44 protein-coding genes, 2 pseudogenes and 1 riboswitch (1 of these 47 cut by a window edge) are annotated in these 57,252 nt (G+C 60.7%); of the genes and pseudogenes, 32 read left to right on the forward strand and 14 right to left on the reverse strand.

Features of this window, described 5'->3' with window-relative positions:
• The 3 genes in view from AC07VG_RS24735 to AC07VG_RS24745 are tightly spaced (at most 42 nt apart) and all read left to right on the forward strand, a layout consistent with a single transcriptional unit that may run on beyond the window.
• On the forward strand, nt 1–362 hold the 3' portion of the coding sequence (locus AC07VG_RS24735) for a fumarylacetoacetate hydrolase family protein (protein WP_495022039.1). It extends 331 nt beyond the left edge of the window; only the last 362 of its 693 coding nucleotides appear in the window; its start codon lies beyond the left edge, outside the window; the stop codon is at nt 360–362.
• A gap of 42 nt (nt 363–404) precedes the next feature.
• Nucleotides 405–1,169: an SDR family oxidoreductase gene (locus tag AC07VG_RS24740; RefSeq protein WP_495002551.1), complete on the forward strand. Its 765-nt coding sequence runs from the start codon at nt 405–407 to the stop codon at nt 1,167–1,169.
• Nucleotides 1,170–1,202: 33 nt separating this feature from the next.
• Nucleotides 1,203–2,168, forward strand: a complete 966-nt coding sequence (locus AC07VG_RS24745; protein ID WP_495022040.1) for a 2-hydroxyacid dehydrogenase — start codon at nt 1,203–1,205, stop codon at nt 2,166–2,168.
• On the opposite strand, the pseudogene AC07VG_RS24750 reads toward AC07VG_RS24745, so the two are convergent.
• Nucleotides 2,090–2,650 (reverse strand): annotated as a pseudogene (locus AC07VG_RS24750) (LysR family transcriptional regulator); the annotation flags it as partial. The gene AC07VG_RS24745 and the pseudogene AC07VG_RS24750 sit on opposite strands and share 79 nt — an antisense overlap.
• Before the next feature lie 110 nt (nt 2,651–2,760).
• Between AC07VG_RS24750 and AC07VG_RS24755 the strand changes: the two are divergent.
• Nucleotides 2,761–2,988: pseudogene (locus tag AC07VG_RS24755) on the forward strand (hypothetical protein); the annotation flags it as partial.
• On the opposite strand, the gene AC07VG_RS24760 reads toward AC07VG_RS24755, so the two are convergent.
• The gene (locus AC07VG_RS24760) at nt 2,937–3,833 is read right to left on the reverse strand and encodes a LysR family transcriptional regulator (RefSeq protein WP_495022041.1); all 897 of its coding nucleotides are present in this window, start codon (nt 3,831–3,833) and stop codon (nt 2,937–2,939) included. The pseudogene AC07VG_RS24755 and the gene AC07VG_RS24760 sit on opposite strands and share 52 nt — an antisense overlap.
• A gap of 102 nt (nt 3,834–3,935) precedes the next feature.
• Between AC07VG_RS24760 and AC07VG_RS24765 the strand changes: the two genes are divergently transcribed.
• On the forward strand, nt 3,936–4,796 hold the full coding sequence (locus AC07VG_RS24765; protein ID WP_495002548.1) for an aldo/keto reductase family oxidoreductase: 861 nt from the start codon (nt 3,936–3,938) through the stop codon (nt 4,794–4,796).
• 156 nt (nt 4,797–4,952) lie between these two features.
• Here AC07VG_RS24765 and AC07VG_RS24770 read toward each other — a convergent pair whose 3' ends face one another.
• A complete protein-coding gene (locus AC07VG_RS24770; RefSeq protein ID WP_495002547.1) occupies nt 4,953–6,521 on the reverse strand; it encodes a carbohydrate porin in 1,569 nt (522 codons plus the stop codon).
• A gap of 164 nt (nt 6,522–6,685) precedes the next feature.
• On the opposite strand from AC07VG_RS24770, the gene AC07VG_RS24775 reads away from it, so the two are divergent.
• The 11 genes from AC07VG_RS24775 (at nt 6,686) to AC07VG_RS24825 (ending at nt 23,142) form a co-directional block, all read left to right on the forward strand.
• The gene (locus AC07VG_RS24775) at nt 6,686–7,960 is read left to right on the forward strand and encodes an ABC transporter substrate-binding protein (protein ID WP_495022042.1); all 1,275 of its coding nucleotides are present in this window, start codon (nt 6,686–6,688) and stop codon (nt 7,958–7,960) included.
• 21 nt (nt 7,961–7,981) lie between these two features.
• On the forward strand, nt 7,982–8,944 hold the full coding sequence (locus tag AC07VG_RS24780) for a carbohydrate ABC transporter permease (protein WP_495022043.1): 963 nt from the start codon (nt 7,982–7,984) through the stop codon (nt 8,942–8,944).
• The gene (locus tag AC07VG_RS24785) at nt 8,941–9,783 is read left to right on the forward strand and encodes a carbohydrate ABC transporter permease (RefSeq protein WP_495002544.1); all 843 of its coding nucleotides are present in this window, start codon (nt 8,941–8,943) and stop codon (nt 9,781–9,783) included. Before AC07VG_RS24780 ends, AC07VG_RS24785 begins: the two co-directional genes overlap by 4 nt.
• A 27-nt stretch (nt 9,784–9,810) precedes the next feature.
• The gene (locus AC07VG_RS24790) at nt 9,811–10,956 is read left to right on the forward strand and encodes an ABC transporter ATP-binding protein (protein ID WP_495002543.1); all 1,146 of its coding nucleotides are present in this window, start codon (nt 9,811–9,813) and stop codon (nt 10,954–10,956) included.
• Nucleotides 10,953–12,455 (forward strand): glycoside hydrolase family 32 protein, encoded by a 1,503-nt coding sequence (locus AC07VG_RS24795; RefSeq protein WP_495022044.1) that lies wholly within the window; start codon nt 10,953–10,955, stop codon nt 12,453–12,455. Before AC07VG_RS24790 ends, AC07VG_RS24795 begins: the two co-directional genes overlap by 4 nt.
• A 74-nt stretch (nt 12,456–12,529) precedes the next feature.
• On the forward strand, nt 12,530–13,522 hold the full coding sequence (locus tag AC07VG_RS24800; RefSeq protein WP_495002541.1) for a LacI family DNA-binding transcriptional regulator: 993 nt from the start codon (nt 12,530–12,532) through the stop codon (nt 13,520–13,522).
• Between the two features lie 240 nt (nt 13,523–13,762).
• Nucleotides 13,763–15,019, forward strand: coding sequence for a multidrug efflux RND transporter periplasmic adaptor subunit MexE (gene mexE, locus AC07VG_RS24805; RefSeq protein ID WP_495022045.1), 1,257 nt, complete (start codon nt 13,763–13,765; stop codon nt 15,017–15,019).
• A 12-nt stretch (nt 15,020–15,031) separates the two neighbouring features.
• Nucleotides 15,032–18,211, forward strand: a complete 3,180-nt coding sequence (locus AC07VG_RS24810) for an efflux RND transporter permease subunit (protein ID WP_495002539.1) — start codon at nt 15,032–15,034, stop codon at nt 18,209–18,211.
• Nucleotides 18,208–19,635: an efflux transporter outer membrane subunit gene (locus AC07VG_RS24815; RefSeq protein ID WP_495002538.1), complete on the forward strand. Its 1,428-nt coding sequence runs from the start codon at nt 18,208–18,210 to the stop codon at nt 19,633–19,635. Before AC07VG_RS24810 ends, AC07VG_RS24815 begins: the two co-directional genes overlap by 4 nt.
• Before the next feature lie 234 nt (nt 19,636–19,869).
• Nucleotides 19,870–21,969, forward strand: a complete 2,100-nt coding sequence (locus AC07VG_RS24820) for an EAL domain-containing protein (RefSeq protein WP_495002537.1) — start codon at nt 19,870–19,872, stop codon at nt 21,967–21,969.
• Nucleotides 21,970–22,089: 120 nt separating this feature from the next.
• Nucleotides 22,090–23,142: a tetratricopeptide repeat protein gene (locus AC07VG_RS24825; protein ID WP_495002536.1), complete on the forward strand. Its 1,053-nt coding sequence runs from the start codon at nt 22,090–22,092 to the stop codon at nt 23,140–23,142.
• A 91-nt stretch (nt 23,143–23,233) separates the two neighbouring features.
• Here the strand turns inward: AC07VG_RS24825 and AC07VG_RS24830 are convergent, their stop codons facing one another.
• The 5 genes from AC07VG_RS24830 to AC07VG_RS24850 form a co-directional block, all read right to left on the reverse strand.
• A complete protein-coding gene (locus AC07VG_RS24830; RefSeq protein ID WP_495002535.1) occupies nt 23,234–23,611 on the reverse strand; it encodes a response regulator in 378 nt (125 codons plus the stop codon).
• Nucleotides 23,612–23,688: 77 nt separating this feature from the next.
• Complete coding sequence (locus tag AC07VG_RS24835) at nt 23,689–24,870, reverse strand: hybrid sensor histidine kinase/response regulator (protein ID WP_495002534.1); 1,182 nt, start codon at nt 24,868–24,870, stop codon at nt 23,689–23,691.
• Nucleotides 24,864–25,469 (reverse strand): chemotaxis protein CheB, encoded by a 606-nt coding sequence (locus AC07VG_RS24840; protein WP_495002533.1) that lies wholly within the window; start codon nt 25,467–25,469, stop codon nt 24,864–24,866. Before AC07VG_RS24840 ends, AC07VG_RS24835 begins: the two co-directional genes overlap by 7 nt.
• A complete protein-coding gene (locus AC07VG_RS24845) occupies nt 25,466–26,308 on the reverse strand; it encodes a CheR family methyltransferase (protein WP_495002532.1) in 843 nt (280 codons plus the stop codon). The genes AC07VG_RS24840 and AC07VG_RS24845 overlap by 4 nt, the downstream gene beginning before the upstream one ends.
• Nucleotides 26,281–29,775 carry a response regulator gene (locus tag AC07VG_RS24850; protein WP_495022046.1) on the reverse strand — a complete coding sequence of 1,165 codons (3,495 nt, stop codon included), beginning with the start codon at nt 29,773–29,775 and terminating at the stop codon, nt 26,281–26,283. Before AC07VG_RS24850 ends, AC07VG_RS24845 begins: the two co-directional genes overlap by 28 nt.
• A 263-nt stretch (nt 29,776–30,038) precedes the next feature.
• Here AC07VG_RS24850 and AC07VG_RS24855 point away from each other — a divergent pair, with 263 nt between their 5' ends.
• The 6 genes from AC07VG_RS24855 to AC07VG_RS24880 all read left to right on the forward strand — a co-directional run bounded on the left by AC07VG_RS24855 (nt 30,039) and on the right by AC07VG_RS24880 (nt 33,406).
• Entirely contained in the window at nt 30,039–30,395 is a 357-nt protein-coding gene (locus AC07VG_RS24855) for a response regulator (protein WP_495002530.1), read from the forward strand.
• A 119-nt stretch (nt 30,396–30,514) separates the two neighbouring features.
• Nucleotides 30,515–30,740, forward strand: a riboswitch (cobalamin riboswitch).
• A 96-nt stretch (nt 30,741–30,836) separates the two neighbouring features.
• Nucleotides 30,837–31,019: a CbtB domain-containing protein gene (locus AC07VG_RS24860; protein WP_495022047.1), complete on the forward strand. Its 183-nt coding sequence runs from the start codon at nt 30,837–30,839 to the stop codon at nt 31,017–31,019.
• 10 nt (nt 31,020–31,029) lie between these two features.
• Nucleotides 31,030–31,731 (forward strand): CbtA family protein, encoded by a 702-nt coding sequence (locus AC07VG_RS24865; protein ID WP_495022048.1) that lies wholly within the window; start codon nt 31,030–31,032, stop codon nt 31,729–31,731.
• Entirely contained in the window at nt 31,728–32,144 is a 417-nt protein-coding gene (locus AC07VG_RS24870) for a cobalamin biosynthesis protein (protein WP_495022049.1), read from the forward strand. The genes AC07VG_RS24865 and AC07VG_RS24870 overlap by 4 nt, the downstream gene beginning before the upstream one ends.
• 63 nt (nt 32,145–32,207) lie before the next feature.
• Entirely contained in the window at nt 32,208–32,954 is a 747-nt protein-coding gene (cobM, locus tag AC07VG_RS24875) for a precorrin-4 C(11)-methyltransferase (protein WP_495002526.1), read from the forward strand.
• Between the two features lie 20 nt (nt 32,955–32,974).
• Nucleotides 32,975–33,406, forward strand: a complete 432-nt coding sequence (locus AC07VG_RS24880) for an NUDIX hydrolase (RefSeq protein WP_495002525.1) — start codon at nt 32,975–32,977, stop codon at nt 33,404–33,406.
• A 236-nt stretch (nt 33,407–33,642) separates the two neighbouring features.
• On the opposite strand, the gene nfuA is transcribed toward AC07VG_RS24880, so the two are convergent.
• Entirely contained in the window at nt 33,643–34,227 is a 585-nt protein-coding gene (nfuA, locus tag AC07VG_RS24885; RefSeq protein ID WP_177056981.1) for a Fe-S biogenesis protein NfuA, read from the reverse strand.
• 57 nt (nt 34,228–34,284) lie between these two features.
• Nucleotides 34,285–35,163 carry an EamA family transporter gene (locus AC07VG_RS24890; RefSeq protein ID WP_495002524.1) on the reverse strand — a complete coding sequence of 293 codons (879 nt, stop codon included), beginning with the start codon at nt 35,161–35,163 and terminating at the stop codon, nt 34,285–34,287.
• A 194-nt stretch (nt 35,164–35,357) separates the two neighbouring features.
• On the opposite strand from AC07VG_RS24890, the gene AC07VG_RS24895 reads away from it, so the two are divergent.
• A complete protein-coding gene (locus AC07VG_RS24895; protein WP_495002523.1) occupies nt 35,358–36,116 on the forward strand; it encodes an AraC family transcriptional regulator in 759 nt (252 codons plus the stop codon).
• Nucleotides 36,117–36,126: 10 nt separating this feature from the next.
• Here AC07VG_RS24895 and AC07VG_RS24900 read toward each other — a convergent pair whose 3' ends face one another.
• The gene (locus AC07VG_RS24900) at nt 36,127–38,418 is read right to left on the reverse strand and encodes a fatty acid cis/trans isomerase (protein ID WP_495022050.1); all 2,292 of its coding nucleotides are present in this window, start codon (nt 38,416–38,418) and stop codon (nt 36,127–36,129) included.
• A 153-nt stretch (nt 38,419–38,571) separates the two neighbouring features.
• Between AC07VG_RS24900 and metH the strand changes: the two genes are divergently transcribed.
• Together metH and AC07VG_RS24910 are read left to right on the forward strand one after the other, a co-directional pair.
• Nucleotides 38,572–42,282, forward strand: coding sequence for a methionine synthase (gene metH / locus AC07VG_RS24905; RefSeq protein ID WP_495002521.1), 3,711 nt, complete (start codon nt 38,572–38,574; stop codon nt 42,280–42,282).
• Nucleotides 42,283–42,335: 53 nt separating this feature from the next.
• Nucleotides 42,336–42,554 (forward strand): DUF2970 domain-containing protein, encoded by a 219-nt coding sequence (locus AC07VG_RS24910; protein WP_495002520.1) that lies wholly within the window; start codon nt 42,336–42,338, stop codon nt 42,552–42,554.
• A gap of 7 nt (nt 42,555–42,561) precedes the next feature.
• Here the strand turns inward: AC07VG_RS24910 and AC07VG_RS24915 are convergent, their stop codons facing one another.
• Nucleotides 42,562–43,635, reverse strand: a complete 1,074-nt coding sequence (locus tag AC07VG_RS24915) for an ABC transporter substrate-binding protein (protein ID WP_495002519.1) — start codon at nt 43,633–43,635, stop codon at nt 42,562–42,564.
• 596 nt (nt 43,636–44,231) lie between these two features.
• Here AC07VG_RS24915 and AC07VG_RS24920 point away from each other — a divergent pair.
• Nucleotides 44,232–45,890, forward strand: a complete 1,659-nt coding sequence (locus tag AC07VG_RS24920) for a nitrite/sulfite reductase (RefSeq protein WP_495002518.1) — start codon at nt 44,232–44,234, stop codon at nt 45,888–45,890.
• Nucleotides 45,874–46,368 carry a DUF934 domain-containing protein gene (locus AC07VG_RS24925; RefSeq protein WP_495002517.1) on the forward strand — a complete coding sequence of 165 codons (495 nt, stop codon included), beginning with the start codon at nt 45,874–45,876 and terminating at the stop codon, nt 46,366–46,368. The genes AC07VG_RS24920 and AC07VG_RS24925 overlap by 17 nt, the downstream gene beginning before the upstream one ends.
• 17 nt (nt 46,369–46,385) lie before the next feature.
• Here AC07VG_RS24925 and AC07VG_RS24930 read toward each other — a convergent pair whose 3' ends face one another.
• Both AC07VG_RS24930 and sohB read right to left on the reverse strand, forming a co-directional pair.
• Entirely contained in the window at nt 46,386–51,254 is a 4,869-nt protein-coding gene (locus AC07VG_RS24930) for an NEL-type E3 ubiquitin ligase domain-containing protein (protein ID WP_495022051.1), read from the reverse strand.
• A 127-nt stretch (nt 51,255–51,381) separates the two neighbouring features.
• On the reverse strand, nt 51,382–52,404 hold the full coding sequence (gene sohB, locus AC07VG_RS24935) for a protease SohB (RefSeq protein ID WP_495022052.1): 1,023 nt from the start codon (nt 52,402–52,404) through the stop codon (nt 51,382–51,384).
• 208 nt (nt 52,405–52,612) lie between these two features.
• Between sohB and AC07VG_RS24940 the strand changes: the two genes are divergently transcribed.
• The 5 genes from AC07VG_RS24940 to AC07VG_RS24960 all read left to right on the forward strand — a co-directional run bounded on the left by AC07VG_RS24940 (nt 52,613) and on the right by AC07VG_RS24960 (nt 57,125).
• Nucleotides 52,613–53,323: a histidine phosphatase family protein gene (locus AC07VG_RS24940; RefSeq protein ID WP_495002514.1), complete on the forward strand. Its 711-nt coding sequence runs from the start codon at nt 52,613–52,615 to the stop codon at nt 53,321–53,323.
• Nucleotides 53,324–53,385: 62 nt separating this feature from the next.
• Nucleotides 53,386–53,700, forward strand: a complete 315-nt coding sequence (locus AC07VG_RS24945; protein WP_495002513.1) for an SCP2 sterol-binding domain-containing protein — start codon at nt 53,386–53,388, stop codon at nt 53,698–53,700.
• 359 nt (nt 53,701–54,059) lie between these two features.
• Entirely contained in the window at nt 54,060–55,127 is a 1,068-nt protein-coding gene (locus AC07VG_RS24950) for a phosphotransferase family protein (RefSeq protein WP_495002512.1), read from the forward strand.
• A gap of 25 nt (nt 55,128–55,152) precedes the next feature.
• The gene (locus AC07VG_RS24955) at nt 55,153–55,920 is read left to right on the forward strand and encodes an SDR family oxidoreductase (RefSeq protein ID WP_495022053.1); all 768 of its coding nucleotides are present in this window, start codon (nt 55,153–55,155) and stop codon (nt 55,918–55,920) included.
• Nucleotides 55,921–56,009: 89 nt separating this feature from the next.
• Nucleotides 56,010–57,125, forward strand: a complete 1,116-nt coding sequence (locus AC07VG_RS24960) for a Gfo/Idh/MocA family protein (RefSeq protein ID WP_495002510.1) — start codon at nt 56,010–56,012, stop codon at nt 57,123–57,125.
• Nucleotides 57,126–57,252 lie beyond the last annotated feature (127 nt).

Raw genomic sequence — 57,252 nt, forward strand, 5'->3', positions numbered from 1 at the left:
TGACTCGGCGTGATGTCCAGCGTGCGGCCAAGCGTAATGGTTTGCCGTGGGAAGGCGCCAAGGTGTTCGACGGTGCCGCGCCGATGACCGCCATCGTACCGGTCACTCGCGCGGGGCACCCCGATGGCGATTTGTGGCTGAGCGTCAATGGCCAGGAGCGCCAGCGCGACAGCCTCGACAGTCAGATCTGGTCAGTCAGTGAAGTCATCAGCCGCATCTCTCAATCGGTCGCGCTGAGGGCCGGAGACCTGATCATGACCGGCAGCCCGGCGGGCGTCGATGTACTGCAACCAGGCGACATCATCAACGCCGGGATCGATGGCATCGGCCAACTGGAAATGCGCGTCGCTCAGCGACCTTGAACCGACCACTCACCGTACTGATTCGAGAAAGGATGGAACAACATGTCTAACACTCCCCTTTTGAAAGTGGCCCTCGTAACCGGCGCCGGTAGCGGGATCGGCCGCGCCGTGGCCCTGGGGCTGATGGCCGACGGATACACACTGGTATTGGCTGGACGCCGGCTGGAGCCCTTGCAGGCATTGGTTGATCTAGCGGCGTGCGAAGGGCGCGAAGCGTTGGCGGTGCCCACCGATGTACGCGACCCGGTCAGTGTCGACTCGCTGTTTGCAACCATCACCGAGGTCTACGGACGCCTGGACGTGCTGTTCAACAACGCAGGGGTCAATGCCCCCGCCGTGGCGCTGGATGAACTGACATTCGAGCAGTGGCGAAACGTGATCGACACCAACCTCAACGGCGTTTTTCTCTGCGCCCGTGGCGCCTTCGGACTGATGCGTCGGCAACAGCCACAGGGTGGACGCATCATCAATAACGGCTCGATCTCGGCCCATACCCCACGCCCGTTCAGCAGCGCCTATACCGCCAGCAAACATGCGGTGCTGGGGCTGACCAAATCCCTGGCCCTGGATGGTCGGGAATTCAACATCGCCTGCGCCCAGATCGACATTGGCAACGCCCTGACCGAAATGTCGGTACGCATGACCAAAGGCGTGCGCCAGGCTAACGGCAGCATCGCGGTGGAGCCGATGGTGGATGTCAAGCATGTGGCCGATGCCGTGCGCTACATCGCTGGCCTGCCGCTGTCGGCGAACGTCCTGAACATGACCGTCATGGCCAGCGCCATGCCGTTTGCCGGTCGCGGTTGAACCGGCCTTTTTATTCCGTTACGCGAGGTCCACATGAAGCCAGAAGTCTTGCAACTCAGCCCGATCCTGATTCCCGAAATCAACGCCCGGCTGGATGAGCTGTTTACCATCAGACGTTACTTCGAGCAGACCGACAAACCCGCCTATTTGCAGGAACACGCCGCGAACATTCGTGGCGTGATCACCGGCGGGCATACCGGAATCAGCCAGGCCTTGATGGCCCGGTTGCCCAGACTGGAAGTGGTGGCGGTCAACGGCGTGGGCACCGATGCGGTGGATCTGGCTTACGCCAGGGATCGCGGAATCCGCGTGAGCACGACTGTTGGCGCATTGACCGAAGATGTCGCCGACCTGGCCATCGGATTGTTGATTGCCGTGTGTCGGGGACTTTGTACCAGTGATCGTTATGTGCGTTCGGGCCAATGGCCCCATAGTGCAACACCGTTGGCGCCGTTGCCGTTGGCCCGTCAGGTGTCCGGCATGCGCATCGGCATCGTCGGCATGGGCCGGGTCGGCCGTGCGGTGGCGACCCGAGCCGCGGCGTTCGGTTGCCCGATCAGCTACACCGATTTGCAGCCGATGAGCGACGTGAACCACACCTTCGTCGCCGATCTGAAGCAATTGGCCCGCGACAGTGATGCATTGATTCTCGCGGCCGCCGCCGACAAGGCGGAAGCCATCATCAATGCCCAGGTGCTGCAAGCACTGGGCAAGGACGGCTATCTGATCAACGTGGCCCGCGGCAAGCTGATCAACGAGGTCGATCTGCTGGCGGCGCTTGCCGCTGGGGAGATCGCCGGTGCGGCGCTGGATGTATTCGTCGATGAGCCGAACGTTCCCGAGGCATTGTTTGGCAACGAGCAAGTGGTACTGCAACCGCATCGCGCCAGCGCAACGCTTCAGACCCGCACGCGAATGGGGGAAATGGTGGTGGCGAGCCTGGTGGACAGTTTCTCCGGGACAAGCGTCAAATCCTTGTTGCCCTGCAAGTACGGCTGATACACCACCAGGTCGTGCCCCTCGAACGACGAACCTGGCGTTGGCACGCCTCGGACGTCGACATAACCTTGCGATGCAAACAGCCCCACCGGCCAGCGGGCAATGCGTCGGGCAATCAGATCGGGATTGTCCGGGCGGGTATTGCGCACGGCAATGTCCGCTTCACGCTTCGCCAGGCTGATTATCTGAGTAGACGCATCCAGTTGAACCCGGATGTCCGGATGCTTTTCGTGCAAACGCGCCACCGCCGGAATCAGGAAGTCGATGGCCAGGGAATCGGTGGTACTGACTCGAACGATGCCGGTCAGCCGGTCGTCGAGTCCGTCAATCTGCCGCTCCAGTTCCAGCGCGCAATGCTCCATCTTTTCCACTGACTGCAACGCCGCTTCACCGACCGCCGTCAGTGCGTATCCCTCGGAGGTCCGCAGGAAAAGCGTTGCACCCAGGGACTTTTCCAGCGCCACGATCCGTCGACCGACCGTTACTGTCAGGCATTGCCGGTGGCGCGATCATGGTGCTGGTGGCCGCGACGGTGTTGCCTCATGTACCGGCATCGCGTAAAGGCCTGGCCAGTGGCGCGATCTTCCTTGGTCGCGCCACGGTGTCGTTCGCCACGTTCCAGGCCGTGGCCGGGTTTGCCTACTCGGCGCTGTTCAACGCCAGCGGCGGTAATCATGCCCTCCTGTTCGTCTTCGCATGCGCGGCCATCGTCTTCGCGCTGCTCCTGGAACAGGCTATGCGCCTGCTGAACTATCGAGCATCAACGTTTCAGTTTTCCTTTATGAAATCCACAAACGCTCTCAGCGGCGAGGGCAGGTAGCGGCGTCCGGAATAGTAGAGAAAGGGTCCGCTAAAACTCTGCCGCCATGGCTCAAGCACCGGTTCCAGCGCGCCACTATCAAGATAAGGTCGCAACCAGTCCTCGAACAGGTAGACAACGCCCAGACCATCTATTGCCGCCTGCACCGCCAACTCCATCGCGCCCCCCACATTGACCACCAATGGGCCGGTCGGGTCGACGCGAACCGTTTCGTCGCCACGTTCGTAAACCCAAAGCGGCATCGCCCCACTGGGGAACTTGCCACGCAAGCAGGCATGTTCAAGCAGATCTCGCGGGTGCTCGGGCCGGCCTCTGGCGTCCAGATAGGCGGGTGAGGCCGCCGTCGCGAAACGTTGAAAACGCGGCCCGATGGGAATTGCAATCATGTCCTGTTCGAGACGTTCCTCATAACGAATCCCTGCGTCACAACCCGCCGCGAGCATGTCGACAAAACTTTCTTCAATGACCACCTCCAGGGTGATGTCGGGATAGGTCTGCAGGAAGGGCGTGATAATCGACGGCAGCACCAGGCGCGCGGCGCTGACGGGCACGTTCAGCTTGAGCGTGCCCGACGGCCTGTCGCGAAAATCGTTGACCACATCCAGCGCCGCCGCCACTTCGTCGAGTGCCGGCACGATGCGCTCCATCAAGCGCGTACCGGCCTCTGTCGGCACGACACTGCGGGTCGTGCGATTGAGCAAGCGCACCCCCAGCCGGGCTTCCATGCGCCGAACCGCGTCGCTGAGGCTTGAAGCCGACTTGCCGCTCACGCGCCCTCCTTCTCGAAAACCACCGGCTTTCACCACGGCCATAAAGGCCAGCAAGTCTTGCATATCCGTCGTCATTGTTCGCTCCAGCGTACAGCCTGTGCAGATTACGCATGATTATCAGTAAGACGGTCAATGCCTATAGTGGACCATCACCCGCGATCTACCGAGGCGCAAGATATGAGCGATATCACTCAAGCAGGCAGTTTTTTACTGGGCACCCGGTCCGTCAACCGCATGGGCTACGGCGCGATGCAGTTGGCTGGCCCTGGGGTCTTCGGCCCGCCCAAGGATCCCGAGTCGGCCATCGCGGTGCTACGCGAAGCCCTGGCCGCGGGGGTGAACCACATTGATACTGCGGACTTCTACGGCCCGCATGTCACCAACCAATTGATCCGCGAAGCGCTTCATCCGTACGCCAGTGACCTGGTAATCGTGACCAAAGTGGGCGCCGCACGCGGTCCCGACGCGTCCTGGATTCCCGCGCAAAGCCCCGCCGAATTGACCCAGGCAGTGCATGACAATCTGCGCAATCTTCAGTTGGACGTTCTGGACGTAGTGAATTTTCGCGCTATGGGAGCCGTGCAGTCGCCTACGGAAGGCTCCATTGAAGAACAAATCAGTGTGCTTGCCGAACTGCAGCAGCAAGGCCTTATCCGCCACCTGGGCTTGAGCAATGTCACCGAGACGCAGGTCAGGCAGGCTCAAGGGATCGCCCGGATAGTTTGCGTGCAGAATCATTACAACCTGTCGCATCGGCAGGATGAGCCCCTCATCGCTGAGCTGGGCAGGCAGGGCATCGCGTATGTACCGTTTTTCCCGATGGGCGGATTCACGCCACTTCAGTCGAAAACCCTGTCGGACGTCGCAAAACGGCTGGATGCTTTACCGATGCGTGTTGCACTGGCGTGGCTGCTACAGCGAGCGCCGAACATCCTGTTGATTCCAGGAACCTCGTCCGTCGAGCATCTCAGGGAGAACCTGGCGGCGAGTGAGCTGGTCATTGATCAGGACCTGCTGACTGAGCTGGAAGCCACCTAGCCAGGCAAGGACACGCAGGGCAGACGAGGCTGGCATACCGGCCAGCCCCGCCATCCACGCGGATCAAAGTCCTCCGGATAACCAGGTCGTTGATCGCGCTCACGTTGCGATTGATATCCTCGGAAACCGCGCTCTGCTCCTGGGCGAAAGCGGATATTAGAACCAGGTTTCCATCTGTATGCCGTATTGCCATACCCCCCCGGCGCCGAAATCAGTTTTGCCAAAGGCGTCCGAGGTACTGTATTTGTCCAGGTCCGAAGACCAGTTCATATAGCTTGCGAATACTCGTAACTCAGGACGCGTGAGAAGGTCTCCAACATCGGGCTTGAAGGTCGGCGCGACAGTAAATTTCCAGAAGTTGCCGTTGACCGCATTACGTTGTAGATAGGCCTTGGGATCGAGGTTCATGGTTTGCCAGCTCAGTTCGTAGGCCATCTCGAAATTGCTATTGATTTCGTTGGCCAAACGCATGTTCAGGGTCAGCCAGCGATAGTCGTCACCCTTGACGTATCTATTCCTGCTTTGTTCGGCCAGCAAGCTGGGGCCGATGCGCCAGCCCGGCGCAACGGGGGTCTCGCCGAAAAGCGCCAGGCGCAGAGTACGGGCATCGCTGATCAGTTCGCCATCTGAACCGATATTCTTGACCTCCGCCCCCAAACCTTGCCCATAGAGCAGCGCCGTCTTGAAGAAGCCTTCCCTGCCGAAAAAGTTTTTCTGGTGATTGGCCAACATGCTGTGCAAACCGGAATCCGCTGGCGACAGCCCCGCCGCATTGGTGCGGGTACCGAAATCGTTATTCTTTGCGCCGATGGAATTGAACATCCACTGCCACTGACCGTCATCGAAGAACTGGTTGGAGGTCAGGATGTAGCTTTGCACCTTTGCATCAATACCGGCCTGACTGAAATCCCCGTAACTACGCCCGATCAAGGAATAGTTCGAGCGCCAATTCTTGTTCATCTGCATATCGTAGATCCCTCCTCCGGTGCCCGCCAGAAAGACCACATCCGAGTCCAACCAGTGGATGTCGAAGTTATCTCGATCAAATCGCTTACCGGCCCACAGGGTGGAGTTCTCGAACACTGAGTTGCCCTTGAACGCGGCGATATGGTCGAGTTCCGTGAAGACCTGACGCACGTTCAACTTGCTTTCGGTGGCCGTCCAGTCATTGGCACTCTCCACACCGTCGGCGATGGAGACCGTGAATTTGGAGCGGGTACCGTTTTGCGCATAGATTTCCTTCGACAGGTCCATGCGCATGTAGGTGTCGTCTTCATTACCGAGGCGCCCGACGGCACCACCCACTGAACCGGCCGGGGTGGTATAGGGCCCGCCCCGACCGCCACCTAACCCATCGCCAATCAGCAATCCGGAACGGGCGTAGCCTTTGAAGCTGAATCCGTCAGTGAGATGTTCAGTACCGCCCTGCTTTTCCAGGCTCTGCTGATGGGCTTCGAGTTTTTCCACCCGGGCATCCAAAGTAGACGGCGCCGCAATGGCGGCCACAGTGGGCGTAGCGGGCTGCAAGGTGGGATTGGCGAGTCTGATCTGCTGCAATTCCCTCGCAAGCGCCTGGGTTTGCAGCTCGGCTGCCGCTGCACGCTTTTCCGCAGCGCTTGCGCGGGCTTCAAACGCGCTCATGCGCTCTTCCAGAGTATCGGCCTGGGTGATAGCCGCCGATGTGCCGAGCACGCCTGCGAGTAGCCAGCTTGATGCTTTCTGCATTTGGATTTCCTGTCTTGTTTTTATGGTTTTGCGCGAATGGCCAGTTTTTTCCGTGAATCGAGAATTGTCCGGATCGCGGAAAAAAGGATGCCAGATCTCAAATACGCTGCTACATTGGCGATGGTAACGTTAACTTTTATAAAAACAAAAATAAAGAGGACTCTATGAAACAGCTGAAAACTCTCCTTCCAGCCGCTCTGCTCACCATCTGCGCAGCGCTTCCATCCCTCTCAACCGCAGCCGACTTGACTATCTCGTGCGGTGCGGTGGGCGCGGAATTACAACTCTGCAAGGAGGCTGTCGAGGCGTGGTCGAAACAGACTGGGCATAACGTCGAGGTGGTTTCCACGCCTAACTCGGCGACCGAAAGGTTGTCTTTTTACCAACAGATCCTCAGCGCACAGTCCGCCGACATCGACATTATCCAAATCGATATGGTGTGGCCGGGGATGCTGGCCAATCATCTGATGGACCTGCGCGAGGTGCTTCCAGCCGGCGCTACCCAAGGCTACTTCCAGTCACAGGTGGATAACGCCACGGTGAATGGACGACTGGTGACGATGCCCTGGTTCACCGACTCGGGTCTGCTGTATTACCGCAAGGACTTGCTCGACAAGTACAACAAGCAGGTGCCCCAGACCTGGGAGGAAATGACCGCTGTCGCCAGAGAGATTCAACAGGCCGAGCGGAACGCCGGAAACCCCAATATGTGGGGCTACCTATTTCAAGGGCGCGCCTACGAGGGTCTGACGTGTAATGCACTGGAGTGGATCAGCAGCCAACCCGAAGGTGGGTTGGTCAATCCACAAGGCGACATCGTGATCAACCGCCAGGCCTCAAGGACAGCTTTGGCCCTGGCGAAAAGCTGGGTAGGAGACATCGCCCCGCGTGGCGTACTCAATTACACCGAGGAAGAAGGACGTGGCGTATTTCAATCGGGAAATGCGCTGTTCATGCGTAACTGGCCTTATGTCTGGGCCCTGGTACAAAGCCAGGACAGTGCAGTAAAAGATAAGGTCGGGGTCGCTCCCCTGCCCAAAGGCGGCACGACCGGCACGCATGCATCCACCCTTGGCGGTTGGGGTCTGGCGGTGTCACGTTACAGCGCCCATCCAAAGCTTGCCGCAGAGTTGGTGACCTATCTGACCAGTGCGCAGCAGCAAAAACATCGTGCTCTGGCAGGCGGCTATAACCCGGTTATCGAATCGCTCTATCAAGATCCCGAACTGCTCACGGCAATGCCTTATTACAGCCAACTCCATAGCATTCTCAACGATGGGGTCATGCGCCCCGCATCGATAACCGCCGAGCGCTATCCACGGGTCTCCAATGCGTTTTTTGACCGAGTGCATGGTGTGCTGGCGGGCGAACTGCCTGTCGATCAGGCGCTGGCCGAGCTGGAAAGCGAGCTCACTGGCATCAAACGCCGGAACTGGTAAGCCACAAGGAAGGAAATCACCATGTCTGTCTCTTCTACTCATGCACCCTGCGACAAGAGCCTCCCGGCCAGGGAAACACCCGTGCAAAGCCGACGCGTACGCGCCGCCTGGCTGTTCCTGACACCGATGCTGATCTGTCTGGCCCTGGTGGCAGCCTGGCCGCTACTACGGACATTCTGGTTCAGCCTCACCGACGCCAGCCTGGCGGATCCCCGCGGCGGCACCTTCGTCGGCTTGAGCAATTATCTGTTCTACAACGGTGCCAACTGGTCGGGCATTCTGGTCGACCCACAATGGTGGAACGCTGTACGCAACACGTTGCATTTCACGGTGGTTTCGGTGGGATTGGAAGTCGTACTGGGCCTATGGGTGGCTTTGCTGTTGAACACCAAGTTCAGCGGACGCGCCCTGGTACGTGCGTTGATTCTGATTCCGTGGGCGATTCCTACGATTGTCTCAGCGAAGATCTGGTCATGGATGCTTAACGACCAGTTCGGCATCATCAATCACCTGATGCTAAGCCTCGGCATGATTGATGTGCCCCTGGCCTGGACGGCAGACGCTGATCTGTCGATGTGGGCGGTCATCATTGTCGATGTCTGGAAGACCGTACCTTTTGTCACGCTGCTGATGCTTGCTGCCTTGCAGATGTTGCCGAGCGATTGCTACGAAGCCGCCAGGGTCGATGGCATTCACCCGCTGAAAGTATTCTGGCGTGTCACGCTTCCCCTGTTGATGCCCGCGTTGCTGGTGGCGGCGATCTTCCGCATCCTCGACTCCCTGCGGGTATTCGACGTTATCTACGTGCTGACCTCGAACGCTTCGAGCACCATGAGCATGTCTGTCTATGCCCGCCAGCACCTGGTGGAGTTCCAGGACGTTGGCTACGGCAGCGCCGCCTCGACACTGCTGTTTCTGGTCGTGGCAGTGATCGCCATGCTTTATCTCTATCTCGGACGCCATCAACTGGAGGTCCGCTCATGATCCCGCGCCTATTCAAAAAAGCACTGTTGCGCCTCGGATTCTGGTGTCTGATCGGGGTTCTGCTGCTGTATGCGGTCTTCCCTTTCTATTACGCCATAGTGACTTCGCTGAAACCCTCCAGTGCATTGTTCGAGGTGAGCTATTGGATCGATCGCCCCGACTTCTCCAACTATGCGGCGGTGCTCCAGCAAGCCTCGTTCTTGCGGGCTATCGGTAACTCGCTGGTGGTTGCGGTCTGTGTGGTGGCCCTGGCGCTGTTCCTCAGCCTGACCGCCGCCTATGCCTTGGGCAGGGTAAAGTTTCGCGGGCGCGGCACCGTATTGATGTTGGTCCTTGGCGTTTCCATGTTTCCCCAGGTCGCCGTGCTTTCCGGGCTGTTCGAGGTCATCCGCGCGCTGGGCCTATACAACACTTCCTGGGCGCTGATCCTGAGCTACACCATTTTCACCCTGCCCTTCACCGTCTGGGTACTGACCACCTTCATGGGGCAACTGCCCCATGAGTTGGAAGAAGCAGCCATCATGGATGGCGCTTCGCCCTGGGTCACACTTACCCGGGTGCTGTTGCCGCTGCTCTGGCCAGCACTGGTCACCACTGGTTTGTTGGCCTTCATCGCTGCCTGGAATGAGTTTCTTTTTGCCCTGACCTTCACCCTGACAGACCCGCAACGCACGGTGCCGGTCGCCATCGCCTTGATTTCCGGCGGGAGCCCGCATGAGTTGCCCTGGGGGCTGTTGATGGCCGCATCGGTGCTGGTCACCGTCCCACTGGTGATTCTGGTGCTGATCTTCCAGCGCCGAATCGTTTCCGGTCTCACTACCGGCGCGCTAAAGGGTTGATGCCCAACAAATACAAGGAACAGCATCGTGATCAAGTTGAAGCTAGACAACGTGAACAAACAATTGGGCGGCATGCGGATTCTGCGTGATGTCAGCCTGGAGATCGCTGCGGGTGAATTCGTGGTTTTCGTTGGCCCTTCGGGCTGTGGAAAGTCGACCCTGCTGCGACTGATCGCCGGATTGGATTCGATCTGCGACGGTAACCTGCTGATCGACGGGCGTCGGGTCAACGACCTGGAACCGTGCGAACGAGGCGTCGGCATGGTGTTTCAGTCTTATGCGCTGTACCCGCACATGAGTGTCTACGACAACATCAGTTTTGGTCTCAAACTGGCCAAGCTTGAAAAACGCAGCCTGCGCGAACGCGTGCTGAAAACTGCCCAAATCCTGCAACTGGACACACTGCTGCAACGCAAGCCAAAGGAACTGTCTGGAGGCCAGCGTCAGCGTGTGGCAATGGGCCGGGCCATGGCGCGGGAACCGGACATTTTGTTGTTCGATGAGCCGCTGTCCAACCTGGATGCCTCCCTGCGGGTACAGATGCGCAATGAAATCGCCAGGCTGCATGATCGGCTGGGTTCGACCATGATCTACGTCACCCACGATCAGGTTGAAGCGATGACCCTGGCCGACAAAATTGTCGTGCTCAACGGCGGTCGCGTAGAGCAGATCGGTTCACCACGCGAACTTTATGAGCGCCCGGCCAGCCGCTTTGTGGCCGGTTTTCTGGGTTCGCCCAGAATGAACTTTCTTGCAGCGCGCCTGCTTACCCCAGGCGAAAACAGCCTGGTCGAATCCCCTGTATTGGGTATGACGCCCCTGCCCTTCGACAGCTCGAACCTGGCGGCGGACACCCTGCTTAGCCTGGGGATTCGCCCAGAACACGTGTCGCTCACGGCGGCAGAGGGTAGCGCCGGCGTCACCGTGACCGGGGTCGAGTACCTGGGCAGCGAAACTTATGTGCACCTCGACACCGGTCAGGACGAGCCACTGATCTGTCGTTGCGAGGTCAACGCCGGATGGCAATCAGGCGATCGGGTCGAGCTGCAGCTGGATATCGGCAACCTGCACTTGTTCAACTCCGACGGCACGGCCTTGGTACGCCGCGCACTAGCCATTGAAACTCTGCCAGATGGCGCCCCCCTGCATTCCGTACGAGCAGGCGCCCTATGACCTTGTCTTTGAATACCCTGAGCGATCCAATGTCTGCCTCTCTTGACCTCGCACAGCGTGCGCTGAGTGACGGCCTGTCTCGCGTCATCCACGATTATCGTCCCGGCTATCATCTTGCCCCCCAAGCGGGCTGGATGAACGACCCTAACGGGGTGGTGTACTTTCGTGGCGAATATCACGTTTTCTATCAGCACAACCCTTTCGAGGCGAAATGGGGCCCTATGTATTGGGGACATGCCAAGAGTACCGATCTGATCCATTGGCAGCACCTGCCCATTGCGCTGGCGCCCGGCGATGACTTCGACCGTGACGGTTGTTTTTCCGGTAGCGCGGTGGTGTGTGAAGAGTCCTTGGTGCTGATCTACACCGGACATACCTGGCTGGGGGAAGTGGGTGACGAAGGCTCTATCCGTCAAGTGCAGTGCCTGGCCACCAGTATCGATGGTATCCATTTCACCAAGCATGGCGCGGTCATCGATACCCCGCCGCAAGACACCATCATGCATTTTCGTGACCCCAAGGTATGGAAGGAGGATGACGGCTGGTATCTGATTGCCGGCGCACGCCTGGGCGCTGTGCCAATGCTGCCGCTGTACCGCTCCGCGGATCTGCACAACTGGGAGTTCCTTGCCTATGTGTCCAGCGGCAACGAGGGCGATGGCTATATGTGGGAATGCCCGGATCTGTTTCGACTGAACGGACAGGATGTACTGCTTTACTCCCCCCAGGGCATGCAGCCCCAAGGTTACGAACGGCTTAACAAGTACCAGACCGGTTATCGAGTCGGCCGACTCGACAGCAAATGGCACTTCAATGGCGGGCCTTTTATCGAACTGGATAACGGCCACGATTTCTATGCCGCGCAAACGCAACTGGCCGCCGATGGTCGGCGCCTTGTATGGGCCTGGCTCGACATGTGGGAAAGCCCGATGCCAAGCACCGTCCATCACTGGTGCGGCATGCTCGGTTTGCCGCGTGAACTTGAACTATGCGCCGATCGCCTTTGCGTCTATCCGGTACGGGAGCTCACGGCTCTACGCAAGGCCCCCTTTGCGAGCACACCCTGGTGGGATGAGTCGGGAACCCGGCGGGTACCGGAGGTGAATGGCGACATGCTCGAAATCCATGTGCATCTGGATCTGCTCGGTCGCACTGAAGGCCAACTGGGAATCGCCTTGCGTTGCAGCGACGATGGCCACGAAGAAACCCGGCTCTACTACGATGCGTTGCTGCAGCGTCTGGTGCTTGACCGTAGCCACTCAGGAGCGCAAGTCACAGGTCAACGCAGCGTGTCGATAGACCGGACACAAGAGCGACTGGAACTGCGTGTGTTCCTCGATCGCTCGTCCATCGAGGTGTTCGACGAAAACGGGCGCTTCACCCTCAGTAGTCGCCTCTATCCGCAGCCCGATAGTTTGGGCGTGAAGCTTTTCGCAAGCGGCAATGGCGGGCGTGTCTGCATTCCCAGGGCATGGCCTCTCGCCTCGGGATGGGCGTGAACGGCGTCATTCAGTCGCGAGAAGTCCGGGTCATGTGTCATGATTATCCGTCAACCTGACCGGTCCCGCCTCGCATGACTTCAGTGAAAGACGTTGCACAGCTGGCCGGCGTGTCCCTGATGACGGTTTCTCGAGCGCTCAACAACCCGGAAAAACTGAGCCCCGAAACCTACCAGCGGGTCCGTCGCGCCATTGATGAACTGCAATTCGTACCTAGCCTGTCGGCACGCAGGATTCGGGGCGACAACCTCCTGACGCGAACCATCGGTGTGTTCGCGCTGGATACCGCGACCACCCCCTTCGCCGTCGAGCTCCTGCTGTCCATCGAACAGACCGCGCAGCAAGCGGGCTGGAATGTATTTATCCTCAACCTGTTAAGCAACCCGCCCACCGACCAGAACATCGACCTGATGTTGTCGCACCGCCCGGACGGGTTGATCTTCAGCGCCATGGGTTTACGCCAGGTGAGCATTCCCGAGCGTTTGAAGAGCAAGCCCCTGGTCCTCGCCAATTGCCTGGCGGATGACAGTCGCCTCGTCAGTTATGTCCCGGACGACGAAACAGGGCAGTATCGCGCCGTACATTACGCGTTGAGCCAAGGCTATCGGCGCCCGCTGTGTATCAATCTGCCGAAACAGAGCCTGGCCTGGGGACTGCGACAAAAAGGCCTGCTAGATGCCTGTCGGACATTCGGGCTGGCCCCGGACGCACTCCTGCAATACGACCTCTCCAATCATGACGCCTATGATGAAACCGCGGCGATCCTCGATCGACATATCGTTGATGGCCGCCCCCAATTCGACATTCTGATCTGTGGCAACGATCGCATCGCATTTTGTGCTTATCAGGTGCTGTTGGGCTGCGGTTTGAAGATTCCCAATGATGTCGCCGTACTCGGCTACGACAACATGATCGGTATCGCCGAACTATTCATCCCCCCGCTGACCACGGTGCAACTGCCCTACTACGAGATTGGTCGCAATGCTACCCGGCACCTGATCGAGGCCCTTGAGGTATCGGGAGCCCAGCAAGTTGATTGTCCATTGGTGGTCAGGGCCTCGCTATGAGGCGTTGACGGCTCTGCAAATGGCTGCTCCGGTCAATGCAATGACACAGCCTTTGCATTCCACGCAACAGTGATTTGCCATTTGCGGAATAGATAGCACCCTAATAAAAAGCGCATGCTAGAGGGCTGGGATCGGATTGATATCATTCCGAATGATAGTTACCTTCGCTTCATTCGATTCGTCTGAAACCGGCCCTCACAGCATGATCCGCCCATCTCAATAGATTGGCGGACTCCCCCCATGGAACAGTCACTTAAACTTTTGCGCTTTCCTTTGGCTGCCTTGGCAGTCGTAGTGATGAGTGCTTGCGGTAAAGCGCCCGTGGCGGCAGGTGGTGCAATGCCGGCGGCCAAGGTCAGCGTGGCCAAGGTCATTGAACAACCGGTCAACGAATGGGACGAGTTCACCGGACGCCTCGAAGCCCCGGAAACCGTCGAGATCCGTCCGCGCGTATCGGGCCAGATCGACTCAGTCGCCTTCACTGAAGGCGCACTGGTGAAGAAAGGCGACCTGCTATTCCAGATCGACCCACGCCCCTACCAGGCTGAAGTCCATCGTCTCGAAGCCCAACTGCAACAAGCCCGCGCCAGCGCCAGCCGCAGCGCCAACGAGGCTGAGCGCGGCAAGCGCCTGTTGAGCAGCAATGCGATTTCCGCCGAACTGGCCGACACCCGCAGCAGCTCCGCCCAGGAATCCAAGGCCGCGGTCGACGCCACCCAGGCGCAGCTGGACCTGGCAAAACTGAACCTGAGCTTCACCCGTGTCACCGCCCCGATCAGCGGCCGCGTCAGCCGTGCCGAAATCACCGCCGGCAACATTGTCAGTGCCGATGTCACGGCGCTGACCAGCGTGGTTTCCACCGACAAGGTCTACGCCTACTTCGACGCCGACGAGCGGGTCTACCTCAAATACACCCAGCTCGCGCGCCAGGGCAAACGTGGCCAGAGCACCCCGGTATACCTTGGCCTGTCCAACGAAACCGGCAACCCGCACCTGGGCCAGATGAACTTCGTCGACAACCAGGTCAACCCCAAGACCGGCACCATTCGCGGTCGCGCGGTGTTCGACAACAGCGACGGCGCCTACACCCCAGGCCTGTATGCACGCCTGAAGCTGGTCGGCAGTGGCACCTACGCCGCCGTGCTGATCAACGACGAAGCCGTGGGCACCGACCTTGGCAAGAAATTCGTGCTGGTCATGGACGCCGACAAGAAGACCGTTTACCGCTCGGTCGAGCTGGGTCCGAAAATCGAAGGGTTGCGCATCGTGCGTAGCGGCCTGAACAAGGATGACACCATCATCGTCAAGGGCCTGCAACGTGTTCGTCCGGGTTCGCCGGTGGATCCGGAAGTGATCCCGATGGCCTCCAAGGAAACCCTCGCGGCCCTGGCCCTACAAAAACAAGCCCTGGAAGCCAGCAACCTGCCCCAGGTCACGCCCGCCAAGAGCGTACCGGCACCGGCTGCCAAGCTGGCCGTTGCGACTCCACGCGGTTAAGGGATACACACGATGAATTTTTCCCAGTTCTTCATATCAAGACCGATTTTCGCGGCGGTGCTTTCGCTGCTGATCCTGATCGCGGGCGCCATCTCGCTGTTCCAACTGCCCATCAGCGAATACCCGGAAGTGGTACCGCCGACCGTGGTGGTGCGTGCCAACTTCCCCGGCGCCAACCCCAAGGTGATCGGTGAAACCGTGGCCGCACCGCTGGAACAGGCGATCACCGGTGTCGAGAACATGCTCTACATGTCCTCGCAATCCACCGCCGACGGCAAGCTGACCCTGACCATCACCTTCGCCCTGGGCACCGACCTGGATAACGCGCAGGTGCAGGTGCAGAACCGCGTGACCCGCACCGAGCCCAAGCTCCCGGTGGAAGTGACCCGTATCGGTATCACCGTCGACAAGGCTTCGCCCGACCTGACCATGGTCGTGCACTTGACCTCGCCGGACAAACGCTACGACATGCTCTACCTGTCCAACTACGCCTTGCTCAATATCAAGGACGAATTGGCCCGCCTCGGCGGCGTCGGTGACGTGCAGCTGTTCGGCATGGGCGACTACTCCCTGCGGGTCTGGCTCGATCCGAACAAGACCGCTTCGCGCAACCTGACTGCCACCGATGTGGTCAACGCCATTCGCGAGCAGAACCGCCAGGTCGCGGCCGGTCAGTTGGGTGCGCCACCCGCCCCCAACGCCACCAGCTTCCAGCTCTCGGTCAATGCCCAGGGTCGCCTGGTCTCCGAAGAAGAGTTCGAGAACATCGTGATTCGTGCCGGCGACGACGGCGAGATCACCCGCCTGAAAGATATCGCCCGGGTCGAGCTCGGCTCCAGCCAGTACGCCCTGCGCTCGCTGCTGAACAACCAGCCGGCGGTAGCGATCCCGATCTTCCAGCGGCCGGGCTCCAACGCCATCGAAATCTCCAACGAAGTCCGCGCCAAGATGACCGAGTTGAAGAAGGCCTTCCCCGAAGGCATGGACTTCAGCATTGTCTATGACCCGACGATTTTCGTACGCGGCTCCATCGAAGCAGTGGTCCACACCCTGTTCGAAGCGCTGATCCTCGTCGTGCTGGTGGTGATCCTGTTCCTGCAGACCTGGCGCGCCTCGATCATCCCGCTGGTCGCCGTGCCGGTGTCGTTGATCGGTACCTTTGCGGTCATGCACCTGTTCGGCTTCTCGCTCAACGCCCTGTCACTGTTCGGCCTGGTGCTGGCCATCGGTATCGTGGTGGACGACGCCATCGTGGTGGTGGAGAACGTCGAACGAAACATCGGCCTGGGCCTCAATCCGGTGGAAGCCACCAAGCGCGCCATGCGTGAAGTGACCGGTCCGATCATCGCCACGGCGCTGGTACTGTGTGCGGTGTTTATCCCGGCGGCCTTTATCTCCGGGCTGACCGGGCAGTTCTACAAGCAGTTCGCCCTGACCATCGCCATCTCCACCGTGATTTCGGCATTCAACTCGCTGACCTTGTCGCCAGCGCTGGCCGCGGTGCTGCTCAAAGGTCACGACGCACCGAAGGATGGTTTCTCCAAGTTCCTCGACAAACTGCTGGGCGGCTGGCTGTTCCGTCCGTTCAACCGCTTCTTCGACCGCGCCAGCCATGGTTATGTCGGCACCGTGACCCGCGTTATCCGGGCCAGCGGCATCGCCCTGGTGCTGTACGCCGGCCTGATGGTCCTGACCTGGTTCGGTTTCGCCAGCACCCCGACCGGTTTCGTCCCGGCCCAGGACAAGCAATACCTGGTGGCCTTCGCCCAACTGCCGGATGCGGCGAGCCTGGACCGCACTGAAGACGTGATCAAGCGTATGTCCGACCTGGCCCTGAAACAGCCTGGCGTGGAAAGCGCGGTGGCCTTCCCTGGCCTGTCGATCAACGGTTTCACCAACAGCCCGAACGCCGGTATCGTCTTCGTGACGCTGAAGCCTTTCGACCAGCGCAAGGACCCGAGCCAGTCCGCCGGGGCCATTGCCGGCGCCCTGAACGGCAAGTTCGCGGGGATCCAGGAAGCCTACATGGCGATCTTCCCGCCACCACCGGTACAAGGCCTGGGCACCATCGGCGGTTTCCGCCTGCAGATCGAAGACCGCGGCAACCTCGGTTACGACGAGCTGTACAAAGAAACCATGAACATCATCGGCAAGAGCCGCAGCGTGCCGGAACTGGCCGGGTTGTTCACCAGCTACACGGTCAACGTGCCACAGGTCGATGCGGCTATCGACCGGGAAAAGGCCAAGACCCACGGCGTCGCCGTCAGCGACATCTTCGACACCCTGCAGATCTACCTGGGTTCGCTGTATGCCAACGACTTCAACCGCTTCGGTCGCACCTATCAGGTCAACGTCCAGGCCGAACAGCAGTTCCGCCTTGAGTCCGACCAGATCGGCCAACTGAAAGTACGTAACAACAAAGGCGAGATGATCCCGCTGGCGACCTTTATCAAGGTCAGCGACACCTCGGGGCCGGACCGCGTCATGCACTACAACGGCTTTATCACCGCGGAAATCAACGGCGCCGCGGCACCGGGCTACAGCTCCGGCCAGGCCCAGGTGGCCATCGAGAAGCTGCTCAAGGCTGAATTGCCCAACGGCATGACCTACGAGTGGACCGACCTGACCTACCAGCAGATCCTCTCGGGCAATACCGCGCTGTTCGTGTTCCCACTCTGCGTACTGCTGGCGTTCCTGGTACTGGCCGCCCAATACGAAAGCTGGAGCCTGCCACTGGCGGTGATCCTGATCGTGCCGATGACGTTGCTGTCGGCCATTACCGGGGTGATTGCCTCGGGTGGCGACAACAACATCTTCACCCAGATCGGCTTGATCGTACTGGTGGGCCTGGCGTGCAAGAACGCGATTCTGATCGTCGAGTTCGCCAAGGATAAGCAGGAAGAAGGCCTCGATCCGCTGAGCGCGGTGCTGGAAGCCTGCCGCCTGCGTCTGCGGCCGATTCTGATGACCTCCTTCGCCTTCATCATGGGCGTGGTACCCCTGGTGTTCTCCAGCGGTGCCGGTGCCGAGATGCGCCATGCCATGGGTGTCGCGGTGTTCTCCGGGATGCTCGGGGTGACCTTCTTCGGTCTGCTGCTGACGCCAGTGTTCTATGTATTGATTCGCCGCTTTGTCGAGCGCAGCGACGCTCGCAAGGCCGCCCGGGCCCTCAAGCTGGAGGCGCAACAATGAGCAATCTGAAAGCCTTTCTGCCGAGCCTGCTGGTACTGGCGCTGGCCGCCTGTACGGTTGGCCCGGACTACAAGGCGCCGGCCACGGAGAAGGCGAACATCACCGCCGCCACCGACGGCAGCGCCGGACAGAAGAACTATGACCGCGCACGTTTCCAGGGTATCTGGTGGCAGCAGTTCGACGATCCGACCCTGAACCAGCTGGTGACTCAGTCACTGGCCGGCAACCGTGAATTGCGCGTGGCCTTCGCCCGCTTGAAAGCGTCGCGGGCGATCCGCGACGATGTCAGCGACGATGCCATGCCGACCATCACCAGTCGTGCCAGCGCCAACGTCGGCAAGGGCCAGGTGCCGGGTACCACCGAGCAACGGGTCAATAGCGAACGCTATGACCTGGGCCTGGACATGGCCTGGGAAGTCGACCTGTTCGGCCGTATCCGCCGCAACCTGGAAGCCGCCGATGCCGACCAGCAGGTGGCCGAAGCCGACCTATACCAGCTGCAAGTCACCATGATTGCCGAACTGGTGGACGCCTATGGTCAACTGCGCGGCGCGCAACTGCGGGAAAAGATCGCCGTGGCCAACCTGAAGAACCAGCAGGAGTCCAAGGGCATCACCGAAAGCCTGCGTGACGTCGGCGTCGGCGATCAGCTCGACGTGGTCCGTGCCGATGCGCGTCTGGCGGCGGTCGAGGCCACGGTGCCACAACTGCAGGCCGAGCAGGCCCGCGAGCGCAACCGTATCGCGACCTTGCTGGGCGAGCGCCCGGACACCCTGTCGGTGGATCTGGGGCCGAAGGACCTGCCGGCGATTTCCAAGGCTTTGGCCATTGGCAATCCGGGCGACCTGCTGCAACGCCGTCCGGATATCGTCAGCGCCGAACGCAAGCTGGCCGCCGCCACCGCGCGGATCGGCGTGGCCAAGGCCGACCTGTTCCCACGGGTCAGCCTCAGTGGCTTCCTCGGCTTTACCGCCGGGCGTGGTTCGCAGATCGGCTCGTCCGCCGCCAACGCCTGGGCCCTGGGCCCGAGCATCACCTGGCCGGCGTTCAACCTCGGTAGCGTCAGGGCCCGCTTGCGCGGGGCCAACGCCGAAGCCGAAGGCGCCCTCGCCAGTTACGAGCAGCAAGTGTTGCTGGCTTTGGAAGAATCGCAGAACGCCTTCAGTGATTACGGCAAGCGCCAGCAGCGCCTGATCTCGCTGATTCGCCAGAGCGAATCGAGCCGTGCCGCCGCCGACCTGGCTGCGATTCGCTACCGCGAAGGTACCGCCGACTTCCTGGTCCTGCTCGACGCCCAGCGCGAACGCCTGGCCGCCGAGGACAGCCAGGCCCAGGCCGAGACCGACCTGTATCGCGGCATCGTGGCGATCTACAAGTCCCTGGGTGGCGGCTATGAGCCGCAAACAGTGGCCAGCAGCAACTGATTCAAGACCTCCCGGGGTTGGATGCCCTCCGACCCTTTTTCAGCCCCGCACCACCTTGGTGGCGGGGCTTTTTTTCGCCCGGACTCCAGCCTGTCAGCCCCAAGCGCCTTTGGCCCCGGGGCTTTTTCAAGCAGCGACTTGGCCTTTTCAGGCCATCTCGGGATATGCTCACCTCCGGGGCCGCGATGATAGCCATGTGCTCCGACAGGACTGAAGGTCAAAAGGGGTTGGGCAATGTCGCAGTCAGTCTTCCAGTTGTTCCTGACCCATCGCCTTGCCGCACTGGCCGGTGCCGACTCATTGCGAGCCATCCGCGAAGGGTTGCTGTGGTTGCTGCCGTGCCTGCTGGTGTCGACGGCGTTCCTGATCCTGTCGGCCTGCGCACGCCTGGCGGGGCTGCCCGACGACGAGGTGAACTTCCTCGCCGGGCTGCACGAGAAAATCAGCGGCGTCCTGCCCTTGCTGGTGGCCGCGTCCATCGGCTATATGCTCGCCATCCGCTATCGCCTGCCCCAGGTGCCGGTGGCCTTCCTGTGCCTGGCCCATGTGGAAATCGCCATCTACCTGCTCAGCGACTTTCCCCGCGCCGCCGCAACCCTGGTGCTGTTTATCGCCATTGCCTCGCCGCTGATCAACGTACCGATCATGGCCTGGCTGTACCGCCAGTCCTGGACCCGCCTGGTACGGGAAAACGTGGTCGGTTTCAATGTGCGCGACAGCATCAATGCGGTGGTCCCGGGCCTGCTCACCACCGCCCTGCTGGTCATCGCACTGTCGCTGCTGTTGCAGATTCCCCTGATCGCCCAGATGCAGGTGCCCTTCGACCGCGAGGCGCTGGACCATCCTTACCGCTACGGCGCGCTGATCAGCGCCAGTAACTCGGTCCTGTGGTTCTTCGGTATTCATGGCCTGCACGCCATGCAGCCAGTGTTCAGCGTCCTCGACGAGGCGGTGAATATCAATCAGATCAACCTCGCCGCCGGGGAGCCGCATCGCTATATCCTCAACAGCGGCCTGCTGGGCTGCTTCGCCTTTATCGGTGGCTCCGGCGCCTCGTTGTCGCTGATCGTCGCCGTGCTGCTGTTTACCCGTGATCGCTCCTTGCGCCTGCTGGCCCTGGCCGCGGTGCCGCTGTCGCTGTTCAACGTCAATGAGATTCTGCTGTTCGGTTTGCCGATCATTCTCAACCCGCGCCTGTTCATCCCGTTCCTGCTCACCCCGATGCTCAACGCACTGCTGGCGGTGGCGGCGGTCCAGGCCGGCTGGGTGGCGCCGATGGTCACCGGCATGCCGCTGAACTCGCCGGTGTTGCTCAACGCCTACCTGAGCACCAACGGCGACTGGGCCGCGGTGGTCCTGCAACTGGTCCTGCTCGGTATCGGCAGCCTGATCTACGCCCCCTATGTGATGGGCCTGCACCGCCAGCAGGAAAGCGACGACGGCATCTATATCAAGTCCTTCGACACCACCTTTCGCAGCCTGGAGGAAAAGGGTCGGCTGTTCGAGCTCGACCCGGTGGCGGCCGCGTACAAGAACGACGCTCGCCGGGCCCGGGAGCTGGAGCGGATCCGCCAGATCAGCGAATACGAGTTTTACCTGGAGTTCCAGCCACAGATTTCCAAGACCAGCGGCCTGTGCACCGGTTGCGAGGCGCTGATGCGCGTCCGCGACACGGACGGCAACACCCATTTACCCTGGGAATTCCTCAAGTGGCTGGGCCAGGCCAAGCTGATGCCGGATGTCGACCTGTGGGTAGCCTCCCAGGCACTGGAGCAACATCGGCGCTGGCGCAAAGCCGGCTTCGAACTGCCGATGACCATCAATGTGACCGGCGCCACCCTGGGCGTGCCGGAGTACGGCGAGCGCTTGCTGGAGATCCTCGCCCAGGCCCAGGGGATGATCTCCATCGAGCTGACCGAGGACGCCCTGGTCGGCGATATCCAGGTGATCAATCGCCTGACCGAACGCCTGCACGGTTTCGGCGCCAAACTGTATATCGATGACTTCGGCACCGGTTATTCGGCGTTGAGTTACCTGCACCAGTTCAAGATCGACTGCATCAAGATCGACCGCAGTTTTGTCGTCGCCCACTGCCATCCCGAGGGTGCGCGGGTCTTGAATGGCATGCTGCGACTGTGTGAAGCCTTGAATCTGGGGATCATCGTCGAGGGCGTGGAAACCCAGGAGCAGTACGACGCCCTGCACTCGTCCACGGAACTGGTGATCCAGGGCTGGTACTTCAGCAAGGCGATCCCCGGCGAACGGATGCCCGAATTCGTCCGCCAGCGACAAGCATTGCCGCGGGAGAGCAGCGGCTTGATGCTGCCGGGCTGACCTGCCGCCGGAGCCGGAGCCGGTGGACTATGTGTTGACCTGAGTCGCGGGTTTGACTCCTGAACGCGGCTGACCGAAGCTGGTACATTCAGCAAACGCTCGCCAGCTCACGGACCCTGCATGACGAAGCCCCACCGCTACCTGCTTACCAGCCTGTTGCTGCTGCTTGCCCTTGGCCTTGTCTGGCACTGGCTGCCCGGCAAGCTCGCCGCCCCCCAGGCCCCACATATCAATTACGGCCAGGCGCTGAAGCAGGCGCATAATGGCCTGCCCGGCGCGGCACGGGTGCTCTACCAGCAACTGGCGCGGACCGATCTGACGGATGCCCGCCGGGCCGCCTTGCATGCCGAACTGCCCAATTACCCCAGTCCACGGGCTTTGAAGCTGGCCGATAAGGATTTGCAGAATCCCTCGCCAGTGGTCCGCGAGGCGGCGATCGAGAGCATTGTCGGCCTGGTTCCGGGGGCCCAGCGCAGCCTGTTGCTCGGCCCGGTGCTCGAAGACCGCGAGCAATCCGTGCGCTTCGCCGCCGCCAACGCCATGCTCGGTTTGTCAGCGGATGACCAGGGCTTGTATTACGGTCCGCTGCAACAGGTGGTGGACGAGTACGAACGGACCCTGGCCGCCCAGTCGGAAAGCGCCGAGGCGCAGTTCCAACTGGCGCGGTTGTACCTGCATGAGGGGCAATTGGACAAGGCGCAGGCGGCGCTGGAGCATGTCTCGCGGCTGGAACCGGACAACCTCAAGGCGCTGGTGGCCCAGGTCGAATTGCTGGACAAGCGCGGGCAACCGGACCAGGCCCGGCAGTTGCTGGCCAAGCAGTTGCAGGTACAACCGCAATCGGCCTACCTGCAACATGCCCTCGGCGTCTGGCTGCTGCGCCACGGCCAGACCGAACTCGCCGTACTGGGGCTGGCCAAAGCGGTGGAGTTGCAACCGGAAAACGCCGAGTACCGCTACAAGCTCGCCACCACCTTGCATGACTTGCAGCAGATCGAGGCGGCCCAGCGGCAACTGGAAGAGATCGTCCAGCGCCAACCGTCGAACCGCAAGGCGCGGGTACTGCTGATCAGCTACTGGAAGGAAACCGGGCAGTTGCAGAATGTGCAGATTCTGCTTGCCCAGCTGGAGCAACAGAATCCGGATGATCCGGCGTTGCAGCAGGGATTGTAGGCACCCGTTTGCTGCGGGCGGCGTTCCGACGCTGAGGCCCTTGTTACATCGCCGGCAAGCCGGCGCCTACAGGGGGTACGGCGCTCCAGACTCACGCCAGCAGCTTGCGGATCTGTTCCTGGAGCACATCCAGGTCGAACGGCTTGGCCAGGATCGGCGCACTGTGGGCGATGGGACTGTGGGATTCACGGATTTCCGCCGGGTAACCACTGATGAAAATCACCTTGAGGTCCGGACGCAGCTTGACCGCGGGCTCGGCGATGTCCACTCCGGAAATACCCCCGGGCAAACGAAAATCGGTGATCATCAGGTCCAGGTTGGGTTTGCTCGCCAGGATCGCGAACGCCTCTTCGCCATTTTCCGCCTGCAACACCCGATACCCTTCGTGGGAGAGGTAGGTGGAAAGCACCAGCAGGATCGAGGCATCGTCCTCGACGATCAGTACGACGTCTTGTGCATCTTCACTCATGGGAAGCCTTCATTCTTAAAATTGCTGCCAATACGACCATCGGCTCAGCCAGAGGTTGCGTCTGATGTCGGCTTTTCCTACAGAGGCAGGCAAACGCAGAACAAAGCCCCTTCGCCAAGGGTACTCTCGACGGTGATGCGACCACCATGGGCCGCGACAATCTGCTCGGAAATAAACAAGCCCAGGCCCAGCCCGGCGGCGGCATGACTACCGGAAACCCGCTCGAACTGCTGGAAGATCCGCGCCTGGTCATCTTCGCTGATACCGATGCCACGGTCACGCACTTCAATTCGGGCCTCGTGCCCGTGGCGGTAGACGCGCACTTCGATCGGGCTCTTGGCGCCGTAGCGCAAGGCATTGGTCAGCAGGTTGGAGACAACCTGCTCGATACGGAACTCATCCCACTCGCCTTCCAGTGAAGCGTCCCCGCAATAGCTGACCGTCGACTCGGCCGCGGCCACCTGCGGCGCGAAGCCCTCCAGAAACTTGTCCACCAGGCGCACCAGGTCCAGGCGCGCGGGACGGATCGACAGTTTGCCGGTACGGATGCGCGAAACGTCGAGCATGTCTTCGATCAGGCGAATCAGGCTCTGGATCTGCCGCTCGTCGCGCGCGACCATGCTACGCATCTTGTCCAGGGTGAAGGCGGCCGCATTGTCCCGGGCCAGGTGCATCTTGCGCAGCTGGGTTTCCAGGATCAGCCCGTTGAGCGGTGTGCGCACTTCATGGGAAACGATCGACATGAAGTCGTCGCGCATGCGCACCGCGTGCTGCAGCTCTTCCTGGGTCGCCTGCAGCTTTTGCAGCAGCAGTCCCTGCTCGCGACGACTCTGCTCGAGGGCCTCGACCTGCAGCTTCATTGCCTTGCTTTGGCGGTAGAGGTCGACAAAGACACTGACCTTGCTCTTCACCGCATGAGGGTCGAGGGGTTTGTGCAGAAAGTCCACCGCGCCGCTCTCGTAACCCTTGAAGGCGTAGTTGCGCTCGCGACCGGCGGCACTGACAAAGACGATGGGAATATTCTTGGTTTTCTCGGTACCGCGCATCAACTCGGCCAGTTCGAAGCCATTCATACCCGGCATCTGCACATCGAGAATGGCCATGGCGAACTCGTGCTGAAGCAGCAGCGACAGTGCTTCGTCGGCCGACAGTGCCTTGTAGACAATGCGGCCCTCGCGCTTGATCAGCGCTTCCAGCGCCAGCAGATTCTCCGGCAGATCGTCAACAATCAGCAGTTTGGCCTGGATAGTACTCAGCATGTCATTTGTTCCAGCTCGACAAGCAGGCGGCCGATGCCCTGCAAAGAAAGAAGGTAGTCCGGCTGGTGCAACGCCAACGCGGCTTCAGGCATGGTTGCCACCCGGGCGTCGTTCGGGTCTTGCACCACGGTCAGGCCACCCTGGCGCTGGATCTGCAGCAGACCCGCGGCGCCGTCCTGATTGGCGCCGGTCAAGAGTATGCCCAGCAGGCGTGAACCGTAAGCGTCCGCCGCCGACTCGAAGAGATAATCGATCGAGGGCCGGGAATAATGCACCCGCTCTTCGCGGCTTAAGGAAAAGCTGCGGTCCTGTTCGATGGACAGGTGATAACCAGGGGCGGCGAAGTACAGGGTGCCTGGCACGATGCTCTCTTTGTCGTCCGCCTCTTTCACCGGCAACGCCAGGCGTCGCCCGAACACCTCGGCCAACTGGCTGCGATGCCCTTCCGGCATATGCAGGACGATCACGATCGGCAGGCTGAACCGCGCCGGCAGCGCGCCGAACACCGTCATCAGAGCTTCGACCCCGCCTGCCGAAGCGCCCACGACCACCGCCTCGAGCCGTTTGCGGTCAGTGCTTTGCTGTAGCGGGCCGTTCATGATTTACGGTAGATCCGTGCTTGTTTGACCAATGCTTCGAACCGCTTGCCATAGGCGGAAAAATCCAGCGTCTCCTTGCTGCCCAGCACCAGGAAACCCCGGTGGCACAAGGACTCGTGAAATAAACTGAAGGCTCGATCCTGAAGTTTTTTATTGAAATAAATCAATACGTTACGACACGAAATTAATTGTGTTTCGGAGAATACACTATCCGTCGCCAGGCTGTGATCGGCAAAGGTCACGTTTTCCCGTAGGGTCTTATCGAAAATCGCGTAGCCGTAGGCCGAGTTGTAGTACTCGGCAAAGTCGCGCTGGCCTCCGGACGCCCGGTAGTTGTCGGCATAGGTGCGTACGTTGTCCAGGGTAAAGATGCCCTGCTTGGCTTTTTCCAATGAATGCGGGTTGATATCGGTGGCATAGATGATCGTGCGTTCGAGCAAACCCTCTTCGCGCAGCAGGATCGCCATGGAGTACACCTCTTCCCCGGTGCTGCACCCGGCGACCCAGATCTTGATCGACGGATAGGTCTTGAGCAGCGGCACCACCTCCTGGCGGATCGCCAGGAAATGGCCGGGATCACGAAACATCTCGCTGACCGGAATGGTCAGGAACTGCAGCAACTGCATGAATGCCGCCGGATTGTGCAGCACCCGTTCCTGCAGCGCCGAAATGGTCGCGCAATCAAGCTGACGCAGGGCATGCAGGACCCGGCGTTTGACGGACGCACCGGAATAATCGCGAAAATCGTAGCTGTACTTGAGGTAGATCGCCTCGATCAACAACCGCAACTCGATGTCGGAACTTCGATCCACTAGATCCTTTCCATCTTCGGTAGCCATACACGGATCAACGAGAACAATCGATCCAGATCAATCGGTTTGGCCAGGTAGTCGTTGGAGCCGGCCTGCAGGCAGCGCTCCTGGTCATCCTTCATCGCCTTGGCCGTGACCGCGATAATCGGCAGTTTGCGCCAGCGCGGGTCCTTGCGGATTTCCAGGGTCGCTTCGTAACCGTCCATCTCCGGCATCATCACATCCATCAACACCAGGTCGATGTCCTCCACTTCGTTGAGTCGCTCAATCGCCTCACGGCCATTACGGCCAATTTCGACAATCGCGCCCTTATGCTCCAGCGCACTGGTCAAGGCGAAGATATTGCGCACATCGTCGTCCACCAGCAGGATCTTGCGCCCTTCGAAGACCTTGTCGCGACTGCGGGCGGTCTTGAGCATGCGCTGTCTTTCATGGGACAGCTGGGATTCGACTTTGTGCAGAAAGAGTGTCACTTCATCGAGCAGGCGCTCCGGCGAGCGCGCGCCCTTGATGATGATCGAGCGTGAATACTTGTGCAGCTCGGCCTCTTCGTCGCGGGTCAGGTTGCGCCCGGTATAGACGATCACTGGCGGAAAGGCACGGATGTCTTCGGTGGACATGCGCCGGAGCAGTTCGTTGCCGAGCATGTCTGGCAGTTTGAGGTCGATGATCATGCAGTCGAAGACATCGGTGCGCAGCAGATCGAGGGCTTCCTGGGCAAAACCCACGGCGGTGATCTCGATATCGTCGTCGCCGATCAGCCGGGCGATGCTGTCGCGTTGCAGGTCGTCGTCTTCCACCAGCAGCACGCGCTTGAGCTTCTGGGTCAGCTTGGCTTCCAGGCGCGTGAAGATCTCCTTGAGTTCGTCGCGAGTGGTCGGCTTGAGCGCATAGCCCATGGCGCCCATGTGCATGGCGACCTCGGTGCGATCCTCCACGGAAATCACATGCACCGGGATATGTCGGGTCGGCGCCTGTTCCTTGAGGCGCTGCAGCACCGTCAGGCCAGAGTGATCCGGCAGGCGCATGTCCAGCAGGATCGCGTCGGGGATGAACTGGGCGGAGAGCTCGAAACCCTCGTCCGCGCCATGGGCCACCAGGCATTGGTAGCCCAGTTCATGGGCCAGGTCGTAGAGAATCTGGGCAAATTTCGGTTCATCTTCGATCACCAGGATACAGCGGCTGGTGAACGGGCCTTTTTCACGGTCGTCGGCAAAACGCTGGATCGGTGCTTCCACGACCAGTGGTGGCCGATTGCGCGGCGGGTCCAGTGACTCCAGCGGCGCCGGGGGTGCCACCACCGGCGCGGGGCCCGCGCCGTCGCGGCGTTCCACATAACGCTCCGGCAACACCAGGGTAAACACACTGCCTTGCCCGGGCTGGCTGGCCACGTTGATGGAACCGCCGAGCAGCGCCGCCAGATCGCGAGAAATCGACAGGCCAAGACCGGTGCCGCCATAACGGCGGTTGGTGGTGCCGTCCGCCTGGCGGAACGCCTCGAAGATGCTCTCGTGTTGTTCGGCGGCGATACCGATGCCCGAGTCGCGGACGGCAAAGGCAATACCGACACCGGGTTGGCGCGACACGCTCAGGCTGACCCGGCCCGTCTCGGTGAACTTGATGGCGTTGGACAGCAGGTTCTTCAGCACCTGTTCCAAGCGCTGGCGATCGGTGAACAGCGTCGCTGGCAGGTCGCCACGCATCTCGAGTTCAAAGCCCAACTGTTTGTCGCCGGCCAGTGGCTCGAACATATTGCGCAGCCCCTCCACCAGACGCTCGATGCTGGTATTTTCCGGGCGCAGCTCCAACTTGCCCGCCTCGACTTTGGAGATATCGAGGATGTCGTTGATCAGGTTGAGCAAATCGTTGCCCGCGCTGTAGATCGATTCAGCGAACTTGACCTGTTCCTCCGTGAGGTTCTCCTGCGGGTTCTCCGCCAGCAGCTTGGACAGGATCAGCGAACTGTTGAGCGGCGTACGCAGCTCATGGGACATGTTGGCAAGAAACTCGGATTTGTACTTGCTCGAACGCTGCAGCTCCTCGGCACGCTCCTCGAGCTGGATCTGGGCCAGGTTCAGCTGGTTGTTCTTGAGGTCCATCGCGTCGCGCTGCGCGGCCAGGGCCAGGGCTTGTTCGGCCAACTGTTCGTTGGTCTGTTCGAGTTCGCTCTGCTGGCTTTCCAGGTGAACCTGCGATTCCTTGAGCACCTGGGACTGTTCTTCCAGTTCCTCGTTGGCGGTCTTCAGCTCTTCCTGCTGGACTTGCAGCTCTTCGTTGAGCTGCTGGGTCTCGGCCAGGACCTCCTGCAAGCGCTGGCGGTAACGCGCGGCCTCGATGGAAGTGCCAATATTGTCGGCGATCAGTTCCAGCAGTTCGATGTCACGTTCGTTCAGCGGACGCAGGAAACCCAGCTCAATCACCCCGTTGACCCGCTCATCGTTAGTGGTCGGCACCACCAGCACACTGCGCGGCGACCCCTCGCCCAGGCCCGAACTGACCTTGAAGTAATCCATCGGCACTTCGTCCAGGCGAATCAGACGGCCCTGGCCGGCGGCTTGGCCAACCAGGCCTTCATCGTTGAAGATCGCCTGTTCCTGCCGATCCTGCTCGCGGGAAAAACCATAGCTGGCGACACGGGTCAGGCCCCCCTGCTCTTCGCGGACATACAATGCCGCCACGGCGCTGCCCATATACTGGGCGCAGAATTGCAGGATATTGCGCCCCAGCAGATTCAGGCTCAGTTGGCCCAGCACCTGCTCGGCCAGCTCGGTCTGGCCACTGCGTAGCCAGGCTTGCTGTTCCAGGCGTTCCGCACTCTTGACTTGTGACGCGAGATTTTTTGCATAACTACTTGAAAGTGATAACAAATCACGTCGACCTATAAAGGCCAGCAAGGCACTCAGGCCCAGCACAAAGATGAGATAGAGGACGATGCTCCAGATCGTGGTGCGGCTTACGGTTTCATTGCGCGCGAGCCGCAGTTGCTGCTCCATGTCGATGGCGTTCTCAAACTCGCTACGGATCTCGTCAACCAGGCGCTTGCCGCGCCCCGCCTGGATCACCCCCCGGTAGTCGCCGCCGGAACGCCGCAGTTCAATCATCAACTGAGCGTATTCGCTCCAGGCGCCCTGCAAGGCTTCGATGCGTTTGAAGCGGTCGACCTGCTGCGGATTATCCGCGGTCAGTTGCTGCAAGCTGCGCAGTTCGGCAATGATCTTCGGCTTGGCGACTTCGTAGGGGTCGAGGAAATGCTCGTCACCGGTAATCAGGAAACCGCGCATACCGGTTTCCAGATCCACCGAGAGCTTCATCGCCTCGTTGCTGTTATTGATCACCCGGTCGGTATGCTCGACCCACTGGATCACCGACAGCAGATAGGTGATCAGCGCGACGAAAAATACCGCACTGAGGACCCCGACGCCCAAGGGCAGGCTGATGTTGCGACTCAATAACTTGCGAAAGCTTTGTTCATCCACCGAAGACGACGAATTCATTTCAGGGCCCGGATTAAAGTTATTGATTATCAAGGAGTCTGCCGTATGTACGAATAAAAGACCGCCATTTTTCTCACAGCTTAGAATGCAATGCCCCAGGCCGCACTGTCGTGACGCGATGACAGACCTTAGCCTATCATCTTGTACAGTCGGATTTTTTTGTACAGGCCGGGGAACTTGCCTGGCCCGGTGGTTTACTGATACCAGAGGCCGAGCGGTTCAGCGAACTTGATCCATTCCTCACTTTTTCGGGATATACCCTTATGCCAGTCCCCCCCGCCACCATCCTTGTCGTTGAAGACGATACCGTCGTGCGCATGCTGATCGTCGATGTCCTGGAGGAACTGGCGTTCAATGTCCTGGAGGCCGACGGCAGCGAAAAGGCCCTGGATATCCTTGGACAGGCCGACACCCGCATCGATTTGTTGATGACCGATGTCGGACTGCCCGAAATGGATGGCCGCGAATTGGCCAAGGCCGCCTGCCAAATGCGCCCGGGGCTGCCCGTCCTGTTTGCCAGCGGCTACGCCGAAAGCATCGAACTGGCGCCTGGCATGCAGGTGATCAGCAAGCCCTTTTCTATTGATCAGTTAAGGCTAAAGATCAAAAATATTATATAAGCACATGATTTATATGAAATATTTATTCTAGAATTCACTTTAACTCGGGGCTGGGCCAGCGCATTCGCGACCACCACTGCGCCCTCTACTGCATTGACGCGCCCGGCCCAGCGTGTTTACCTAGTGGCCTTGTTTTGGGTGCCCTTCACAGGGTGAAACGGGAAACCGGTGCGTCAGCCTGTCTGTCTTCAGGCCTGATCAGTCCGGTGCTGCCCCCGCAACGGTAAGCGAGAGAAGCGTCAGAGCCACTGTGTCGACACCGGCATGGGAAGGCGACGCTTGAAGAGTCGGGCCCTGCCCAACTCCCTCGCAAGCCCGGAGACCGGCCCAGAAATAATCGATGACAAACCTGCGGTGGGCAGGCGCTGTTGTAATCTCCGGGCGCCCGCCCGCCGAGGTTCTTCGCGCCTTTCCGCCTGCTAAAACTCAAAGGGAAGCGCCATGTCAACCACTACCGTCCGCCACTCGACCGCCATCAGCACCCTGAGCCAGCGCCTCGTCGCCGCCATCGGTGCCACCATCCTGGGCGCGGCATTGGTCTATTTCGCCGGGTTCTCACCCATCGACGTCGTCCACAACGCCGCACACGATACCCGTCACAGCTCTGCCTTCCCGTGCCATTGAGACGCCAGCCATGATCAAGCGTATTGCGCAAACAGCGGGATTCACCGGCTTGCTGGCCGCCCTGTTGCTGACCCTGCTGCAGAGCTTCTGGGTCGCCCCGCTGATTCTCCAGGCGGAAACCTATGAAAAATCCGCGGCAGCCGAGGCTCACGAACACCAGCACGCGGCCATGGCCGGGCACGTACACGACGAAGAGGCCTGGGAGCCGGAAGACGGCTGGCAGCGCGTGTTGTCCACCACCGGCGGCAACCTGGTGGTGGCCGTCGGTTTCGCCCTGATGCTGGCCGGCCTCTATACCCTGCGCGCGCCGAACCGCACCGCCCAGGGCCTGCTCTGGGGCCTGGCCGGTTATGCCACGTTCTGCCTGGCACCGACCCTGGGCCTGCCGCCGGAACTGCCGGGCACTGCCGCGGCGGACTTGCTGCAACGGCAGATCTGGTGGGTCGGCACCGCAGCGTCCACGGCGGTTGCCATTGCCCTGGTGGTGTTCGGCAAGCACTGGGCGCTCAAACTGCTGGGCGTGGCCATTGTCGTGGTGCCCCATGTGATCGGCGCACCGCAGCCGCAAGTTCATTCCAGCCTGGCGCCAGAAGAGCTGGAAGCACAATTCAAGATCGCCTCGCAACTGACCAATGCCGCGTTCTGGCTGGCCCTGGGCCTGATCAGTGCATGGCTGTTCCGGCGCAAGACCAAGGCTCACTACTCGGCATGAGCACGACGCCAATCCTCGCGGTTGGCCTCGGCTGCCGGCTCGGCTGTAGCGCCTCGACCTTGCAGGCGCTACTGGAGCAATCTTTGCTGGCCCATCGGATCGACCTCAAGGAAATCAATGGCTTGGCAAGTATTGATGGGAAAAAGGTTGAACCCGGCCTGCGGGAACTGGCACAGCGCCTGAACCTGCCGCTGGTGTTCTTCAGTGCGACCGAGCTGGCACCTTACGAGGCTCGGCTCAGCCATCGTTCCAGCCAGGCCTTCGAACAGACCGGCTGTCATGGCGTCGCAGAAAGTGCCGCGCTGGCCCTGGCCGAACAGTTGGGGCAAGCCCGTGCGAATCTTCTGATTTCACGCCAAAAGCATCCTCAGGCGACCTTTGCACTGGCCTGGACCGGGCAAAACCCTCGATAATCACCGCCGTCTACATGAGCGTTGTTCATGTAAAGTCTTGTGCAGCCCTGTTCAGAGAGTGTCATGACCGTCTACTTCATCGGCGCCGGCCCCGGCGATCCGGAACTCATTACCGTCAAGGGCCAACGCCTGATCCGCAGCTGCCCGGTGATCATCTATGCCGGCTCCCTGGTGCCTGATGCCGTGCTTGAAGGCCACCGTGCGACGCAAGTGGTCAATAGCGCCGAGTTGCACCTGGAACAGATCATCGACCTGATCAAGACCGCAGATGCCCGGGGCCAGGACGTGGCGCGGGTGCATTCGGGCGATCCGTCGCTCTACGGTGCCATCGGCGAGCAGATCCGCCCTCTGCGCGAATTGGGCATTGCCTATGAAATCATCCCCGGCGTCACCGCGACCGCCGCCTGCGCAGCCTTGCTCGGCGCCGAGCTGACGCTGCCGGATATTTCCCAAAGCGTGATCCTCACCCGTTATGCCGACAAAACCGCGATGCCGGCCGGGGAAGAGTTGGCCAGCCTGGCCCAGCACAAGGCGACCATGGCGATTCACCTGGGGGTCAAACACCTGGCCAGAATCATCGAGGAACTGCTGCCGCATTACGGCGCGGACTGCCCGATCGCGGTGATCCATCGCGCTACCTGGCCCGACCAGGACTGGGTACAAGGTACCCTTGAGGATATTCTGGCCAAGGTCGAGGCCAAGGGCTTTCGCCGCACGGCGCTGATCCTGGTGGGCCGCGTCCTGGCCAGCGAGCACTTCAGCGAATCCTCGTTGTACCGCGCGGGTCACGCTCATCTTTATCGACCTTGAATCGTCTGGAGGATAAGCCGATGTCCGAACCGTTGTTTTCCGGCGCCAAACTGGCCCTGCTCTGCGGCGATGAGCTGCTGACCTACCTGCGCGACATGAAGGACAGCATTCCCTATCCCGGACATTGGGACTTTGCCGGTGGCGGTCGCGAAGGCGAGGAAACTCCGAGCGAATGTGCCCTCAGGGAGCTGGATGAGGAGTTTTCCCTGCGTATCGGGGCTGAACGGATCGAATGGGCCCGACGCTACCCCAGCGTGACCCAGCCCAATACCCACTCGTGGTTTCTGGTCGGGCAACTGAGCCGCGCGGAAATTACAGCGATTCGCTTTGGCGACGAAGGCCAGTACTGGCGGATGATGGCGATTGCCGAGTACCTGGAGCACCCGCTGGGTGTGCCCTATCTGCAAGAGCGGCTGCGCGATTACCTGGAGAGTCGGGTTTCCGGGTCGTAATAATGTACCGCTCTCAAGGGCCTCTTCGCGGGCAAGCTCCGCTCCCACAGTACCTGTGTCGAACCTGGATTATATGGACGGCACAGAACCCCATGTGGGAGCGGAGCTTGCCCGCGAAGACGTCGGAGCAGGCACCGCAATCGGAACGACCTCAACCGATCCCCCCATAAAAAAACGGCGCTCACGGGCACCGTTTTTTTATCCAGCCGGACGTAGCGAACGCCCTGCTACCGAACTCAGTAGTAGGCGTTTTCTTTCTGCGTATGGTCGGTCACATCGCGTACACCCTTGAGCTCGGGAATCCGCTCGAGCAAGGTGCGCTCGATGCCTTCCTTCAAGGTCACGTCGGCCTGACCACAGCCCTGGCAACCGCCACCGAACTGCAGCACGGCGATACCGTCCTCGACCACTTCGATCAGGCTGACCTGGCCGCCGTGGCTGGCCAGCCCCGGATTGATTTCGGTTTGCAGGTAATAGTTGATACGCTCGTTGACCGGACTGTCGGCATTGACCATCGGCACCTTGGCGTTTGGCGCCTTGATCGTCAGTTGGCCGCCCATACGGTCGGTGGCGTAATCGACCACCGCATCATCGAGGAAGGCTTCGCTGAAGGAATCGATCCACGCGGTGAAGCTTTTCAGCCCCAACGCGGTGTCTTCAGGTTTTTCTTCACCCGGCTTGCAATAGGCAATGCAGGTTTCGGCGTACTGGGTACCCGGCTGGGTAATGAAAACGCGGATGCCGATCCCCGGGGTGTTCTGCTTCGACAGCAGATCAGCCAGATAATCGTGGGCGGCATCGGTAATGGTTATGGCGCTCATGGAATCTCCTCACAGACTTGCCGCCAGTTTACGCCAATCGGGCCGCCGGACAAAGTCCTAGTATTTTTGTCGGGAAAGCAGCGGCCGCCACTGGATCGAACCCACCAGCAACGCCGAGAAAATCAGCGCACTGGCCAGCCAGCCCGCCGGGCTCGGCCAGACGCCGAGCAACAGCATCGAACCGAGAATGGCAAATACCGGAATCAGCAAGGACAGCGGCGCCACCTGCGACAACGGATATTCGCGCAACAACAGATTCCAGCCCCAATAACACAGGTGTGTAGCGCCATAGACCTGGAACGCCAGGGAAAACAGCAGACCCGTCCCGAGCTGATCCGGCAGCGCGACAAAGGGCACCGCAGCGTTCTTGAGCCAGGTCAGCAGGAACAGCGGCAGCGGTGCGAACAGGCTGGCCCAGACCACGAAGGCGAACACCTCTTTGACCCGCGACAGCTTGATCAGCACATTGCCCAGGCTCCAGGCGACGGCACTGAGCACGATCAGCAGCAACCCAGCCCTGCTCTCGCCCGCCGAGCTGTCGAACAGCACACAGGCCAGCCCCAGGGCCGCCAGCAACCCGCCGATCACCTGAGCCCCGCTCAATGACTCGCGAAACAGCAGCACGCCCCAACCCAGGGTGAAGAAGGCACTGGTCTGGATCAGCAGCGCCGCGGTTCCCGGTGGAACGCCCAGACTGATACCGAAGTTGATCAGCCCCCACATGACGACCCCGAAAATCATCCCGTACGCAGCGATCCAGGACATTGCCACTTGCGGCCGACGAATGAAAAACACCCACGGCAGGGCCGCCAGGGTAAAGCGCAGCGCCGTCAACAGCAGCGGGTCGATATGGCTCAAGCCCAGCTTGGTGATGGGGAAGTTCAAGCCCCAGACAGCCGTGACCAGCACGGCGAGCAACAGGTGTTTTTTCTGCATGGCAAACAATCCGAATAGTCAGGCCCGGCGAGACGACTCGCTGGCGCCCGACTACTTTGCCGCTGCTACTTATGGCCCGCTTGCAATTGAAGGTCAATTCAAACTAAAAATGGGCCAACGCTAATCTCAAACACCCCAGAAAATTTCAGGCGAGCACAGTTCTTCAGATCACCTTTAACCCAGCAGGGTCAGCCATGCCCGATTTTTACCCGACAACACCACAAGAAGTAGTCGTTACCCGCCACGACTATGCCGACGGCCAGGGATTCGATCACCATAGCCACGAACGCGGCCAGTTCGCCTATGCGGCTTGCGGGGTGATCACGGTATTTACCGACCAGAGCGACTGGGTCGTACCGCCGGGACGCGCCATCTGGGTACCGGCCGGGCTGCCCCATGCCATGTGCATGCGCGGTCCGGTGACCATGCTCAACGCTTATGTTCTGCCAACCGCCCAGCAACGCCTGGCGTTGGCCAAAGACTGTCAGGTACTGGGGGTATCCGAACTGCTGCGTCACCTGCTCGACCAGGCGGCGCAGGTCCCCGTCCAGGTTTCGCCCAGTGATCGTGACGAATACTTGCTGGGCTTGTTGCTCCACGAGATCGCGCGGATGCCAAGACTGGCGCTGAACGCCCCGCTCCCCAGGGAGCCGCGCCTGGCGAAGATCTGCCGTCGGTTGCTGGATCAGCCGTCACTGGAAATCGCTATCGACGAAATGGCTCAAGACGCGGGTATGAGCCGGCGCACCTTCACCCGGCTGTTTCGCCAGCACACCGGTGTCAGCTTCGTCGAATGGCGCCAACAGGCGTGCCTGCTGGCGGCGATCGTTCGCCTGGGCAATGGCGAACCGGTAACACGGGTGGCCATGGAGCTGGGCTACAGCAGCCCGAGCGCCTTTGCCACGGTGTTCCGTCGGGCGCTCGGCGAATCGCCCAGTCGCTATTTCCAGTGATGCCCCGCCCTCAAAGGTTCTCGTAGCGGTTCATATCCAGCACACCGGCGTTGACCGGGTCGGTTTCCTGCAAGTACGTCGTCAGATCATGGAAATACCGCCAGAACTGTGGATGACTGCGCCGAATTCCCCAGCGCCGGACGATTTGCTCGAACCCGGCGGCGTCCTTGGCCTGTTCCATGGCATCGACAAACGCCGGCACCTGATCGGCCGGGATATTGAACATGAAATTCGGATAGCTGCTGAGGATTCCCGGGTAAATGGTCACGGTATCCAGTCCCGACTGATAACGAGAGGCCTCGCCGAGCATGAACGCCACGTTGCTGTGGGCCCGGTTGCGCAACAGACTGTAGATCTCACGCTGGCCGCTACGGCTTTCAATGCGCAGCATCGTCGCTTCCGGCAACTGCTCGATAACCTTGAGCCCGGCTGCCGGACGCGAGGTCAGGCGACTCAGGGACTGTTCGGCCTCCTGCAACCCCGGGTCGATGTTCGGGCGCGAACAGTATGCGCCGTCACACCGATTGATCGGATCCGGACGTGCATTCAGATCGCCGTAGCGCACCAGCAACTGCCTGACGAAGTCGCGTTTGGGGTCCTTATCATCGAGCTTCAGGGCACTCGGCTTGCTGTCGTCGATACGCTCATAGTCCAACCACATCTTGATCTTGCCGCCGTTCTGGTACCAGTCGTCGAGGTACGCATCGCGGGAATCCGCCGGCATCAGGCGCAGGAAGTTCTGTTCAGCACCGTTACGGATCAGGTCGAAGTACAGCCGCGTCTGCGCCTGGTGCGAAACATTGCCGAACACATCGAAATTCACCGCCAACTGGTAATAGGTGCGCTCCAGCAGCGGGAAGTCGAACAGCCACATGGTCTGCGGCACTTCGCCGATCAGGCCCTTGCTGACCGTGGCGCTGTCAAAATGGCGGAAAATGCTCAGCAAGGCGTTGTCGTTGCCGGCCCACAAGCTCGACCAACTCGGAGCCCGGACGTTAGCGTAAGCCTCCCGGCGCAAGGCTTCATACTCGTTACGCTTGTCGCGATAAGCCAGCCACAGGCTCAGTACACTGCCGACATCGTCGTTCTGCCCCGGCATCGCCAGCAATGGCGTCGCCGCCCCGCGATAACTCGGGTCGGTGATGTACAGGTCATGCTCCGGCGCCTGGAAAAACGCCCAGAAATTGTCGCGAATCACGTCAGTGGCAATCTGCCCGCGGCAAACCGGCCCACGGATGAAGGTATCGACGAAGTATTCGGCGTTATCGAGCATGAACTGATAACGCGCCGCCGCCGGAATCGCCTCGAAGGTTTCGAAGGGATTGGCCCGGCGCCGCGGGCCATAGCCCGGCGAGGCGCTGACCTGCCAGTTGCCGCTGTAGAACAGGGTCTTGATCCGCGCCATTTTCGCAGCGCTCAAACCATAGGTGATGTGGGTCTTGTAGACGATGACGCCCTGTACCGGCATCAACCGGTAGTAGATCTGAGTACCCGGGTCATCGTTCGGGCGGCGGGTATTGATCAGGTCGATGGACTGTCCGCTGGGCGTACGCGAACGCACCCACTGGAAGAAATGCCCCGACTCGCCTCCATCAAAGTAGATATGGGCCAGGAACCAGTGTTCGAACAACCAGCGCCCGACCAGGCTTTCGCGGGCGCCCGGAGCATTGAGCAGCGCTTCCCAGGCAGCGATCTGCCCGGTTTCCCGGGCGTTCGGCGCCACGCCCTGTTCATCCACCGGCGCTCCCGCCGCGAGCCAGCGTTGCAGGGTCTGGTATTGCTGGTCGCTCAGGCCGCTGACCGCCAGCGGCATGCCCTCTTTCGGATGGGTATCGGCATAGGTGGCAAACTCGCCCGGCAGCGGGCACATGTTCTCGCGTTGCAAGCCCAGCACAATTTCTTCAGGCAATTTGGCGTTGGCTTGCAGCGGGGTCCGATGCCCCAGCTCCAGCATGCGCGCCATCAGCGCGGCCTGACTGCCCTGAGCATCGAGCACCGAATAGAAACCCTTGTCCCGCCAGGCCGCCGGCCCCTGGGCGTCGTAGAACAGCCGGGTCGGACTCGCCACTTCGCTACGCGCGCCATCGTAGACCAGGGCCTTCGAAGCCCCTCGGGTAGCGCCCTGCGCACTGCCCAGGTTGAGCTGGCACGCCGAGTCATAGCAGGCGTGGCAAGCGACGCACTTCTCGGTAAAGATCGGTTGAATATCGCGGGTATAGGAAATCGCCGGCGCCGGATCTTGCGCCTGAGTGGCACTGCTGAGCACTAGCAGTAGGAAAGCGCTGATAACGCGGTAAGGCATGAGCCTGATCCTGAAAATAAAAAACGCCGTGATTCTACAGCGGGATCGCCCGTCCAACATGAGCGATATTCATGCGAAACCCCGGGAGGCTATAAAACCACACAGGTTTGCTATTATCGCGGCTCTTCTGTGTCCGTCTTTCCAGGTAGTCCCATGTCCGATCGCAGTGCTCGCCTACACGCTCTCCAGCAAGCTCTCAAAGAACGTATCCTGATTCTTGATGGCGGCATGGGCACCATGATCCAGAGCTACAAGCTCGAGGAACAGGATTATCGCGGCAAACGTTTCGCCGACTGGCCCAGCGATGTCAAGGGTAACAACGACCTGCTGGTGATCACCCGTCCGGATGTGATCGGCTCGATCGAAAAGGCCTACCTGGATGCCGGCGCGGACATCCTCGAAACCAACACCTTCAACGCCACCCAGGTGTCCCAGGCCGACTACGGCATGGAAGCGCTGGTCTACGAACTGAATGTGGAAGGTGCCCGCCTGGCACGTAAGGTAGCCGACGCGAAAACCCTCGAGACGCCAGACAAGCCACGTTTCGTCGCCGGGGTACTGGGCCCGACCAGCCGCACCTGCTCGCTCTCGCCGGATGTGAACAACCCCGGCTACCGCAACGTCACCTTCGATGAACTGGTGGAGAACTACACCGAGGCCACCAAGGGTCTGATCGAAGGCGGCGCCGACCTGATCCTGATCGAAACCATCTTCGACACCCTCAACGCCAAGGCGGCGATTTTCGCCGTGCAAGGCGTGTATGAAGAGCTGGGTTTCGAATTACCGATCATGATCTCCGGAACCATTACCGATGCCTCCGGCCGGACCCTGTCCGGCCAGACCACCGAAGCCTTCTGGAACTCCGTGGCTCACGCCAAGCCGATCTCGGTGGGACTGAACTGCGCCCTCGGTGCCAGCGAGTTGCGGCCGTACCTGGAAGAGCTGTCGAACAAGGCCAACACCCACATTTCCGCGCACCCCAACGCCGGCCTGCCGAACGAATTCGGCGAGTATGACGAACTGCCGGAAGAAACCGCCAAGGTCATCGAGGAGTTCGCCCAGAGCGGCTTCCTGAACATCGTCGGTGGTTGCTGCGGGACCACTCCCGGCCATATCGGCGCCATCGCCAAGGCCGTCGCCGGTTACGCGCCCCGCGCCATTCCGGACATTCCGAAAGCCTGTCGCCTGTCAGGCCTGGAGCCGTTTACCATCGACCGCCAGTCGTTGTTTGTCAACGTCGGCGAGCGGACCAACATCACCGGTTCCGCCAAGTTCGCCCGGTTGATCCGCGATGACAACTACACCGAAGCCCTTGAAGTCGCCCTGCAGCAGGTGGAAGCCGGCGCCCAGGTGATCGACATCAACATGGACGAGGGCATGCTCGACTCGAAGAAGGCCATGGTCACCTTCCTCAACCTGATCGCCGGCGAGCCGGATATCTCCCGCGTACCGATCATGATCGACTCCTCCAAGTGGGAAGTGATCGAAGCCGGCCTCAAGTGCATCCAGGGCAAGGGCATCGTCAACTCGATCAGCATGAAGGAAGGTGTCGAACAATTCATTCATCACGCCAAATTGTGCAAGCGCTACGGCGCCGCCGTGGTGGTGATGGCCTTCGACGAAGCCGGCCAGGCCGACACCGAAGCGCGCAAGAAGGCCATCTGCAAACGCTCCTACGACATTCTGGTGAACCAGGTTGACTTCCCGCCGGAAGACATCATCTTCGACCCGAACATCTTCGCGGTCGCCACCGGTATCGAGGAACACAACAACTACGCCGTCGACTTCATCAACGCCTGCGCCTATATCCGTGACGAACTGCCCTATGCGCTGACCAGCGGCGGGGTGTCCAACGTGTCCTTCTCGTTCCGTGGCAACAACCCGGTGCGCGAGGCGATTCACTCGGTGTTCCTGCTGTATGCGATCCGCAACGGCCTGACCATGGGGATCGTCAACGCCGGCCAATTGGAGATCTACGACCAGATCCCGGCGGAACTGCGCGACGCCGTCGAGGACGTGATCCTCAACCGCACCCCGGAAGGCACCGACGCCCTCCTCGCCATCGCCGACAAATACAAGGGCGACGGCAGCGTCAAGGAAGCCGAGACCGAGGAATGGCGCGGCTGGCCCGTCAACAAGCGCCTGGAACATGCCCTGGTCAAGGGCATCACCACGCACATCGTTGAAGACACCGAAGAGTCGCGCCAGTCCTTCGCCCGTCCGATCGAAGTGATCGAAGGCCCGCTGATGTCCGGCATGAACATCGTCGGCGACCTGTTCGGCGCCGGGAAAATGTTCCTGCCCCAGGTGGTGAAATCCGCCCGGGTGATGAAACAGGCGGTAGCCCACCTGATCCCGTTCATCGAACTGGAAAAGGGCGACAAGCCGGAAGCCAAGGGCAAGATCCTCATGGCCACGGTCAAAGGCGATGTCCACGACATCGGCAAGAACATCGTCGGCGTGGTCCTGGGCTGCAACGGCTACGATATCGTCGACCTCGGCGTGATGGTCCCGGCGGAGAAGATCCTCCAGGTGGCCAAGGAGCAGAAGTGCGACATCATCGGCCTGTCCGGGTTGATCACGCCGTCGCTGGATGAAATGGTCCATGTCGCCCGGGAAATGCAGCGTCTGGACTTCCACCTGCCGTTGATGATCGGCGGCGCGACCACCTCCAAGGCGCACACCGCGGTGAAGATCGAACCGCGCTACAGCAACGATGCGGTGGTCTATGTCACCGACGCCTCCCGCGCCGTCGGCGTGGCGACCCAGTTGCTGTCCAAGGAGCTCAAGGCCGGTTTTGTCGAGCGCACCCGTGCCGAATACGTCGAAGTCCGCGAGCGCACGGCCAACCGTAGCGCCCGTACCGAACGCCTGAGCTACCCGGTGGCCATCGCCAAGAAACCACAGTTCGACTGGAGCAGCTACCAGCCGGTCAAACCGACCTTTACCGGCAGCAAAGTGCTGGACAATATCGACCTCAGGGTCCTGGCCGAATACATCGACTGGACCCCGTTCTTTATCTCCTGGGACCTGGCCGGCAAATTCCCGCGCATCCTCGAAGATGAAGTGGTCGGCGAAGCCGCGACCGCCCTCTATGCCGACGCCCGGGAAATGCTCGACAAGCTGATCGACGAGAAGCTGATCAGCGCCCGTGCGGTGTTCGGCTTCTGGCCGGCCAACCAGGTGCGGGACGATGACCTGGAAGTCTATGGCGCGGACGGCCAGCCGCTGGCCAGGTTGCATCACCTGCGCCAGCAGATCATCAAGACCGACGGCAAGCCGAACTTCTCCCTGGCCGACTTCGTCGCACCGAAAGACAGCGGCATCACCGACTACGTGGGGGGCTTTATCACCACCGCCGGGATCGGTGCCGAAGAAGTCGCCAAGGCCTATCAGGACAAGGGCGACGACTACAATTCGATCATGGTCAAGGCTCTCGCCGACCGTCTGGCCGAAGCCTGCGCCGAATGGCTGCACCAGCAGGTGCGGAAAAACTACTGGGGTTACGCCAAGGACGAGCAACTGGACAACGACGCCCTGATCAAGGAGCAGTACAGCGGTATTCGTCCGGCCCCCGGCTACCCGGCCTGCCCCGACCATACCGAGAAAGGCACCCTGTTCGCCCTGCTCGACCCGGCGGCCAGCGAAGGCAAGGCCGGGGCAAGCGGCGTGTTCCTCACCGAGCACTACGCGATGTTCCCGGCGGCGGCGGTCAGTGGCTGGTATTTCGCCCATCCACAGGCGCAGTACTTCGCCGTCGGCAAGATCGACAAGGACCAGGTACAAAGCTACACCGCGCGCAAAGGCCAGGAACTGAGCGTCAGTGAGCGTTGGCTGGCACCGAATCTGGGCTACGACAACTAAGCCCGGAGGAATTGTCTATGCTTTCCACACACAACCTTGTGTGTGGAGGCCCCATGGACGATCCGATCGACAACAAGCCGCCGACCTTCTGGCAAATGCTGCAAAGCGTGATGGCGGCGGCCTTTGGCGTACAAAGCGGGAAAAACCGTGCCCGCGACTTTACCCACGGCAAACCGAGCCATTTCGTGATAATCGGCATCCTGTTCACCGCGATTTTCGGCCTGACGCTTTACGGGGTCGTCAAGCTGGTGCTGCACTTCGCCGGGGTCTGATCCCGACTCAGGGCAGCACGGCTTTCAGGGAGAACGGATAGCGGTAGCTGTCCGGCTTGCCCCTGGCACTCAGGGCCTTGAAGTTGACGTGGTAATCCTCGCTGGCACTGTACTTCAGTAGCTTCTCGGCCTGGCTCTTGTCGATCAGTTCCAGTGCCTGGACTTGCCGTTCGCGACCACCGTAGCGAGTGAAGTCGATCCCGTCGGCATGGTCACGCAGCAACACCATCGCCCAGCCGCCCAGGGCGAAATGCCCGGCCACCAGCACGCTCAAGCGCCCATCGATGCGCGCCCGGAGAATCTCCGGGGAGCTGTTGACGGCACTGAACAGGACATCCTGTCCCGGTCGGCGCCCGGCCTTTTCGAAGGCGGCCATGGCGCCCAGGGCCATTTCATCGTTGGCGGCCCAGACCAGTGAGGTCTGCGGATAGCGCCGAATCATTTGCTCGGCCTGATCAAAGGCGCGCTCGCGGCTCCACTCGCCATAGACCAACTGTCGCAGGTGAACCTGCGGAGACTCCGCCAGGGCCCGACGCAGGCCTTGCTCGCGCAGTTGCGAGGCAGGGGTCAGTTTCATTCCGGAAAAGGCCAACAGGTCGATGGGCTGGCCCGGCGCCTGCAACAAGCGTTGTCGGATCAGTTCCTTGAGCATCAGGTAACCGCCCTGTTCGTCATTCTGCACCAGGCTACCCAACAGCTCCGGCGTGTCGCCAAGCCGCTCGCTCTGCTCCGCCGTCAGCCTGTTGTTGACTATAAACAGCTTCACCCCACGGCCCTCGGCCATCCGCAGGATTTGCGGGGCCACCGACTGTTCATTGACGAACAGCAAGTAATCGGGCCGATGCGGCGCCTGCAAAACCTCGTATGCCTGGGCGAGACTGGTTTGCGGGTTGCGCTCGCCATAGCGCACCTCCAACTCCATGCCAAGATTGCGCGCGGCCATCTGCATGAAGTGGGCGTAACTGACCCAGAACGGCTCCGTGGAATAACCAGGATTGAGAAACACCACCGTCGTGGCCTGGGCCGCCGCCCAGAACGGCAGGCTCAGGATCAGCAGCACCTTGCAGAGAGTCTTCAGCATGTCAGCGCCCCGGAAAATAGCGGCGTATGATACAGGCAAAATACCTGTTCCCCTCTCGGCAAGTTGTCGAAATTATCCGACAACTTTCACAACAAGAACGACTTCGGACTCGACCCGGCGCCCCCCCTCTGGAATGCAGGAGCGAGCAAGCCCGCCCCTGCCATTACGGCAGATTGTGCATCAGAATAATGGCAGATTGCCTGCCTTACTTGTGACTGACCCAGAATACAGCGGTGGCCACCACCAGGATGATCAGGAACAGGATCGCCCAGGCATCGACCGTGCTGTCGCTTTTCCTTGCTTTGACTGGATTGCTCATCGCATCGCCTCTTGTCGGTTTTATTGGTGATTGCTGCAAACTCGCTGATAGTTAAGTAGAGATTTGCCCGCACCACAAACAGGGTTATGGATCGTCGGCGCACGTTAGTCGTTTTAGTTCTGTGCATATACTCAAACATCACTTTTACGCATAACTGCAAACTGCTATCGTGCGCCGGCTCCGTTCAGGAGTGCGCGGCCGTGCGCGCGGAATTGTTGAGATACCCCGAGTGCCTGAGGCACCCGGGGTATTTATGAAGCCTGAGAACAGGATCTATATGTACGTATACGACGAGTACGATCAGCGGATCATCGAGGACCGCGTCAAGCAGTTCCGTGATCAGACCCGACGCTATCTGGCAGGTGAGCTGAGCGAAGAAGAGTTCCGCCCGTTGCGCCTGCAAAATGGCCTGTATGTCCAGCGTTTCGCCCCGATGCTGCGGGTTGCCGTGCCTTATGGCCAGCTGACTTCGCGCCAGGCGCGGATGATGGCGCGGATCGCCCGCGACTATGACAAAGGCTACGCCCATGTCAGTACCCGGCAGAACGTCCAGTTCAACTGGCCGGCGCTGGAAGACGTGCCGGAGATTCTCGCCGAACTGGCCACCGTGCAGATGCACGCGATCCAGACCAGCGGCAACTGCCTGCGCAACGTCACCACCGACCAGTTCGCCGGGGTGGCTGCCGATGAGTTGGTCGACCCGCGTCCATGGTGTGAGATCGTCCGTCAGTGGACCACCTTCCACCCGGAATTTGCCTACCTGCCACGCAAGTTCAAGATCGCCATCAATGGCTCGACCTCGGACCGCGCGGCTATCGAAGTCCACGACATCGGCCTCGAGCCCGTGCATAACGCCGCCGGCGAGCTGGGTTTCCGGGTCCTGGTCGGTGGTGGCCTGGGGCGGACGCCGGTGGTCGGTGCCTTTATCAACGAATTCCTGCCATGGCAGGACCTGTTGAGCTATCTCGACGCCATCCTGCGGGTCTACAACCGCTACGGTCGTCGCGATAACAAGTACAAGGCGCGGATCAAGATCCTGGTCAAGGCCTTGACCCCGGAAGTCTTCGCCGAGAAAGTCGATGCGGAGATGGTCCACCTGCGCGGTGGCCAGACCACCCTAACCGAGGCCGAAGTCCATCGCGTGGCCAAGCACTTCGTCGATCCGGACTACAAGGTCCTGAGCAACCAGGTCGCCGAGCTGGCCGAACTGGACCAGCAGCACCCCGGCTTCGCCCGCTGGCGTAGCCGCAATACCCTGGCCCATAAAAAGGCCGGCTACGTGGCCGTCACCTTGTCCCTCAAGCCCACCGGCGTAGCCCCGGGCGACGTGACCGACAAGCAGTTCGACGCCATTGCCGACCTGGCCGACCGCTACAGCTTCGGCCAACTGCGCACCTCCCACGAGCAGAACATCATTCTCGCCGACGTGGAACAGAGCCAGTTGTTCAGCCTCTGGGGCGAACTGCGCGAGAACGGTTTCGCCACGCCGAACATCGGCCTGCTGACCGATATCATCTGCTGCCCGGGCGGTGACTTCTGCTCCCTGGCCAACGCCAAGTCGATCCCGATCGCCGAGGCGATCCAGCGCCGTTTCGACGACCTGGACTACCTGTTCGATATCGGCGAGCTGGACCTGAACATTTCCGGCTGCATGAACGCCTGCGGCCACCATCACGTCGGCCATATCGGCATTCTCGGGGTGGACAAGAAAGGCGAAGAGTTCTACCAGGTGTCCCTCGGCGGCAGCGCCAGCCGTGACGCCAGCCTGGGCAAGATCCTTGGCCCGTCCTTCGCCCAGGACGCCATGCCCGACGTGATCGAGAAACTGATCGACGTCTACGTGGAAAAACGTACCGAAGACGAACGCTTCATCGACACTTACCAGCGTATCGGTATCGACCCCTTCAAGGAGCGCGTCTATGCAGCGAATCATTAAGAACAACGCCGTTATCGACGAGACCTGGCACCTGCTGCCCAGGGACGCCTCCTTCGACGGCATCTCCAACTGCGACGATCTGATCGTGCCGCTGGCCCTGTGGCGCGAGCACGCCCACGCCCTCAAGGCCCGCGATGGCGGCCTCGGCGTATGGTTGGACGCCGATGAAGAAGCCGAGGAAATCGGCGGTGACGTGCAGCACTTCCAGGTCATCGCTCTGAACTTCCCGGCCTTCACCGACGGTCGCAACTACTCCAATGCCCGCCTGCTGCGTGACCGTTACGGTTACAAGGGCGAATTGCGAGCGATTGGCGATGTGCTGCGTGACCAGTTGTTCTACCTGCACCGTTGCGGTTTCGACGCCTACGCCCTGCGCGCGGACAAGGACCCGTACGAAGCCCTGGAAAGCCTCAAGGACTTCTCGGTGACCTACCAGGCCGCCACCGACGAACCGCTGCCGTTGTTCCGTCGACGCTGAAGCGGTCCGCCTCGGGCTCATGGGCCCGGGGCACCCTCCAGTTCCGCCTCGGGCGTCCTGTCCAGCACTTCCTGAGTCAGCACTGCAAGCTCCCCGGCCTGTTCCTCCCGCCAGGCCTTGAGCTGATCGCCCATCTGCGCCTCCAGCTCGATATCGATGAATTCATGCCAATGGGTGCCACGGCTATTGCTCCGCTGAGCATCGAGTGCCGACATCACGGCCTGATACTTCGTATCGATGCCCTGGAATCGCACGGGATAGCGATCCTTCAGATAGCCGACCCAGAACCCACGACTGGCCAGCGCTTGCGCATAGGCCGGCGTCTTCTCCCGAGCGATCACCCGTGCATAGGCTGCATCCAGATCCTGTGGCGTCACCCGGGCCAACTCGCTGAAGGTCATGTGCTTGGGCTGTCCCGGCAACAACAGGCGCTCGGTCAGACCAATGCGATAGGCCAACCTGACCTCCAACGGGTCGACCCGCGGTGCGTCGAGGACCTTCAGCCGCGCCTCGATATCTTCCTGGGCAAGCGCCTCGACTTCATCGAGGCGCCAAAGCCCACGGGTCAGTTTCAGCAGATTCAGCTCGGTGGCGGCCTCGGTGTCGGAGGCCATGGCCCTGGCGTGGTTGACCAGGACCTTGACCTCCATGTCACTGAAGATCAATTCCGCGCCATCGGAGCAGGTTTGCGGGTGGGAAGCCGAAACAAACAGGTCTTCGCGCAGATCCGTGTATTGGCTGGCGGCGTCCAATACCTGCCAGACCCGCAAACTCAAATCCTCTCGCGCCTCACGGTACTCGGCCGTGACACTCAGATCCGCCAGCAGCCTGAAGAAATCCTCGGAGCCTTGCTGCCGATACAACAGCTTCCATTGCTGTTCTTTCAGGACTCTTTGATCGGCGGAAACGAACTCGATCCACTGATCGTACTCCTGCAGCGATTGAGCCCGGCGCGGCGCATGAATGCGCCGCAGGTTTGGTGTATCGATACCAAAGTTGATCCCGGTTTCCCGCTCATAACGCTGCAGTCGCTGCATGCCCTGCGCCGAAAGCGCCGGATTGTCGTGAAGGTGGGTGACTCTGTTGATGCTCGTCGGCCCGGTATAGACAGACTCGGGAATCGTCGCGATCTGATTGTTGCGCAAGTCCACGCGCTGCAGGTTATGCAGCCCTGACAATCCGCTGGGCCAGGCTTCAATGTTCGTATAGCGCAGCAGCAAATGCTCAAGCTGGGACATCCGGCTGACGTCGGGGGGCAAGAACAGCGGGTTATCCGACAAATTCAGGAACTTCAACTTCGTCAGCCCGGCCAGCATCGAGGATGCCTGGGAATTGAGCACAATCTGGTTTCCCGGCAGGTGCAGATGGGCCAGCTCGGACATCTGCGCCAACTCCGGCGGCAGGCCGCTCAGATGATTGAAGCCCAACGACAACCAGCGTAGTTGCTTGAAGCGGGCCAGGAACGAAACTTCGCTGCTGGCCAGGGCCATGTCGTTCATGAACAGGAAGCCCACATGACTGAAATCGGCGTTGATCGCTGGCAGGTCGCCGACCCGCATGCCCAGCAGATCCAGCTCGTAGAAATACGTTCCACCCAGCAGGTTGCGGCTCGATTGTTTGCGCCAGCAGGCGAGGATCGCATCCGCCACCCGCTGCTTGTTGTCGAGGGTCACCGGCGTCACTTGCAAAGTGCCCCGTAGACGTCGCCAGGTCTGGCGTTGTACCCAGCTATCCAACGTTGCCGACAAGGTTTCATACTCCTCGCGCAGGCGCTCGAGTTCCAGCAGGCAGTCAGATTCGGAAAGATTGAGCGAACCGAGAAAACCGCCCACCTCCTCGGCAGAAAACCCCGGATAGAGCCCGCGCACGCGATTGATCAGACGCTTGGAATAGCCGATGCTGCTGGCGCCATCGCTCAGCGGGTAACCCATTCGTCCCGAAGCCAAACGCATCGGCGGCTTGAACCGGCGGTTGAACGGCGCCATGCCAAGCGTGTGCTGGGCAGCGTAGGGGTCGCGGTTAATCTGGCCGATGATCCGCTCTTTCAACCAGGAACCGGACTCGGCGTCGCTGCACCCAAGGGCATCCCGAGTGGACTTCGGCAACCACTGAAGCATCGCGTCAAACACATTATCCGCCTTGCCCAACAGCCCCCCTGACTGATCGAATACGTTGTACTTGTGCCCCTCCTTGAGCAGCACTCGAAGCGTGGCCGCGTCCGGATCGCCCACAGTCTCGAGCGCCTCACTGATAAACCGGTGCTTGCGCAGCTCAATGCGCAGGCCCTTGACCGGCCAGCCCGCTAAGCGCCCCAGCGTATGCAGCGCCAGGCGGTCCCCTTGCACGCTCTCGTGGGCGGGTAGATACCAGCTTTCACACACGCGGTTGAGCTTCACCTGCCTGAGGTACCAGCGGATTTCTTCGGAGAAACGCAGCGGAACCTGCTCGCTCAAGAGCTCAAGTTCGGCGCTGCTGCCATGGGCGATCAGCTCCCGGGCGACACTGCTCGGCAGACCGGGGTACACCCCAAGGATGCGTTTTACCCGGCTATCGTCGGTCTTCTCACTGGCCGCGTACAGCGTGTCGAACAGCCATTGGCGGCGCTGTACGGCCGATTGTCTGAGCCGTTGAGTCAACACACGAACACGTTCGCCATTGCCCTCCACACCCTCACCCAGCAACCCGCCGCGCTCGGACTCGCTCAACATGTTCAGCGACGACTTGAGCAGATCGCCATTTCTGAGTTGCGGCTCGAGGATCTGCAGCGATGAAAACTGCTCGGAGTTACGTTGACCGTACTCTTCCATCACCTCGCCCAAGGCGTTGACCACCCGAATGACCCGGTTTTCCGGCCAGCCTGGCAGCGACGTCAGCAAACGCAAGCGCAAATCGCCCTGCTCCCGTGTGCGTGACTGGGCCGCGGGCGCCTCGCTGATAAAGTCATCGATGGCCTGGTTGATCCGGAAACGCTTGATCGTATCGAGCAGCAGCGCCGGCGGCCGCCGATTGTCCACCAGGGCCTGGCGCAAGACATTCTCCTGGCCAGTACAGAATTGCCGGATCTGGCGCCGCACTCTGTCGCCGAGCCCGGCCACGGGCTGGCCCAGGCGCTGGAACATTTGCTCCGCGGACCACTGCGCCGTCAACTCGTAGATCGTTTGCCAGGTACCGACACCGTTGTGCCTGAGTGGCACGGCGTGAAACGCCTCGCCAGCGGGATGCTCAATCTGCCATTGCAGGCGGGCCCTGTTGTACTTTACGGCATACAGCTTTCCCGCCAGCGGTAGATAGAGGTTGCCCCCGAACGGGTAAAGCCCCATTTCGTTGACCTGAAGCTCGCTGGGCAGGGTGATATCGCGCTCATAAGGTGCCAGATCGACCTTCCACAGGCGGCGCAGGCCGCCGAGGGCCTCGACTGGTATCAGGGCATCGACCGACGCCGGTGCTTTCAGGGGGGTGAACAGGGCCTTGCCGCCCTTGAGCAGCAAAGCCCCGCCCGCCAACAGGGCGACGCTTTCCGCCACATCCATCAGGTAGCCAAGAGCCTCGTGCTTTTCCCCGAGTTCCCAGGCCTGCAACCCGTCGTAGACGTCCCCCACCAATTTCACCACCGCCGCCGCCATGATGATTTCGCTGATGACCGGCACGAACGACAACGTCAGTGCCAGCAGATTCAGTCCAGCTTCGCGGTAAGCATCCAGACGCGCCTGGCGCACCCGAGCGTCGACATCGGCCGTGGGTACCGCCAGTTGCCGCGCGTGCGCCTTGATCCGAGAGTAGCGCTGCTGCTGAAAGCTCTCGAACAGATCGCCGTCGATGGGCACTTCGCTTAACGGGATATATTGGAAAATCGCCGGCACGGGGGGCCAATTGCGGTCCCGGGTAAGCAAACTGGCATTCAGGGTCCGAAAGAATCGCAGCCGGTGCTCCTCAGGAACGAAGCGGCTGAAAAACCGCTGGTAGGACGGGGCCCGAAGCTTCAAGGTCAGATCATGCTCGAAGAGCAGAAAGTCGCTGTATTGTTTCAACGGACCGCGTGGATCGCCCGGAATATAGGCAATGCAAGGTGACTGCAGGCCCTCCAGCAGTTTCACGCCGATAACCACCCAACCACTCAACTCGATCTCGAACATCTTCATTCGACTGCAATGAACCCGTTCCCCACCGAACTTCAAGCTGGGTTCGCCCTTGGTCAGCGCAATTAGCAGATCGTAGGCCGCCAATGGGATCTCCCCTTTCATGTAGGCGATATCGGCGGTCACCGCCAACGTCTGCTTGTCGTAGTCGGCAAAATGCGCCGTTACCGATGAGGCAGCATTGGCCGACGGCTCACTAGGGGGATAAAAAACACTGTCAATATGCGTCTGATACAAGGCCCCCAGATCCAGCGCTCGACAAGCCCAGGCAAAATCTTCGGGCGCAAGAGATCTGTTGTTGTCCGCTGCGCCAGCGGAAAACTGGACGACAGCCTTGCCTTCCAGCGCCCCCGGCTCGGCCTCGTCGGCCTCGAAGTTCTGCAGGGCCGCTTCCAACAGCGTCTGGTGGTTGACGAAGGTATAGAGTTTGTCCTCGAAGAGACTGGACAGGTAAGTGGCATCGAGCCTGACAAACCGGGCACCTTGCAACATCTGCTCGTCACTGACCTGCCTCTCCAGCGCCTGGACCAGACGTGGCATGCAGAACACATCGATCCTCTGCAGCCGCGCCATGATTCGCCGGACTTCATGCCTCGACGTTTCCAGAGCCAGCAGATGCTCGCGAAATAACAGGCGTATTTCCGGAGCGGCCCGGTAGAGCCAAGCGGGAATCTTCTCCTTGATCGTAGCGAAATGAATGCCCGCCTCGGCCGGGGCGGGACTTTGCTCAATGAGGTTTGTTTCTTCCATGGCAATCGACCTGGATATCCATTAGAGATTCCAGCTTATTGATCGCTTGGCAGGGACAGGGGGTACTTATTTGAGGACGGAATGGTTTCTGTCCGAGACGACCGACAGAAACCATCAAGGCAGCGCTTTACCAGAAACGTTGCTGGGTCAAACGCGCCCAGCCATTGAGCAGCACACGCTCCAGCGAGCTGCTGGCCGCCAGCCCGACACGCTCTTGCAGGCTCTTGCGTTCGGCATAATGCAGGTGGAACAACTCGGCACTTTTTGCGCGCTCGGCAAGGTACTCATCGCTGGTTTTCAGTTCATCCACCAACTGCTTGTCCAGGGCCGCGACACCCAACCAGACCTCGCCAGTGGCCACTTCATCGATGGCCAGTTGCGGACGGTACTGCGAGACAAAGTTCTTGAACAGGCTATGAGTGATATCCAGGTCCTGCTGAAACTTCTCGCGGCCTTTTTCGGTGTTCTCGCCAAATACGGTTAACGTCCGTTTGTACTCACCGGCGGTCAGCACCTCGAAGTCGATATCGTGCTTCTTCAGCAACTTGTTGACGTTAGGCAACTGCGCCACCACGCCGATGGAACCGAGAAAGGCAAAGGGCGCGCTGATGATCTTGTTGCCGATACAGGCCATCATGTAGCCGCCGCTGGCCGCCACCTTGTCGATGCACACCGTCAGCGGTACACCGACCTGACGAATGCGCGCCAGTTGCGACGAAGCCAGGCCATAGCTGTGGACCATGCCGCCGCCGCTTTCCAGGCGCAGCACCACTTCATCCCGGGGCGTGGCCAGGCTGAGCAATGCGGTGATCTCATGACGCAGGCTTTCAGTGGCCGAAGCCTTGATATCGCCATCGAAATCCAGCACGAATACCCGCGACTTGGTCTCGGGCTGCTTCTTGTGTTTTTTCTCGAGCTTGGCCTGTTGCTTGCGCAAGGCCTTGAGCTGGTCCTTGTCGAGCAGGTTCTGCTCCAGGCGCTCACGCAGGCCCTTGTAGAAATCGTTGAGCTTGCTGACCTGCAACTGCCCCGCCGACCTGCGCCGGCCTTTGCTGCGCAACGCGGCCGCGGTCACCAGGACCACGACGATCGCAACGACCAGGGTAACGGTTTTAGCCAGAAAACTTGCGTACTCGGCAACAAACTCCACGGTGACTCCTTACAAAACCAAGCGGCCCCCGGCTGTGGGAGCTCACGACCACTCCAGCATACCGTCGAGGCGGCCTTGCGACCAGTTGTGGCACCGCCTGAATTGTGTCTCTAACAAACATTTCAAACGAGCGTATGTTTTTTTATTGACAGGCTTCCGGCATCCTCATAACCTCGCCAGACCTTCAACGTACCGGGACGACGCGGACGTGGGCAGCATCTATCTGATTCGACATGGCCAGGCCTCCTTCGGTGCGGACGACTACGACGTGCTGTCGCCGATTGGCGTTCGTCAGGCCGAGGTCCTCGGCAAGCACCTGGCTGAGCTGGGCCTGAGCTTCGACCGCTGTCTGGCCGGCAACCTGCGGCGCCAGCAGGATACCGCGCTCACCGCCCTGCAGCAGTGCGGCGCCGCCGGCCTGTTGGTACCGCCACTGGAAACCGACGCGGCGTTCAACGAGTTCGATGCCGACGCGGTGATTCGCGCACTGTTGCCCGGCTTGCTGCCGGAAGAACCCGAAGCCCTGCACATCCTGCACAATGCCGCGCAAAATCGTGGCGAGTTCCAGCGCCTGTTCGCCCTGATCATCGAACGCTGGCTCAGCGGCCGTCATGACACCCCCGAGCTGGAAAGCTGGCTGGGCTTCGTCGCGCGGGTCGAGGGCGGGCTGCGAAGGATTCTCGAACAGGCCGACAATCGCGAGAAAATCGCCGTGTTCACCTCCGGCGGAACCATTACCGCCCTGCTCCACCTGATCACCCGAATTCCAGCCAGGGAAGCCTTCGAGCTGAACTGGCAGATCGTCAACACCTCGCTCAACCTGCTCAAGTTTCGCGGTCGCGAGGTGGCCCTGGCTTCCTTCAACAGTCAAACGCACCTGCAACTGATGAAGGCCCCGGAGCTGATCACCTTTCGATAAGCTCCGGCCAACCGTGACCCTTGTGGGGTCGTCGCCGTATTTACCCATAAAAGGATCGAACCATGACCTCTGTAACCCACGCCGTAGAAGCAATGAAAGCCAAGTTCAACTCTGCCGCCGCTGCCGGCCTGGACGTTATCTTCGGTTTCCGTATCGATGACAACCAGCACTTCTCGCTGATCGTCAAGGATGGCACCTGCGAACTGCTGGAAGGCGAAAACCCGGATGCCAACGTGACCCTGGTGACCGACGGCGAGACCATGAAAGGCATCGTCAGCGGCGAAACGGACGGCATGCAGGCGTTCATGGGCGGCAAGCTGCGCGTCGAAGGCGACATGATGCTGTCGATGAAGCTGAGCGAGCTGTTCCCGGCCTGATCCACGCCTGCAAGATATAGCCGCAACAACCGGGCCCAATGTGGGAGCGGAGCTGGCCCGCGAAGCGTTTGGCGCCCTCAAGGGCCTCTTCGCGGCGGGGCGGTGATCCGACAAGCTCCGCTCCCACTAAGGTTATCCGACGCTTTTCAGAGTGAATGTTCTTGAGTGAACAGCACTGCACACCCCTATTCCCCCTCACTCTTGCCAAGCAGCGCTTTCCCTCTACGCTGGCCTATCAGGCACGCTGATCACCCTGCAACACGCCGGCCTATAACAGCGCAGCGTGCTTGTACGCCGCCAAGGCGAGCATTAGATTAGTCAATAATCTCTGGCCTCCAGAATAAGCAGAAGGGATAAGCATGACGCTTACTGACCAGTCCACCCGTATCCGTGCCGGCGAAGAGCTGGATGTCGGCTTGATCGATCCGTACCTCAAGGCACATATTCCGGGCCTGCACGGCCTGCCGAATATCAGCCAGTTCCCCGGCGGCGCCTCGAACCTGACCTACCTGATCCGCTACCCGGAGCAGGAATTTGTCCTGCGCCGGCCGCCGTTCGGGCACAAGGCCAAATCGGCCCATGACATGGGCCGCGAGTTCCGCATCCTCAACCAGCTCAAGGATGGTTTTCCTTACTGCCCCAAGGCCTATGTGCACTGCACCGACGAGTCGGTGATCGGCGCCGAGTTCTATGTGATGCAACGGGTCGAGGGCATCATCCTGCGCTCTGACCTGCCGCCGGAACTGGGCCTGGATGCCGCGCAAACCGAAACCCTGTGCAAGAGCTTCATTGACCGCCTGGTCGAACTGCATCAGGTCGACTACGCCGCCTGCGGCCTGGCCGACCTCGGCAAGCCCGAAGGCTATGTCGAACGGCAGATCCGTGGCTGGAGCGAGCGTTACGAAAAGGCCCTGACCCCCGACGCGCCAAGCTGGGAAGCCGTGCGGACCTGGCTCAACGAGAAGATGCCTGCCGACCATCCGACCTCGAGCATCGTGCACAACGACTACCGCTTCGACAACGTGATCCTGGACCCCGGGAACCCGATGCAGATCATCGGCGTGCTCGACTGGGAACTGACCACCATCGGCAACCCGCTGATGGACCTGGGCAACACCCTGGCCTACTGGATCGAAGCCGCGGATCCGGCACCGGTGCAATTGATGCGGCGCCAACCGAGCCACGCCCCCGGCATGCTGACCCGCCGCCAGTTCGTCGACTACTACGCCGAACGTTCCGGGATCGCCATCGACAACTTCGACTTCTACTACACCTACGGCCTGTTCCGCCTGGCCGGCATCGTGCAGCAGATCTACTACCGCTTCTTCCACGGCCAGACCCAGGACAAACGCTTCGCGCAGTTCATTCACATGAACAAGCTGCTGGAGCAGATGAGCCTGAAGGTCATCCATTCCTCCAGCCTCTGACCGCGCCCATAACAAGGAAACCACCATGTCCAAGACCCAGTTGTTCGACCTCGACGGTAAGATCGCCTTTGTTTCCGGCGCCAGCCGCGGTATCGGCGAGGCCATTGCCAAGCTGCTGGCCCAGCAAGGCGCCCATGTGATTGTTTCGAGCCGCAAGCTTGAAGGCTGCCAGCATGTAGCCGACGCCATCATCGCCGACGGCGGCAAAGCCACCGCCATTGCCTGCCATATCGGTGAGATGGAGCAGATCAGCCAGGTCTTCGCCGGTATCCGCGAGCAGTTCGGGCGCCTGGACATCCTGGTCAACAACGCCGCCACCAACCCGCAGTTCTGCAACGTGCTGGACACCGACCTCAGCGCGTTCCAGAAAACCGTCGACGTGAACATCCGCGGCTACTTCTTCATGTCGGTGGAAGCCGGCAAGCTGATGCGCGAGCACGGCGGTGGCAGCATCATCAACGTGGCTTCGATCAACGGCATCTCCCCGGGTATCTTCCAGGGCATCTATTCGGTGACCAAGGCCGCCGTGATCAATATGACCAAGGTCTTCGCCAAGGAATGCGCGCAGTTCGGCATCCGCTGCAATGCCCTGCTGCCGGGCCTGACCGATACCAAGTTCGCCTCGGCCCTGGTCGGCAACGAAGCGATCCTCAAGACCGCCCTGCAACAGATCCCCCTCAAGCGGGTCGCCGCACCGAGCGAAATGGCCGGCGCCGTGCTGTACCTGGCCAGCGATGCCTCCAGCTACACCACCGGGGTGGCGCTGAACGTGGACGGTGGTTTCCTGTCCTGATCATGAAATAAAAATTCCACCTATTGAATTTAGAGAATTTAAATTCTATAAATAGCCCTTCCTGAAAATAACAATCAAAGGATGCGGCGATGGACGAGTTGGGAATAGGCTTGATCGGCACGGGCTTTATGGGCCGTGCCCACGCACTGGCATTTCACAATGCCAGTGCGGTGTTCGAACTGCCGTTGAAGCTGCGCCTGGTTGCACTGGCGGATGCCGACACACAGCGCGCCGAATCCTGTGCCAAGGCCTGGGGTTTCGAGCGGGCCTATGGCGACTGGCAACAGCTGATTGACGATCCCCGGGTTGCGCTGGTGGCGATCACCACGCCCAATCATCTGCATTTCCCCATGGCCATGGCCGCCCTTGCGGCGGGCAAGGCGGTGTACTGCGAAAAGCCCCTGGCGGTCGACCTGGACCAGGCGACCCAGATGCGTGACGCCGCCCAACGGGCCGGCGTGGTCACCCGCGTGGGCTACAACTACCAGCACAACCCGATGATCGACCTGGCCAGGGAGCTGATCCAGAGCGGCGAGCTGGGAGAGATCATCGCTTTCCAGGGCGAATTCAGCGAAGACTTCATGGCCGACCCCACCTCGCCCTGGTCCTGGCGCTGCGAACCACGGCACGCCGGCGGTGCCCTGGCCGACCTGGGCAGCCATCTGCTGGCCATGGCCCGTTATCTGCTCGGCGATATCACCGCCGTCTGCGCCGACACCCGCACCGTCCATGCACAACGCCCCGCCAGTGCCGGCAGCCTGGAGACCCGTGTGATTGCCGTCGATGACCAGGTTCATGCCCTGCTGCGCTTCGCCAATGGTGCCCGGGGCGCGGTCAGCAGCAGCTGGCTCAAGCACGGCTACAAGAACCACCTGAGTTTCGAAATCAGCGGCACCCGTGGCACCCTGGCCTTCGACCAGGAGCGCTTGAACGAACTGCAACTCTGCCGCGCCGGGCAGAATGGCTTCCAGCGCCTGCTGGCCGGACCGCATCTGCCCCGTTACGCGGCCTTCAGTCCGGCCGCCGGCCATCAGTTGGGTTACAACGAACTCAAGACCCTGGAGGTCCAGGCGCTGATCGAGGCGCTGGCCGGTAAAGGCCAGGTGGGTACTGACTTCGAAGAGGCTTGGCAGGTAGAACGCCTGGCGACGACGATTCGCCGCGCGGCCAAGGAACAGCGCTGGGTCGACGTCAGCGAACTGTAAACCTGTGAACTGTGGAGTCTGTGAACTGCAGAACCTGTGAACTGCAGAACCTGTGAACTGCAGAACCTGTGAACTGCAGAACCTGTGAACTGCAGAACCTGTGAACTGCAGAACCTGTGAACTGCAG

This window comes from Pseudomonas sp. GW821-FHT03C07 (genome assembly GCF_059420925.1).

What these genes read in the sequence shown, in the direction of transcription:
- AC07VG_RS24890 (WP_495002524.1), bottom strand. Translation starts at nt 35,163, where the DNA reads ATGCAGAAAAAACACCTGTTGCTCGCCGTGCTGGTCACGGCTGTCTGG.
- AC07VG_RS24945 (WP_495002513.1), top strand. Translation starts at nt 53,386, where the DNA reads ATGACCTCTGTAACCCACGCCGTAGAAGCAATGAAAGCCAAGTTCAAC.
- AC07VG_RS24815 (WP_495002538.1), top strand. Translation starts at nt 18,208, where the DNA reads ATGAGCAATCTGAAAGCCTTTCTGCCGAGCCTGCTGGTACTGGCGCTG.
- AC07VG_RS24810 (WP_495002539.1), top strand. Translation starts at nt 15,032, where the DNA reads ATGAATTTTTCCCAGTTCTTCATATCAAGACCGATTTTCGCGGCGGTG.
- AC07VG_RS24920 (WP_495002518.1), top strand. Translation starts at nt 44,232, where the DNA reads ATGTACGTATACGACGAGTACGATCAGCGGATCATCGAGGACCGCGTC.
- AC07VG_RS24820 (WP_495002537.1), top strand. Translation starts at nt 19,870, where the DNA reads ATGTCGCAGTCAGTCTTCCAGTTGTTCCTGACCCATCGCCTTGCCGCA.
- AC07VG_RS24835 (WP_495002534.1), bottom strand. Translation starts at nt 24,870, where the DNA reads ATGCTGAGTACTATCCAGGCCAAACTGCTGATTGTTGACGATCTGCCG.
- AC07VG_RS24895 (WP_495002523.1), top strand. Translation starts at nt 35,358, where the DNA reads ATGCCCGATTTTTACCCGACAACACCACAAGAAGTAGTCGTTACCCGC.
- AC07VG_RS24840 (WP_495002533.1), bottom strand. Translation starts at nt 25,469, where the DNA reads ATGAACGGCCCGCTACAGCAAAGCACTGACCGCAAACGGCTCGAGGCG.
- nfuA (WP_177056981.1), bottom strand. Translation starts at nt 34,227, where the DNA reads ATGAGCGCCATAACCATTACCGATGCCGCCCACGATTATCTGGCTGAT.
- AC07VG_RS24870 (WP_495022049.1), top strand. Translation starts at nt 31,728, where the DNA reads ATGAGCACGACGCCAATCCTCGCGGTTGGCCTCGGCTGCCGGCTCGGC.
- AC07VG_RS24915 (WP_495002519.1), bottom strand. Translation starts at nt 43,635, where the DNA reads ATGCTGAAGACTCTCTGCAAGGTGCTGCTGATCCTGAGCCTGCCGTTC.
- AC07VG_RS24925 (WP_495002517.1), top strand. Translation starts at nt 45,874, where the DNA reads ATGCAGCGAATCATTAAGAACAACGCCGTTATCGACGAGACCTGGCAC.
- AC07VG_RS24855 (WP_495002530.1), top strand. Translation starts at nt 30,039, where the DNA reads ATGCCAGTCCCCCCCGCCACCATCCTTGTCGTTGAAGACGATACCGTC.
- AC07VG_RS24955 (WP_495022053.1), top strand. Translation starts at nt 55,153, where the DNA reads ATGTCCAAGACCCAGTTGTTCGACCTCGACGGTAAGATCGCCTTTGTT.
- AC07VG_RS24900 (WP_495022050.1), bottom strand. Translation starts at nt 38,418, where the DNA reads ATGCCTTACCGCGTTATCAGCGCTTTCCTACTGCTAGTGCTCAGCAGT.
- AC07VG_RS24825 (WP_495002536.1), top strand. Translation starts at nt 22,090, where the DNA reads ATGACGAAGCCCCACCGCTACCTGCTTACCAGCCTGTTGCTGCTGCTT.
- AC07VG_RS24845 (WP_495002532.1), bottom strand. Translation starts at nt 26,308, where the DNA reads ATGGCTACCGAAGATGGAAAGGATCTAGTGGATCGAAGTTCCGACATC.
- AC07VG_RS24760 (WP_495022041.1), bottom strand. Translation starts at nt 3,833, where the DNA reads ATGACGACGGATATGCAAGACTTGCTGGCCTTTATGGCCGTGGTGAAA.
- AC07VG_RS24950 (WP_495002512.1), top strand. Translation starts at nt 54,060, where the DNA reads ATGACGCTTACTGACCAGTCCACCCGTATCCGTGCCGGCGAAGAGCTG.
- AC07VG_RS24765 (WP_495002548.1), top strand. Translation starts at nt 3,936, where the DNA reads ATGAGCGATATCACTCAAGCAGGCAGTTTTTTACTGGGCACCCGGTCC.
- AC07VG_RS24910 (WP_495002520.1), top strand. Translation starts at nt 42,336, where the DNA reads ATGGACGATCCGATCGACAACAAGCCGCCGACCTTCTGGCAAATGCTG.
- AC07VG_RS24860 (WP_495022047.1), top strand. Translation starts at nt 30,837, where the DNA reads ATGTCAACCACTACCGTCCGCCACTCGACCGCCATCAGCACCCTGAGC.
- AC07VG_RS24740 (WP_495002551.1), top strand. Translation starts at nt 405, where the DNA reads ATGTCTAACACTCCCCTTTTGAAAGTGGCCCTCGTAACCGGCGCCGGT.
- AC07VG_RS24795 (WP_495022044.1), top strand. Translation starts at nt 10,953, where the DNA reads ATGACCTTGTCTTTGAATACCCTGAGCGATCCAATGTCTGCCTCTCTT.
- AC07VG_RS24880 (WP_495002525.1), top strand. Translation starts at nt 32,975, where the DNA reads ATGTCCGAACCGTTGTTTTCCGGCGCCAAACTGGCCCTGCTCTGCGGC.
- AC07VG_RS24830 (WP_495002535.1), bottom strand. Translation starts at nt 23,611, where the DNA reads ATGAGTGAAGATGCACAAGACGTCGTACTGATCGTCGAGGACGATGCC.
- AC07VG_RS24745 (WP_495022040.1), top strand. Translation starts at nt 1,203, where the DNA reads ATGAAGCCAGAAGTCTTGCAACTCAGCCCGATCCTGATTCCCGAAATC.
- metH (WP_495002521.1), top strand. Translation starts at nt 38,572, where the DNA reads ATGTCCGATCGCAGTGCTCGCCTACACGCTCTCCAGCAAGCTCTCAAA.
- AC07VG_RS24770 (WP_495002547.1), bottom strand. Translation starts at nt 6,521, where the DNA reads ATGCAGAAAGCATCAAGCTGGCTACTCGCAGGCGTGCTCGGCACATCG.
- AC07VG_RS24865 (WP_495022048.1), top strand. Translation starts at nt 31,030, where the DNA reads ATGATCAAGCGTATTGCGCAAACAGCGGGATTCACCGGCTTGCTGGCC.
- cobM (WP_495002526.1), top strand. Translation starts at nt 32,208, where the DNA reads ATGACCGTCTACTTCATCGGCGCCGGCCCCGGCGATCCGGAACTCATT.
- AC07VG_RS24800 (WP_495002541.1), top strand. Translation starts at nt 12,530, where the DNA reads ATGACTTCAGTGAAAGACGTTGCACAGCTGGCCGGCGTGTCCCTGATG.
- AC07VG_RS24960 (WP_495002510.1), top strand. Translation starts at nt 56,010, where the DNA reads ATGGACGAGTTGGGAATAGGCTTGATCGGCACGGGCTTTATGGGCCGT.
- AC07VG_RS24785 (WP_495002544.1), top strand. Translation starts at nt 8,941, where the DNA reads ATGATCCCGCGCCTATTCAAAAAAGCACTGTTGCGCCTCGGATTCTGG.
- AC07VG_RS24775 (WP_495022042.1), top strand. Translation starts at nt 6,686, where the DNA reads ATGAAACAGCTGAAAACTCTCCTTCCAGCCGCTCTGCTCACCATCTGC.
- AC07VG_RS24850 (WP_495022046.1), bottom strand. Translation starts at nt 29,775, where the DNA reads ATGAATTCGTCGTCTTCGGTGGATGAACAAAGCTTTCGCAAGTTATTG.
- AC07VG_RS24930 (WP_495022051.1), bottom strand. Translation starts at nt 51,254, where the DNA reads ATGGAAGAAACAAACCTCATTGAGCAAAGTCCCGCCCCGGCCGAGGCG.
- mexE (WP_495022045.1), top strand. Translation starts at nt 13,763, where the DNA reads ATGGAACAGTCACTTAAACTTTTGCGCTTTCCTTTGGCTGCCTTGGCA.
- AC07VG_RS24780 (WP_495022043.1), top strand. Translation starts at nt 7,982, where the DNA reads ATGTCTGTCTCTTCTACTCATGCACCCTGCGACAAGAGCCTCCCGGCC.